This is a genomic window from Cyanobium sp. Cruz CV13-4-11, assembly GCF_024346055.1.
Taxonomy (GTDB): domain Bacteria; phylum Cyanobacteriota; class Cyanobacteriia; order PCC-6307; family Cyanobiaceae; genus Cyanobium.
The window spans coordinates 1-41,332 of the sequence record NZ_JAGQCH010000026.1 but is presented as its reverse complement, the minus strand read 5'-3'; the positions used below and the strand labels follow the sequence as shown (position 1 = coordinate 41,332).

38 protein-coding genes are annotated in these 41,332 nt (G+C 65.0%); 12 read left to right on the top strand and 26 right to left on the bottom strand.

The annotated features are described in order from the left end of the window. Nucleotides 1–316 precede the first annotated feature (316 nt). From KBZ12_RS15870 to KBZ12_RS15860, 3 genes are all read right to left on the bottom strand, one after another. Nucleotides 317–655, bottom strand: a complete 339-nt coding sequence (locus KBZ12_RS15870) for a nucleotidyltransferase domain-containing protein (RefSeq protein ID WP_254958971.1) — start codon at nt 653–655, stop codon at nt 317–319. After that, complete coding sequence (locus KBZ12_RS15865) at nt 648–998, bottom strand: nucleotidyltransferase substrate binding protein (protein ID WP_254958970.1); 351 nt, start codon at nt 996–998, stop codon at nt 648–650. The genes KBZ12_RS15870 and KBZ12_RS15865 overlap by 8 nt, the downstream gene beginning before the upstream one ends. A gap of 175 nt (nt 999–1,173) precedes the next feature. Next, nucleotides 1,174–2,196, bottom strand: a complete 1,023-nt coding sequence (locus tag KBZ12_RS15860) for a type I glyceraldehyde-3-phosphate dehydrogenase (RefSeq protein ID WP_254958969.1) — start codon at nt 2,194–2,196, stop codon at nt 1,174–1,176. Nucleotides 2,197–2,377: 181 nt separating this feature from the next. Between KBZ12_RS15860 and murC the strand changes: the two genes are divergently transcribed. From murC to KBZ12_RS15845, 3 genes are read left to right on the top strand one after another with little or no spacing between them, the layout of a single operon-like run. Next, a complete protein-coding gene (murC, locus tag KBZ12_RS15855) occupies nt 2,378–3,814 on the top strand; it encodes a UDP-N-acetylmuramate--L-alanine ligase (RefSeq protein WP_254958972.1) in 1,437 nt (478 codons plus the stop codon). A gap of 4 nt (nt 3,815–3,818) precedes the next feature. Then, entirely contained in the window at nt 3,819–4,712 is an 894-nt protein-coding gene (murB, locus tag KBZ12_RS15850) for a UDP-N-acetylmuramate dehydrogenase (protein ID WP_254958968.1), read from the top strand. A gap of 27 nt (nt 4,713–4,739) precedes the next feature. After that, nucleotides 4,740–5,081 carry a YbaB/EbfC family nucleoid-associated protein gene (locus KBZ12_RS15845; RefSeq protein WP_254958967.1) on the top strand — a complete coding sequence of 114 codons (342 nt, stop codon included), beginning with the start codon at nt 4,740–4,742 and terminating at the stop codon, nt 5,079–5,081. Here the strand turns inward: KBZ12_RS15845 and rsgA are convergent. The 4 genes from rsgA to grpE are packed head-to-tail and all read right to left on the bottom strand — an operon-like array spanning nt 5,056 to nt 8,204. Further along, nucleotides 5,056–6,129: a ribosome small subunit-dependent GTPase A gene (gene rsgA, locus KBZ12_RS15840; protein ID WP_254958966.1), complete on the bottom strand. Its 1,074-nt coding sequence runs from the start codon at nt 6,127–6,129 to the stop codon at nt 5,056–5,058. The genes KBZ12_RS15845 and rsgA overlap by 26 nt on opposite strands. Continuing rightward, complete coding sequence (locus KBZ12_RS15835) at nt 6,119–6,364, bottom strand: sulfurtransferase TusA family protein (RefSeq protein WP_254958965.1); 246 nt, start codon at nt 6,362–6,364, stop codon at nt 6,119–6,121. The genes rsgA and KBZ12_RS15835 overlap by 11 nt, the downstream gene beginning before the upstream one ends. After that, nucleotides 6,361–7,485: a molecular chaperone DnaJ gene (gene dnaJ / locus KBZ12_RS15830; RefSeq protein ID WP_254958964.1), complete on the bottom strand. Its 1,125-nt coding sequence runs from the start codon at nt 7,483–7,485 to the stop codon at nt 6,361–6,363. The genes KBZ12_RS15835 and dnaJ overlap by 4 nt, the downstream gene beginning before the upstream one ends. Next, entirely contained in the window at nt 7,485–8,204 is a 720-nt protein-coding gene (grpE, locus tag KBZ12_RS15825) for a nucleotide exchange factor GrpE (protein ID WP_254958963.1), read from the bottom strand. Before grpE ends, dnaJ begins: the two co-directional genes overlap by 1 nt. Before the next feature lie 111 nt (nt 8,205–8,315). Between grpE and KBZ12_RS15820 the strand changes: the two genes are divergently transcribed. The 3 genes from KBZ12_RS15820 to KBZ12_RS15810 are packed head-to-tail and all read left to right on the top strand — an operon-like array spanning nt 8,316 to nt 12,165. Continuing rightward, the gene (locus KBZ12_RS15820) at nt 8,316–9,773 is read left to right on the top strand and encodes a GspE/PulE family protein (RefSeq protein ID WP_254958962.1); all 1,458 of its coding nucleotides are present in this window, start codon (nt 8,316–8,318) and stop codon (nt 9,771–9,773) included. A 5-nt stretch (nt 9,774–9,778) separates the two neighbouring features. Beyond that, nucleotides 9,779–10,858 carry a type IV pilus twitching motility protein PilT gene (locus KBZ12_RS15815; RefSeq protein WP_254958961.1) on the top strand — a complete coding sequence of 360 codons (1,080 nt, stop codon included), beginning with the start codon at nt 9,779–9,781 and terminating at the stop codon, nt 10,856–10,858. Between the two features lie 56 nt (nt 10,859–10,914). Beyond that, on the top strand, nt 10,915–12,165 hold the full coding sequence (locus KBZ12_RS15810) for a type II secretion system F family protein (RefSeq protein WP_254958960.1): 1,251 nt from the start codon (nt 10,915–10,917) through the stop codon (nt 12,163–12,165). Here KBZ12_RS15810 and KBZ12_RS15805 read toward each other — a convergent pair. Next, a complete protein-coding gene (locus KBZ12_RS15805) occupies nt 12,147–13,436 on the bottom strand; it encodes an NAD(P)/FAD-dependent oxidoreductase (protein ID WP_254958959.1) in 1,290 nt (429 codons plus the stop codon). The genes KBZ12_RS15810 and KBZ12_RS15805 overlap by 19 nt on opposite strands. A 6-nt stretch (nt 13,437–13,442) precedes the next feature. Here KBZ12_RS15805 and dusA point away from each other — a divergent pair, with 6 nt between their 5' ends. Continuing rightward, complete coding sequence (gene dusA / locus KBZ12_RS15800) at nt 13,443–14,465, top strand: tRNA dihydrouridine(20/20a) synthase DusA (RefSeq protein ID WP_254958958.1); 1,023 nt, start codon at nt 13,443–13,445, stop codon at nt 14,463–14,465. 28 nt (nt 14,466–14,493) lie between these two features. Here the strand turns inward: dusA and KBZ12_RS15795 are convergent, their stop codons facing one another. The 7 genes from KBZ12_RS15795 to KBZ12_RS15765 form a co-directional block, all read right to left on the bottom strand. Next, on the bottom strand, nt 14,494–15,015 hold the full coding sequence (locus KBZ12_RS15795; protein WP_254958957.1) for an RNA-binding protein: 522 nt from the start codon (nt 15,013–15,015) through the stop codon (nt 14,494–14,496). A 130-nt stretch (nt 15,016–15,145) separates the two neighbouring features. Further along, nucleotides 15,146–16,546: an argininosuccinate lyase gene (gene argH / locus KBZ12_RS15790; protein WP_254958956.1), complete on the bottom strand. Its 1,401-nt coding sequence runs from the start codon at nt 16,544–16,546 to the stop codon at nt 15,146–15,148. Between the two features lie 38 nt (nt 16,547–16,584). Continuing rightward, a complete protein-coding gene (locus KBZ12_RS15785) occupies nt 16,585–17,955 on the bottom strand; it encodes a GAF domain-containing SpoIIE family protein phosphatase (RefSeq protein ID WP_254958955.1) in 1,371 nt (456 codons plus the stop codon). 86 nt (nt 17,956–18,041) lie between these two features. Further along, on the bottom strand, nt 18,042–19,505 hold the full coding sequence (gene ftsY, locus KBZ12_RS15780; RefSeq protein WP_254958954.1) for a signal recognition particle-docking protein FtsY: 1,464 nt from the start codon (nt 19,503–19,505) through the stop codon (nt 18,042–18,044). A gap of 11 nt (nt 19,506–19,516) precedes the next feature. Next, a complete protein-coding gene (gene nusB / locus KBZ12_RS15775) occupies nt 19,517–20,143 on the bottom strand; it encodes a transcription antitermination factor NusB (RefSeq protein ID WP_254958953.1) in 627 nt (208 codons plus the stop codon). Further along, on the bottom strand, nt 20,143–20,874 hold the full coding sequence (locus KBZ12_RS15770; protein WP_254958952.1) for a DUF502 domain-containing protein: 732 nt from the start codon (nt 20,872–20,874) through the stop codon (nt 20,143–20,145). Before KBZ12_RS15770 ends, nusB begins: the two co-directional genes overlap by 1 nt. Nucleotides 20,875–20,928: 54 nt before the next feature. Beyond that, the gene (locus KBZ12_RS15765) at nt 20,929–21,579 is read right to left on the bottom strand and encodes an HpsJ family protein (protein ID WP_254958951.1); all 651 of its coding nucleotides are present in this window, start codon (nt 21,577–21,579) and stop codon (nt 20,929–20,931) included. Nucleotides 21,580–21,618: 39 nt separating this feature from the next. On the opposite strand from KBZ12_RS15765, the gene queG reads away from it, so the two are divergent. The 3 genes from queG to KBZ12_RS15750 all read left to right on the top strand — a co-directional run bounded on the left by queG (nt 21,619) and on the right by KBZ12_RS15750 (nt 26,051). After that, nucleotides 21,619–22,590, top strand: a complete 972-nt coding sequence (queG, locus tag KBZ12_RS15760; protein WP_254958950.1) for a tRNA epoxyqueuosine(34) reductase QueG — start codon at nt 21,619–21,621, stop codon at nt 22,588–22,590. 24 nt (nt 22,591–22,614) lie between these two features. Then, nucleotides 22,615–23,520 carry a tetratricopeptide repeat protein gene (locus tag KBZ12_RS15755; protein ID WP_254958949.1) on the top strand — a complete coding sequence of 302 codons (906 nt, stop codon included), beginning with the start codon at nt 22,615–22,617 and terminating at the stop codon, nt 23,518–23,520. Between the two features lie 62 nt (nt 23,521–23,582). Next, the gene (locus tag KBZ12_RS15750) at nt 23,583–26,051 is read left to right on the top strand and encodes a DNA topoisomerase (ATP-hydrolyzing) subunit A (RefSeq protein ID WP_254958948.1); all 2,469 of its coding nucleotides are present in this window, start codon (nt 23,583–23,585) and stop codon (nt 26,049–26,051) included. A 108-nt stretch (nt 26,052–26,159) separates the two neighbouring features. On the opposite strand, the gene KBZ12_RS15745 is transcribed toward KBZ12_RS15750, so the two are convergent. The 4 genes from KBZ12_RS15745 to KBZ12_RS15730 form a co-directional block, all read right to left on the bottom strand. Continuing rightward, nucleotides 26,160–26,648 (bottom strand): GNAT family N-acetyltransferase, encoded by a 489-nt coding sequence (locus KBZ12_RS15745; RefSeq protein WP_254958947.1) that lies wholly within the window; start codon nt 26,646–26,648, stop codon nt 26,160–26,162. 50 nt (nt 26,649–26,698) lie between these two features. Further along, on the bottom strand, nt 26,699–27,031 hold the full coding sequence (locus KBZ12_RS15740) for a hypothetical protein (RefSeq protein ID WP_254958946.1): 333 nt from the start codon (nt 27,029–27,031) through the stop codon (nt 26,699–26,701). Between the two features lie 568 nt (nt 27,032–27,599). After that, complete coding sequence (locus KBZ12_RS15735; RefSeq protein WP_254958945.1) at nt 27,600–28,166, bottom strand: ester cyclase; 567 nt, start codon at nt 28,164–28,166, stop codon at nt 27,600–27,602. A gap of 99 nt (nt 28,167–28,265) precedes the next feature. Then, nucleotides 28,266–29,006 carry a GAP family protein gene (locus KBZ12_RS15730; RefSeq protein WP_254958944.1) on the bottom strand — a complete coding sequence of 247 codons (741 nt, stop codon included), beginning with the start codon at nt 29,004–29,006 and terminating at the stop codon, nt 28,266–28,268. 99 nt (nt 29,007–29,105) lie between these two features. On the opposite strand from KBZ12_RS15730, the gene KBZ12_RS15725 reads away from it, so the two are divergent. Then, nucleotides 29,106–30,512: a tetratricopeptide repeat protein gene (locus KBZ12_RS15725; RefSeq protein ID WP_254958943.1), complete on the top strand. Its 1,407-nt coding sequence runs from the start codon at nt 29,106–29,108 to the stop codon at nt 30,510–30,512. A 168-nt stretch (nt 30,513–30,680) separates the two neighbouring features. Here the strand turns inward: KBZ12_RS15725 and KBZ12_RS15720 are convergent. The 7 genes from KBZ12_RS15720 to KBZ12_RS15695 all read right to left on the bottom strand — a co-directional run bounded on the left by KBZ12_RS15720 (nt 30,681) and on the right by KBZ12_RS15695 (nt 40,683). Beyond that, a protein-coding gene (locus tag KBZ12_RS15720) for an IS5 family transposase (protein WP_396101393.1) occupies nt 30,681–31,687 on the bottom strand; the annotation gives its coding sequence in 2 pieces (ribosomal slippage) (nt 30,681–31,306 and nt 31,306–31,687; 1,008 coding nt in all). A 446-nt stretch (nt 31,688–32,133) separates the two neighbouring features. Next, a complete protein-coding gene (locus tag KBZ12_RS18735) occupies nt 32,134–32,412 on the bottom strand; it encodes a BrnA antitoxin family protein (protein ID WP_396101382.1) in 279 nt (92 codons plus the stop codon). Then, nucleotides 32,399–32,698, bottom strand: coding sequence for a BrnT family toxin (locus KBZ12_RS15715; RefSeq protein WP_254958942.1), 300 nt, complete (start codon nt 32,696–32,698; stop codon nt 32,399–32,401). The genes KBZ12_RS18735 and KBZ12_RS15715 overlap by 14 nt, the downstream gene beginning before the upstream one ends. A gap of 193 nt (nt 32,699–32,891) precedes the next feature. Further along, nucleotides 32,892–33,983 (bottom strand): serine protease, encoded by a 1,092-nt coding sequence (locus KBZ12_RS15710; protein WP_254958941.1) that lies wholly within the window; start codon nt 33,981–33,983, stop codon nt 32,892–32,894. 1,228 nt (nt 33,984–35,211) lie between these two features. Continuing rightward, nucleotides 35,212–36,156, bottom strand: a complete 945-nt coding sequence (locus tag KBZ12_RS15705; protein WP_254958940.1) for a hypothetical protein — start codon at nt 36,154–36,156, stop codon at nt 35,212–35,214. A gap of 500 nt (nt 36,157–36,656) precedes the next feature. Continuing rightward, the gene (locus KBZ12_RS15700) at nt 36,657–38,042 is read right to left on the bottom strand and encodes a pentapeptide repeat-containing protein (RefSeq protein ID WP_254958939.1); all 1,386 of its coding nucleotides are present in this window, start codon (nt 38,040–38,042) and stop codon (nt 36,657–36,659) included. 46 nt (nt 38,043–38,088) lie between these two features. Continuing rightward, nucleotides 38,089–40,683 (bottom strand): pentapeptide repeat-containing protein, encoded by a 2,595-nt coding sequence (locus KBZ12_RS15695; RefSeq protein ID WP_254958938.1) that lies wholly within the window; start codon nt 40,681–40,683, stop codon nt 38,089–38,091. Between the two features lie 381 nt (nt 40,684–41,064). Here KBZ12_RS15695 and KBZ12_RS15690 point away from each other — a divergent pair. Further along, the coding region (locus KBZ12_RS15690) for a transposase (protein WP_254958937.1) at nt 41,065–41,332 on the top strand (268 nt) is incomplete at its 3' end.

Genomic DNA, 41,332 nt, shown 5'->3' with positions numbered 1-41,332 from the left:
AAGACGTACATTTACAGCTCAGCGAATTCTTCTAGCCCACAAATGGCTGATTTGCGCGCATTCTAGCGTAAGACTCTGGCTGGAACCAGCTGCGCTGCAGTAGATCTGGGTTCCTCAGCAAGCCCTACGTAACAATCGCTGCGCGAACTGGAAGCGAAGCTGCCACAATCGAAGCACTAATGATGGCAGAATGGATAATAGATTTGTACAATTTCATGGCTTTGCTTATTTTAAAATCAATTTTATCGGGGGGGGGATTGTCAAGCATTCGCCCAATCGAATCGGCATCTGGCAACAAGCGTCATGCCGGCGGCGCTCAGCCAGGCACCAGCCGCCGCCCCACCCGGGCCACGTGCTGAGCCAGGGATTCGGGCAGCTCGTGCCGCAGGGAGAGGTCGATGCTCCAGGGCAGCAGCAGGTCATCAAGGGCTCCCATCAGGCGCAGGCGTCCCTGGTGGCTCAGGCCCGGCGCCACCAGGGTGAGGTCGATGTCGGAGCCGGCGTGATGGCGGCCCATGGCCCTGGAGCCGTAGAGCCAAACCTCCTCCACGGCGGGCTCGGCACTGAGCAGGGCCAGCAGGCGGGCTGAGGCCTCCGGCGGCAGACCCGGTATCGCGGCGGGGGTAGCGGCCGCAGCGCCTGGAATCTCAGCCATGCCCCTCGCCAGCGGCAGTGGCTTGAACGCGCTCGCTCAGCACCAGGCGCAGCTCCTGAAAACAGGGCAGATAGCGAGTGGCCACTTGCTCGCTCACCTGCTCAGCGGTGCTCCGGAAGGCCAGCCTCAGGGTGTCACGCGATCCAATCAGGCCGGCGTTGCCCTCCGCCAACAGCAGGTCCCGCAGGGTGTTCCAGCCCAGCTCGAAACAGTATTCAAAAGCCTTGATCAGGCCCTGGCGCTCACGCTCATTGAGCGCGGGAGGCTGAAAAAAGGTCTCCAGCAGATCCAGGGCCTGGCAGAAATTGGCGAAGCGCTGCTGCCAGCGGATATCGGGCGGCATGGCTCCGGGGCGATGGGGGCAGTCTGAACCGGATACGACCGCGCTGGTTCGGAAGGTCCGCCGCCTGGCCCCTTCGCCTCCGTGAGTGCCCTGCGCCGTGGGAAACCGGCCAGCCAGAACAAAAGGGGCCGCCCCACAGGACAGCTCAACAATCTGGGGGGACTGGGCCCGAACCTCACTTCCAGTTGCGGGCCACCACCTCGGCCAGGTCCACCACGCGCTGGCTGTAGCCCCACTCGTTGTCGTACCAGGCGATCACCTTGACCATGTTGTCGCCCATCACCAGGGTGAGGTCGGCATCCACGATCGTGGATTCATCGGTACCGGCGTGGTCGGTGGAGACCAGGGGGAGATCGCAGTACTTGATGATCCCCTTCATCCCGTTCATGGAGGATTCCTTGAGCACGGCATTGACCTCCTCTTTGGTGGTGCCGCGGCTGACTTCAAGGACGAGGTCGACAACCGAAACGTTGGGGGTGGGAACGCGCATGGCAATGCCGTTGAGCTTGCCCTTCATCGGCGGGTAAACAAGAGCCACGGCCGTGGCGGCACCGGTGGAGGTGGGCACGATGTTGACGGCGGCAGCACGGGCACGGCGCAGATCGCGATGGCTGGCATCGAGGATGCGCTGGTCACCGGTATAGCTGTGGGTGGTGGTCATCATGCCCTTGACGATCCCAAAGCTCTGATCGAGAACCTTGACGATCGGCGCCATGCAGTTGGTGGTGCAGCTGGCGTTGCTGATGATGTCGAAATCTTCGTGGCGGTACTGGTCGGCGTTCACACCAACCACGAAGGTGCCGACGCCTTCGCCCTTACCGGGAGCCGTGATCAGCACCTTGCTGGCACCAGCCTCGATGTGCTTACCGGCACCTTTCTGATCAATGAAGACGCCGGTGGCTTCGATCACCAGATCCACGCCCCACTCTTTCCAGGGAAGGTTGAGGGGATTGCGATCGGAGAAGCATTTGATCGGCTTGCCATTCACGATGATGGTGTCATCGGTGTAGCTCACTTCCGCGTTGCGGATGTGGCCGAGCATCGTGTCGTACTGAAGCAGGTGAGCGTTGGTCTTCGGATCGGACGTGTCGTTCAGACCGACCACTTCGATGCCGGTGTTCTCACCGCGGCTGAGCCAGCAGCGCATGAAGTTCCGACCGATTCGACCAAATCCATTGATCGCAACGCGCAAGGTCATGGCAGAAAGCGGTGGAACCCGCTAGCAAGGGGGGATTTTGGCAGCCGATCATACAGAAATGGGGTCCTGCTCTTTCCCGCAGCCAAAGGCCCCGGATCGGACGGTCGGCAAAGCGCAGTATCCCGCAAAGGGGGGTGGGCAGACCTGCCGTTATTTTCGGCAAGGCCAGGAGTCCCCCTTGATCCCAAAGCTTGATCGCCGTCAGCCGCTCCACTTCATCGGGGCCGGTGGGATCGGCATGTCCGCCCTGGCAGGGATCCTGGCGGAACGGGGCTTCCTGGTGAGCGGCTCCGATCCCCGTCCCAGCCCGGTGCTTGAGCAGCTGCGGACCGCCGGGGTGCGGGTGTTCCAGGAGCAGACCGCCGCCACCATCGCCGCGGTGATGGCGGCCGAAGGCGCCCCGATGGTGGTGATCAGCTCGGCGGTGCCCGCCGCCAACGAGGAGCTGGTGGAGGCGCGTCGGCGCGGCCTGTCGGTCGTGCACCGCTCCGACGTGCTGGCGGCGCTGATCAACGACCAGCCCTCGATCGCCGTGGCCGGCAGCCATGGCAAAACCACCACCAGCACCCTGATCGCCACCCTGCTGGAGGCCGTCGGCGAGGACCCCACCGCCGTGATCGGCGGCATCGTGCCCGCCTTCGGCAGCAATGGCCGCCATGGCCAGGGCCGGTTGCTGGTGGCCGAAGCCGATGAATCGGACGGCTCCCTGGTGAAGTTCAACCCCCGGCTCGGGCTGCTCACCAACGTCGAACTCGACCACACCGACCACTACCCGGACCTGGCCTCCCTGGTGGCCACCCTGCAGCGCTTTGCGAGCGGCTGCACGACCCTGCTTGCCAACCGGGACTGCCCAGTGCTGCGCGAGCACTTCCAGGCCACCAGCTGGTGGTCGACCCGCAGCAGCGAGGGGATCGACTTCGCTGCCATCCCCCTGGAGGAGCGGGGTGACGGCACCCTGGCCACCTGGTTTGAGCAGGGGGTGGCCCTGGGCACCCTGGAGGTGCCCCTGCCCGGTCGCCACAACCTGAGCAACACCGTGGCGGCGATGGCGGCCTGCCGCCTCGAGGGCGTGCCCTTCGCCGACCTGCGCCAGGCGGTGGCGGGCCTGCGACCACCCGGGCGCCGCTTCGACTGCCGCGGCCTGTGGCAGGACCGGGCGATCGTCGACGACTACGCCCACCACCCCAGTGAAGTGGCGGCCACCCTGGCCATGGCCCGACTGATGGTGGAGAGCGGCCGCAGCCCGCTGCCGCTGGTGCCCCGCCGGCTGGTGGCGGTGTTCCAGCCCCATCGCTACACCCGCACCGCCCAGTTCCTGGACGACTTTGCCGCCGCCCTGGCCCACGCCGATGCCGTGCTGCTGGCGCCGCTCTATGCCGCCGGCGAGGCCCCGATGGCGGGGATCTCCAGCCCGGCCCTGGCCGAAGCGGTGCGGGCCCTCGCCCCCGACCTGCCGGTGGCGGTGGCGGCCAGCATGGAGGCCCTGGCGGAGCTGGTGGCCAGCGGCACCGGCCCAGGAGACCTGGTGCTGGCCATGGGAGCCGGCGACGTCAACAGCCTCTGGGACCGCCTGGGGGCCCTCGACGAACACGAACGCCCTTCGGCACTGGTGGCCTGAGGGGATGGTCGCGGCCCCGTCCAGCCAACCCCGCCCGTCCGTCTGCCTGCGGGAGTTCACCACCTGGAAGGTGGGCGGGCCCGCCGCCTGGTTCGCCGAACCCGCCAACCAGGAGGCGCTGATCGCCCACGCCGCCTGGGCGGCGGCCGCGGGTCTGCCCTTCCGCTGCATCGGCGCCGGCTCCAACCTGCTGATCGCCGACGGCGGCCTCGACGGCCTCACCCTCTGCAACCGCCGCCTGCAGGGCAGCCGCCTGGACCTGGCCGAGGGCTGGGTGGAGGCGGAGGCGGGCGAACCGATCCCCACCCTGGCCCGCAAGGCCGCCAGGAGCGGCCTGCGGGGGCTGGAGTGGGCCGTGGGCATCCCCGGCACGGTGGGTGGGGCCGTGGTGATGAACGCCGGCGCCCAGGGGGGCTGCACGGCGGAGTGGCTGGACTCGGTGTGGGTGCTGGATCCCCGCCGGCCCGAGGCCCCCTTCCGCCTGGCGGCCGCCGATCTGGCCTTCGCCTACCGCCACAGCCGCCTGCAGGACGAACCGCTGCTGGTGCTTTCGGCGCGGTTCCGGTTGGAGCCCGGCCACGATCCGGCCATCCTCACGGCGCGCACCAGCGCCAACCTGCACAGCCGCACCAGCACCCAGCCCTACCAGCAACCCAGCTGCGGCAGCGTCTTTCGCAACCCCGAACCACTCAAGGCGGGGCAGCTGATCGAGTCCCTCGGCCTCAAGGGGCTGAGCATCGGCGATGCCCAGGTGTCGCCGATCCACGCCAACTTCATCGTCAACACCGGCTCCGCCACCGCCGCCGACATCGATGTCCTGATCAGGCTGGTGCAGCAACGGGTGCTGGAGGCACGCGGCGTGCGGCTGCACCCGGAGGTCAAACGCCTGGGGTTCTAGCCTGGTGGCCAACGATGACTCCCTGGTATGGCCGGCTTCGGACTTCCCAATTTCGGACAGCTGACCGAAGCTTTCCGCAAAGCCCAGCAGATTCAGCAAGACGCCCAGAAGCTCCAGGAGGAGCTCGATGCGATGGAGCTGCAGGGCAGCGATCCCGAGGGCCGCGCCAGCGTCTGGCTCACCGGCAACCAGCAGCCCCTGCGGGTCGAGCTGAGCCCCGAACTGCTCAGCGAACCGGCCGAAGCCGTCGAGGCGGCCGTGCTGGCGGCCCTCTGCAAGGCCTACGAGGTCTCCACCACCACCATGCGCGAGCGGATGGAAACCCTCACCGGCGGCCTGGATCTCAATCTTCCCGGTCTGGGGAACTGAGCTCCCCATCCAGCGCCTGACGGCGCGTACTGCGGGAGGAGCGGCGCAGCTGGGGATTGAGCAGGGGCTCGAGCCGGTCGCCCCGCTGGCGCATCCCCCCTTCCCCCTGGCGGCCCTGGCCCCCACGGGAGCGGACCACCGCCAGGGCCTCCACCTCCTCCAGGCAGCGCCCATAGAGGCCATGGCGGTCCCAGGTGCCGCCCATGGCGCAACCGGGATCCCCCTGGTGACGACAGTTGGCGAACCGGCAGGGGGAGGCCCTGAGCCGGGCCAGCAGCTCCGGGAAGGCGGCGGCGAGGGTCTGGGGATCGCTGGGCAGGGCGGGGGTGTTGAAGCCCGGTGAATCCGCCACCAGGACCCCCGGAGCCAGGGGGAACAGTTCGACATGGCGCGTGGTGTGGCGTCCCCGCCGCAGCCGCCCGGACACGGCGGCGACGCGGAGCTCCAGGTCGGGGGCCAGGGCATTGAGGAGGCTGCTCTTGCCCACGCCGGAGGGGCCGCAGAACACGGCGATGCCCGGCTGGCCCAGCTGGCGGCGCAGGGCCGCCAGGCCCGCCCCGGTGTGGGTCGAGACAGCCACGGTGGCGTAGCCCCAGCCCTCCAGCCGCCGGCACCACGCCTCCACCTCGGCCGCCGGCAGCAGGTCGGCCTTGCTCAGCACCACCTGCACCGGCTGGCCGGTGGCCTCGGCGGTGACCAGGAACCGCGTCAGCTGCAGGGGATCGAGGCCCGGCTCCGCCAGGGCCACCACCACCACCACCTGGCTGACGTTGGCGACCGCCGGCCGCTGCAGCAGGTTGTGGCGGGGTTCCAGGCCCACCACCGATCCCCGCCGTGCCCGCCAGTCAACAGACGCCACCGTCACCCGATCACCGACACACACCTGCAGGCCGCTCTTGTCGAGGCGGGTGCGCCGGGTGCAGAGCAGGCGGCCGCCTCTGCCCGGCTCGGAGCCATCGGTGCCGAGCTCGCAGGGCCCATCGAGATCCACCAGGCAATAGTTGGCCTGCAGGGCCACCACCCGCCCCGGCAGCGGCTCAGCCCCCATCCCGTCGCACCAGGAGCCGCACCCCGTCCCCTGGGGCGAAGGGCGAAGGGACGACCAGTTCCACGGCATGACCCTCGGAGCGCAGGCCCTCGGCCACCATCTGCTCCGGTTCGCCCCCGTCCAGGTCGATCTGGAGCCAGCCGCCCGTTGGCAGCCTTTCGAGCGCCAGCCGCGCCCGGATGAAGTTCACGGGGCAGGCGGTGCCCCGCAGATCGAGGGCCACCGGATCGTTCAACCGAACAGGCCGCCGAACAGGCCGCTCTTGTGGTGGTGGCGCTGGCCCTTGCTGGTGTGGTGTCCGGCCAGCTGCTCGAGCAGTTGCCGCTCCTCACCGTTGAGCTTGGTGGGCAACTGCACCTTGATGGTGAACTGGTGGTTGCCACGGGCCACCGGATTGCCCAGGCGGGGAATCCCCTTGCCCTGCAGGGTGATCACGGCCCCGGGCTGGGTGCCGGGGGGGATCTCCAGGGGCTCCTGGCCGTCGACGGTCTCCACCTCGATCGTGTCGCCCAGGATCGCCTGGAGGTAGTTGAGCGACACCTCGGAATGGATCGTGACCCCGTCCCGGCGCAGGTGCGGGTGGGCCTGGACCGCGAGGAACACATAGAGATCGCCCGCCGGCCCGCCCCGCTGGCCAGCGTTGCCCTCCTGGCCGACCCGCAGCCGGGTGCCCGAGTCGACACCGGCGGGAATGTTGATGCGCAGCTTCTTGCGCACCTGCTGCAGGCCCTGGCCGCCGCAGGCGGAGCAGGGATCGGCGATCACCTGGCCGGTGCCTTCACAGGTGGGGCAGGGCGCCACCTGGGTGAAGTTGCCAAAGGGGGTGCGGGTGGCCCGCCGCACCTGGCCGGCGCCGCCGCAGGTGCCGCAGGTGGTGGGGCCGCTGCCCGCCTTGGCCCCCGAGCCGCTGCAGGTGGTGCAGGTTTCGAGGTGGCGGATCTGCACATCCTTCTCGGTCCCGAACACCGCCTCGCTGAAACTGATCGTGAGGTCGAGGCGCAGATCGTCACCCTGGCGCGGTCCGCGGCGGCGTGCGGCTCCGGCGGCAGGGCCGCCGGCCCCACCGAAACCGCTGAAGAAGGTTTCGAACAGGTCGGCGAAGCCACCCATGTCGCCCATGTCGGGCATGCCTGCGCCACCGCCCAGACCGGCTTCGCCGAACTGGTCGTAGCGGGCCCGGGCCTGGGGATCGCTGAGCACCTCATAGGCCCGGCCGATCTCCTTGAAACGATCTTCCGCCGCCGGGTCCTTGTTGACATCCGGGTGGTACTGGCGAGCCAGGCGCCGGTAGGCCTTCTTGAGGCTGTCGGCATCCACGTCCCGGCTGACACCGAGCAGGTCGTAATAGTCGGCCATCAGTCGGATTGCCCCTCACTGGGGGGGGCCGGGGCCTCAGAGGGGCTGGCCCCACCGGCCGGACCGGGGCCCATGGACACCTTGACCAGGGCGTGCCTGAGCACGCGGCCATCGAGGTGGTAGCCCCGCTGCAGCTCCTCGATCACCACATCCTCCAGGTGGTCCTCACTGGGTTCGCGCAGCACCGCTTCGTGAAGGCTGGGGTCGAAGGGTTCGCCTTCCACCCGCATCGGTGAAACCCCCAGCTGCTTGAACACATCAACGAGCTGTTTATAAAGGTTCTGGTAGCTGCGATGCAGGGTCTGGGCCTCTTCGCCCTGGGGATTGAGCTGCTGGCGGGCCCGGTCGAAGTTGTCGACCACCGGCAGGATCTCGGTGAGGGTGGTGCAGGTGATGTGCAGGCGCTGGTCTTCCTTGTCGCGGCTCTGGCGTTTGCGGAAGTTGTCGAAGTCGGCGGCGATGCGCATGTACTGGCCCCGCAGCGACTCGTTCTCGCTGCGCAGGGCGGCCAGTTCGGCTTCGAGCTGGCCGCGGCGATCACCGGCCTCCCCCTCAGGGGATGGAGAGGGCTCGGAGGCCGCGTCAGCCGGCAGGGCGTCCGTATCTCCGTCAGCCTTCACCTGCAGGGTCTCGAGGAGCTCCTCCACCCGGGCCGCGTCGACCGCGCCCTCCCGGGGATCGATCGGTTCCTCATGGGGGGGGGTGATGTCGCCGGTCATGCGTTCTGGCAGGGATGTCAGATGCCGTTATGTTGAATCCCCGGGAGCCTCCTCCACAAGCGGTGGAAGCCCGCACCTCGGCCCCAGGCTTCGCTCCCGATCCTTCCCTCGATGCCAATAGAAGGTCTCACCCAGCGTCCCCAGGTCACCGGAGCGGAGCGCACGTCCCTGTTCAGCGACCTCGACCTGGCCCAGGCCGCCACGCCGCAGGGGCAGATCGCATCGGAAACCGAGGACCTCGAAGCCAGCAGCTCCGGCGAGGGGATCTCCCCGGTGATGAGCCTGGTGGACAGGATCCTGGTCGAGTCACTCATCACCGGCGCCAGCGACATCCACGTCGAACCCCAGGAAGACGGCCTGCTGATCCGGTTCCGCCAGGACGGTGTCCTGCGCAGTATCGACAAGCTGCCCCGCTCCCTGATCCCGGCGGTGACCTCCCGCTTCAAGATCATGGCCGACCTGGACATCGCCGAGCGGCGCATGCCCCAGGACGGCAGGATTCGCCGCAGCTTCCGTGAGCGCAGGATCGATTTCCGGGTCAGCACCCTTCCAGGCCGCTACGGCGAGAAGGTGGTGCTGCGGCTGCTCGACAGCGGCGCCACCCAGCTTGGTCTGGACAGCCTGATCACTGACGAAGCGGCCAGGGCCACCCTGCGGGACATCGGCTCCAAGCCCTTCGGGATGATCCTGGTGACCGGACCCACCGGTTCCGGCAAGTCCACCACCCTCTACGCCCTGCTCTCGGAACGCAACGAGCCCACGATCAACATCTCCACCGTCGAGGATCCGATCGAATACACCCTCGAGGGCATCACCCAGACCCAGGTGAACCGGGAGAAGGGCTACGACTTCAGCTCCGCCCTGCGCGCCTTCATGCGGCAGGACCCGGACGTGCTGCTGGTGGGGGAGACCCGCGACCTGGAAACCGCACGCACGGCCATCGAGGCGGCCCTTACGGGCCACTTGGTGCTCACCTCCCTGCACTGCAACGACGCCGCCAGCGCCTTCGCCCGGCTCGATGAGATGGGGATGGAGCCCTTCCTGGTGAGTGCTTCGCTGCTGGGGGTGGTGTCGCAGCGGCTGCTGCGTCGCCTGTGCAGCGAGTGCCGCATCTCTTATCACCCCCACCAAGGCGAACTGGCCCGGTTCGGCCTGGTGGCCTCCGATGAGAGCGATATCACCTTCTACCACGCCAACACGGTGTCGCCCGGCTCGGAGGGCTGCTGCAGCACCTGCCAGGGGCGGGGCTACAAGGGCCGGGTTGGGGTCTACGAGATCCTGAGGATGAACGAAACCCTCTCCGCCGCCGTGGCCAAGCGCTCGACCACCGAGGAGCTGCGCCGCCTGGCCCTGGAAAGCGGCATGAAAACACTGCTGGGCTATGGCCTCGACCTCGTGCGGCAGGGGATGACCACCCTCGAGGAGGTGGAGCGGATGCTGCTCACCGACACGGGCCTGGAATCGGAGCGACGGGCCCGGGCCCTGAGCACCCTCACCTGCCGCAGCTGCGGGGCAGGCCTTGAGGACGAATGGTTGGAATGTCCCTACTGTCTGAGCGTTCGGAGCTGAGCGGAATGGACCTTCTGATCGAGGACCTGATGCAGGAGCTGGTCAAGGCCGGAGGCAGCGACCTGCACCTGTCGGCAGGGAATCCGCCCTACGGCCGCTTCAGTGGCCAGCTGCGGCCGATCGTCCAGGACACGAATCTCAGCGAGGAGGGCTGCAACCGTCTGATCTTCTCCCTGCTCAATAACGCCCAGCGCAAGAATCTCGAGCAGAACTGGGAGTTGGACTGCTCCTACGGACTCAAGGGCGTCGCCCGTTTCCGCATCAACGTCTACCGCCAGAGGGGCACCTACGCGGCCTGCCTGCGGGCCCTCGGCAACTCGATCCCCAGCCTGGAGGAGCTCGGCCTGCCGCCGATCGTCGAGGAAATCAGCAACAAGCCCAAGGGGCTCGTCCTGGTCACCGGGCCCACCGGTTCCGGCAAGACCACCACCCTGGCCTCCCTGATCCAGCACATCAACGCCACCCGTTCGGAGCACATCCTCACCATCGAGGATCCGATCGAATTCACCTACAGAAACAACAAGTCGATCATTCACCAGCGGGAGCTCAACGAGGACACCCGCAGCTTCTCCAATGCCCTGCGAGCGGCCCTGCGGGAAGATCCCGATGTGATCCTGGTGGGGGAACTGCGCGACCTGGAGACGATCCAGCTGGCGATCACCGCCGCCGAAACCGGCCACCTCGTCTTCGGCACCCTGCACACCAGTTCCGCCGCCCAGACCGTCGACCGGATGGTGGACGTGTTCCCTGCCGGCCAGCAGACCCAGATCCGGGTGCAGCTCAGCGGCAGCCTGCTGGCGGTCTTCTCCCAGACCCTCTGCAGGAGCGCCGAGCCCACCGGCAAGGGGGCCTTCGGGCGGGTGATGGCCCAGGAGATCATGATCAACAACCCCGCCATCGCCAACCTGATCCGGGAGGGCAAAACCTCCCAGCTGTATTCCCAGATCCAGACCGGCGCCAGCCAGGGCATGCAGACCCTCGAGCGCGCCCTCGCCAATCTGGTGGAGGACGGCAAGGTCAACCGCGAGGAGGCCCTGCTGAAAACCACCAAACCCGAGGAGCTCGTCAGGCTTCTCGAGCGATGATCCTCCTCTGATCCCCTTCCCCCGGACGCCGACCCCCGTTTCCCCCGAGCGCCGCCATGACCGCCTTCGTCGTCACCTACACCACCAAGTCCGGCCAGCGCCGGGAGATGACGCTGACGGCGGACAACCCTTCCGTCGCCCGGCGGGAACTGCGCCGCCGCGGCATCCTGCCCAACACCCTGGTGCGCAAGGAGGCGCCGAAGGTGCCCCAGGGGAGCGTCAAGAAGGCAAACTCCTCCTTTAGCGGCCTGGCCGACCTGCTCGAGGGCCCGGTCACGATCCGGGACAAGGCCCTGTTCGCCAACAAACTCTCCGCCCTGGTGGACGCCGGCGTGCCCATCCTGCGCAGCCTCGACCTGATGCGGATGCAGCAGCGCTCCACCAAGATGCGCCAGGCTCTGGCGGCCATGACCCAGGACGTGAACCAGGGCGACAGCCTGGGCAACTCCATGCGCCGCTGGCCAAAGGTGTTCGACAACCTCAGCATCGCCCTGGTGGAAGCGGGCGAAGCCGGCGGCGTCCTCGACGACACCCTCAAGCGTCTGGCCAAGCTGCTGGAGGACAACGCCAAGCTCCAGAACCAGATCAAGGGGGCCATGAGCTACCCGGTCACCGTGCTGGTGATCGCGATTGCGGTGTTCCTGGGCATGACCATCTTCCTGATCCCCACCTTTTCGAGCGTTTTCGATCAGCTGGGGGCGGAACTGCCCCTGTTCACCCAGATGATGCTCAATCTGAGTAATTTCCTGCGCTCCTGGAAGGCCCTGATCCTGCTTGGTGGTCTGGTGGGTTTTGCCTTCTGGGTGGTCTCCACCTACAACACCCCGATCGGCCGCCGGCAGATCGATGGCCTGCTGCTCAAGCTGCCCCTGTTCGGAGAACTGCTCGAGAAAACGGCCAGCGCCCAGTTCTGCCGCACCCTGAGCTCCCTTTCCAAGGCGGGTGTGCCGATCCTTCTTTCCCTGGAGATCGTGAGGGAAACGGCAACCAATTCCGTGATTTCCGATGCCATCATCTCCTGCAAGAATGAAGTGAGTGAAGGCATGCCGCTCAGCGCCGCCCTGCGAATGAAGAATGTGTTCCCCGAGATGTGCGTGAACATGCTCGCCATCGGCGAGGAAACCGGCGAGATGGACGCCATGCTCTCCAAGGTGGCCGACTTCTACGAAGACGAGGTCAGCACGATGGTGAAGGCCATGACCTCCATGCTCGAGCCGGCCATGATCGTGCTGGTGGGCATCATCGTGGGATCGGTGCTGCTGGCCATGTACCTGCCGATGTTCTCGATCTACGAGCACGTGCGCTGAGCCGCCAGAGCCTGGCCCGCCAGCCAGCCCGAACTCCAGCAGTGCTGGAAGTTGAAGCCACCCGTGACGCCATCCACATCCAGCAGTTCCCCCACCAGGAACAGCCCCGGCTGAAGCCGGCTCTCCATCGTGGCCAGGTTGACTTCCGCCAGGGGGATGCCTCCGGCGGTCACGAACTCCTCGCCGAAGGGGCCACGGCCTGAGATGGCATAGCGGCTGTCCCGCAGGGCGCTAACCAGGGCCTGTTCACTGCGGCGGGGCAGGTCGGCCCAGCGCAGGCTGGCGTCGATGCCGCCCTGGGCCAGCAGGTGCAGCCAGAGGCGGCGGCTGAGGTCGGGCCAGGGGCGCCAGTTGGCCAGCTGACGGCGGGCCTGGTTGCGGCGGGCGTCGGCGAACCACCCCTCCAGGTCCGCCGGTTTACGGCCACCGGTCCAGTCGACCCGGAGCTCTGCCCGGTAGCGACGCTCCCGCAGGACGCGGGCGGCGAAGGCCGTGAGCCGCAGGGTGGCCGGACCGCTGAGGCCCCAGTGGGTGATCAGCACCGGCCCCCGTTGCCGTTGGGGCTTGGTGGCGGTGCTGGCGGCGATTCCCGGCAGGGGCGTGAGCAGGAGCTCCAGCTGCACCGGATCCATGGCCACCCCGGCCAGGTCCACCAGGGGGTGATCGGCCAGGGTGAGGGTGAACAGGGAGGGCACCGGCGCCACCAGGCCATGGCCCAGGGAGGCGGCGATGCGGTGGCCACTGGGGTGGCTGCCTGTGGCCAGCACCAGGTGCTCGGCCTCCAGCTCGGCCCCTGAGCGCAATCGCAGCCGGAAACCTCCCCCGTGGAGGGCCAGGGCCGCCTGGCCCGCCTGGGCCGTGTGCAGCTCCACCCCGGCGGCGATCGCCGCCCGGCGCAGGGTGTCGACCACCGAGCTGGAGCGGTTGGAGCGGGGAAACAGGCGGCCGTCAGGCTCCTGCACCAGCTGCAGGCCATGGGCCTGGAACCAGGCCACCGTGTCGCCGGTGGCGAAGCGCGAGAAGGGCCCCCGCAGGGCCTTGCCGCCACGGGGGTAGTGATCCACCAGCGCCCGCGGGTCCCAGCAGGCGTGGGTGACGTTGCAGCGACCACCGCCGCTGATCAGCACCTTGTGCAGCGGTTCGGGGGTGGACTCCAGCAGCAGCACGCCCCCGGGGAAGCGGCCACCGGCCGCTTCGGCCGCCGCAATGGCGGCCATGAAGCCCGCAGGACCACCTCCCACCACCACCACGGAGGCACGGCTGGGCAGCATGGGGCGATGGAGCACAACTACCGCTTCAGTGTGGCGCCCATGCTGGACTGCACCGATCGGCACTTCCGGGTGCTGATGCGGCAGGTCAGCCGGCACTGCCTGCTCTACTCCGAGATGGTGGTGGCCCGGGCGCTGCACCACATCGCCCTGGAGGGCTCCGCCTCCCGGATGGGGGAGCGGCAGCAGCGGCTGGAGAGGCTGCTGGGGTTCGATCCAATCGAGCACCCGCTGGTGCTGCAGCTGGGGGGCGACGACCCGGAGCTGCTGGCGGAGGCCGCCCGGATGGGGGCCGACTGGGGCTACGACGAGATCAACCTGAACTTGGGATGCCCCAGCGAAAAGGTGCAGCAGGGCCGCTTCGGGGCCTGCCTGATGGCGGAGCCGGAGCGGGTGGCCCGCTGCGTGGCGGCGATGGCGGCGGCCACGCCCCTGCCAGTGACGGTGAAACACCGCATCGGCATCGACGAGCGGGATTCCTACGCCGAACTGCTGGCCTTCGTCGACACCCTGGCCGCCGCCGGCGCCGCCCGCTTCGCCGTCCATGCCCGCAAGGCGTGGCTGAACGGCCTCGATCCCAAGCAGAACCGCACCGTGCCGCCCCTGCGCTGGGATCTGGTGCACCGGCTCAAACGGGAGCGGCCGGCGCTGAGGATCGAACTGAACGGCGGCCTCGAGGAGCTTGCACCCTGCCGGGAGCAGCTGGCCTGGGTGGACGGGGTGATGGTGGGCAGGGCGGCCTACGCCCACCCCCTGCGCTGGGCGGGGGTGGACGGGCAGATTTTCGGGGATGGGGGCGCGGTCGAGGCCCGGGCCTCGACGGTGCTCCGGGGGGTACTGCCCCACGCTGAGCGCTGGTGCGCCTCGGGCGGACGCCTGTGGCCGATCGCCCGGCACCTGGTGCAGGTGGTGGAAGGGGTCAGCGGGGCGCGCGGCTGGCGCGGCTGGCTGACCCGGGAGGCCGGCCAGGCCGGCGCCGGCCCGGAGGTGCTGGAGGCCGCCGCCAGGCAGCTGGAGGAACGGGGCCTGTGACGCGGATCAGCCCGGTGTCCCGGCCGCTTCAGACTTCGGCGCCGCCGTAATCGCCGCCACCGCCGTACTCACCGCCGCCGGTGCGGCGCCGGCGGGAGCGGCCCGCTTCGAAGGCATCGGGGGCGGCACCGCCACCGCCCGCGGCACCACCGCCACCGCCGTAGCTGCGGTCTTCCCAGCCCTTGGCACCGGAGCCCCGATCGCCACCGCCGCCATAACCTCCACCGCCGCCGTAACCGCCGCCACCACCACCGCCGTAGCCGCCGCCACCCCGGCGCGGGGCTCCACCGCCACCACCGCCGCCGCCACTGCGGGGTTCGGCCTTGTTGATGCGCAGGGGACGGCCCATCAGCTCGGCGCCCTGGAGGGCATCAATCGCCCGGGTCTCGGTGTCGGCGTCGGCCATCTCGACGAAGGCGAAGCCCCGCTTGCGGCCGGTGTCACGCTCCAGTGGCAGAGAGCAATTGACCACGTCTCCGAAGGGAGCGAACAACTCAGCCACGTCCTCCTGCTCAGCGCGGAAGGGAAGATTGCCGACGAAAATACTCACTGACCGATGAGGGGGAACCGATGGCGCGCGCAAGCGCCTGAGACCCGCCAAGGTTAGACGGAGACGCGCGATTCCCACGACTGACCGCCCCAGCCAGCGCCGGGGGGCCAGGGGTGGATGGCGACGCGCCTCAGGGGGTCTGGTCGAGGCGCTCACGCGCCAGCCGCAGTTGCTCGGCCACCCGCTCGAATCCGGTGCCGCCCTCACTACGCCGGGCCGCCACCACCTGCCGCGGCGCGATCACGGCATGGATGTCCGCCTCGAAGGAGGGATGCAGCTCCTGCCAGCGCTCCAGGGGCAGGTCAGCCAGCAGCCGCTGCTCCACCAGGCAGGCCTTCACCAGCCCACCGACGAGCTGGTAGGCCTCCCGAAAGGGCACGCCCCGGGCCACCAGATAGTCGGCCACATCGGTGGCGTTGGAATAATCGGTGGCCACGGCAGCCTCCAGCCGGGCGGGGCGGAACGCGAGCCCTTCCTCGAACAGCACGGCCATCGCTTCAAGACAATCGAGGCAAGTGCGCACCCCATCGAACAGGGCTTCCTTGTCCTCCTGGAAGTCCTTGTTGTAGGCGAGGGGCAGACCCTTGATCATCGTCAGCAGCCCCATCAGATGGCCGAAAACCCGGCCGCTCTTGCCGCGCACCAGTTCGGGTACATCAGGATTCTTTTTCTGGGGCATCAGGCTGCTGCCGGTGGCGCAGCGGTCGGTGAGCCCCACGAAACCGAACTCCTCACTGGCCCAGAGGATCACCTCCTCCGCCAGGCGGCTGAGGTGGGCCATCACCAACGACAGCGCCGCCATCGTCTCGACAGCGAAGTCGCGATCGCTCACCGCATCGAGACTGTTGGCGTAGATGGCCTCGAAGCCCAGTTCGGCGGCGGTCTGGCGGCGGTCGATCGGCACCGGCGTCCCCGCCAGGGCCGCCGCCCCGAGGGGGCAGATGTTGACGCGGCGGCGCACGTCGGCCAGGCGCTGGCGGTCGCGTTCGGCCATCTCCACGTAGGCGAGCAGGTGGTGGGCCAGGCAGACCGGCTGGGCCCGCTGCAGATGGGTGTAGCCGGGAATCAGCGTGTCGGGGTGGGCTTCAGCCTGGGCCAGCAGGGCCCGCTCGAAGCGCACCAGGGCGGCATCGATGTGGTCGATGCGGCGCCGCAACCACAGGCGCAGGTCGGTGCCCACCTGGTCGTTGCGGCTGCGGCCGGTGTGCAGCTTCTTGCCGAGGGAGCCGAGGCGTTCGATCAGCCGCCGCTCCACGGCGAAATGCACGTCCTCCGCCTCGAGGCCCGGCGTGAAGCGGCCGGCGGCCGCCTCGGAGCGGATGGCCTCGAGCCCCTCGATCAGCCGCTCGGCTTCCTCCGGGGTGATCACACCGCAGCGGCCCAGCATGCGGGCGTGGGCGATCGAGCCGTCGAGATCCTCCTGGAGCAGGGCGATGTCGAAACCGATCGAGGCGTTGAACCGCTCGATCGCCGGATGCAGACCCTGCTCGAAGCGATCGCTCCAGGTGTTGGGGGAGGGGTCAGCGGCCATCACGGGGTTCCGGGCAGCCCTTCAGCTTGCCATCCGTCTCAGGTCGGGGGCAGGGAGGGCAGGACCACCCCGTCGCGCACCTTCAGCACCACCATCGAGGCATCGTCCTCGAGGCGGCGGTCGCTGCCGACGAACCGGTCGAGGCGATCGAACAACCGATCCAGGATCGTCTGGGCCTCATGGGCCACCCGGCAGGCGCCCTGGAAGGCCTTCACCAGCCGCTCCTCATCGAAGCGCTCGCCGCTGAAGCCGCTGGCTTCGGTGACGCCATCGGTGTAGTAAAGGATCACATCGCCCGGCTCCAGCTGCAGCTCGCCGCAGCCGTACTCCGCCTCGCTCTGCAGGCCGATCAGCAGGCCGGGGGTGTCGAGCCGCTCCACCCGGCCCGACTGGCGGCGCCACAGCAGGGGCGGGTTGTGGGCGGCGTTGGCGTAACGCAGCAGGCGGGTACGGGGGTCGTAGTCGGAATAGAAGAGGGTGACGAAGCGGTGCGAGTGGGCCAGGTCCTCCTGGGCCAGCTGGTTGAGGTCGTGGAGGATGCGATCCGGGGGCAGGCCGCTGAGCACCTCGGCCCGCAGCATGCCCCGCAGCAGGGTCATCAGCAGGCCGGCCGGCACCCCCTTCCCCATCACATCCCCCATCACCAGCGCCCAGGGGGCCTGCTCGCGCCGGTGACCGGTGAGCTGGGGCTGGGTGGGGATGAAGTCGTAGTAGTCGCCGCCCACCTGGAAGGCCGGACGGCAGAGGGCCGCCAGCTCGACGCCGTCGATCACAGGGCAGTGGTCAGGCAGAAGCTGGGACTGGACCTCGGCGCCGATGCTGAGCTGGCGGTCGAGCCGTTCATGGCGGCGCCGGTCCTGCTGCAGCACCTCGTTCTCCAGGGCCACGCCGGTGAGGTCGGCCACCAGCTGGAGGTGGCGGCGGCGCACGTCGCTCCAGCTGAAGCCGCGCCGGCCACTGAAGACGTAGAGGCGGCCCCGCTGGCGGCTGCGGGCCACCACGGAAGTGGCGAACACCTGCTGGGCGCCGAGCAGCCGCTGGACCAGGGGGTCGAGCAGCACCGCGACGGCCTCATCACCCTCCTGGTTCTGGAGCTGGCCATCGGGCAGGGCCGCCAGCTGGCGCAGCACCTCGGCGCTGCGCTCACCGGCGGTGGCCTGGAGCTGCTCGCGCCAGAGCCGCCCATCAGCATGGAACACCACCAGCAGGCTGCCTTCGGCCTCCACCAGCCGCGCAGCCACCAGGGGCACCAACTCGAGGAAGCGCTTGAGGTTGGTGTAGCTGCGCAGGGCGAACGACAACGACGCCAGCAGCTCCTGGTTGCGGCGCTGCTCCCGGCCGAGGCTGTCGAGCAGCTGGCGCAGCGAAGCCGTGACCGACGACGACCCTCGATCAGGTGACGGGGACACCGTCGGGGTGGAGAGGGGCTGCGGAAGCGGCAGGCTGCTCACCGAGCGGCCGCAAAGGACACGCAAGGTAGCAGCGGGGACGGGACTCAGGAGGCCAGCAGCGCCTCGACGAACTCGAAGCTGTTGAAGGGCCGCAGGTCGCGGATGCCCTCACCGGCTCCGATGAAGCGGATCGGCAGCCCCGCCTCGGAGGCCACCGCCAGGGCGACGCCGCCGCGGGCGCTGCCATCGAGCTTGGTGAGCACCACCCCGGTGAGGCCGGCGGCACTGGCGAAGGCCATGGCCTGGCGCAGGCCGTTCTGGCCCTGGCTGGCATCGAGCACCAACAGCGACTCCACCACCGCCTCCGGCGCCAGCTTGGTGATGGTGCGCCGCACCTTGCCCAATTCCTCCATCAGGTTGTGCTTGGTCTGCAGCCGGCCGGCCGTGTCCACCAGCACCAGCTCGGTGCCCTTGGAGCGGGCTGCGCCGATGGCGTCGTAGACGACGGCCGCCGGATCGGCGTTGGCGCTGGGGTTGGCCACCACCGCCACACCGCTGCGCTCACCCCAGACGCTCACCTGCTGCACCGCCGCGGCCCGGAAGGTGTCGGCGGCGGCGATCAGGCAACTGTAGCCGCTGCGCACCGCCAGGTTGGCCAGCTTGCCGAGGGTGGTGGTCTTGCCGACCCCGTTCACCCCGACCAGCAGCCAGACGTTGAGCCGCTCGCGCTGGGGGGCCAGCACGGCGGTGTCACCGGCGCGGATGGGGGCATCCAGCAGGCCACGCAGCTGCTCCTTGAGGAAGCGCAGGCCTTCGGCAGGATCCACCACCTCCTCGTTGAGGCGGCGGCGCAGGGCTTCGAGCACCTGGTCGGTGGCCTTGACGCCCACATCGGCGCGCAACAGGGTGGATTCAAGATCGTCGAGCACCGCCGGGGTGAGGGGATCGTCGCCGAGGTTCTCCAGCAGCTGGGTGACGAAGCCCTTGCGGGTCTTCTCCAGGCCGCGGCGCAGCCGGCCCAGCCAGTCGATCTCCTCGAGGGAGACGTCCTCGGCGCGCCGCCCCTGGGCCGCCAGCACCTCGGCCGACCAGGTGAACGTGGCATCGAAGGCCCCGAGGCTGGGGTCGGCGGCATCGGCCTCTGCGGCGGCCGGAGGCACGGCCGGGGCTGGCTCGGCGGGGGCGGTGATCTCCTGGAGGCGCTGCTGGCGCTGGGCGGCGGCCTGCTCCAGCAGGGACAGGCCCGGGCTCACGGGAGGAGCGGCAGGGGGCTCGGGCTCGGGTGCTGCCGGTGCGGCTTCAGGGGTGACGGGCGGGCGGGCCGCCTCCTGCTGCTGGGCCTTGAGCCGGGCGTAGGCCTGACGCGCCCAGGCCAGGGCGTCCTCATCGACACCGGCGCCGGCGGGAGCGGCTGGGGCCGGCGTGGGTTCCGCCACCGGCTCCGCAGGCTGCAGCGACTCCTCTGCCGCAGGGGCCGCTTCGGGCTCCGGCTCGGCCTCGGGAGCGGGCAGCGGTTCGGGCGTCGGGTCGGGCTGGGCCACGGCCCGTTTGAACCAATCGAAGACCATCGCGTTCCTGCCTACACCCGGGCGGCGGTGAAGCGCCGCAGCACGCCGTTGATCATGCGTCGCCCCTGGTCGTCGCTGTAGCGGTTGGCCAATTCCACCGCCTCGTTGCAGGCCACGGCGGCGGGGGTGGCGAAGTCCTCGATGTCGACCACCGCCAGCCGCAGGATGTCGCGGTCGACCCGGGGCAGGCGGGTGAGCCGCCAGCCCTCCATCACCGCGTCGATGCGGCGGTCGAGGCCCTCACGGTCGCGCAGCACCGCCTTGCTGCGGGCGATGGCGTCGAGCCGGACGGCGTCCTGATCGGCCAGGAGCAGCAGGCGGGGCAACTCCAGGCTGGCCGAGAGGCGATTGAGGGCCTGCTCGGCGTTGGTGAGGCCGTCCTGCAGGTGTCGCCGCACCGTGGGCAGCTGCTTTTCGCCCTGGTCCTGCAGCTCGCTGTCGAGCAGCCGCTGCTGGGCCTGCTGCAGATCCTCGGCGGAGCGGTCGAGGGCCTCGCGCACGTGCTGGCTGAGGGTGGTGACAGCCTGCTGCAGCAGCTGATCGAAGGAGCCGGTGGGGGCTTCGGCCCCGCTGCCGCGATCACTCACCTGACCCAGCATCAGCAGGGCCAGTTCACGGGCAAGGGTGCGACTCTGCATCAGGGGGTTTGGGGGGCGCGCAGCTGGGCCAGGAGGTTGGCGAAGCTGCGGTTGGAGTTGGGTTCCCGCTCGTCGGGGCTGACGATGCCGGCGGAGATGATCGTGCGGAAGGCATCCTCCACGCTCAGCTCCAGATCTTTCACCAGGCGCTCGGGCACGACCGCGTACCAACCGGTGGTGGGGTTGGGGGCGGTGGGAATGAAGACACTGAGCATCTTCTCGCCGAAATCGGACTGGATGGCGGTGCCGATCACTCCGGTGACGAAGCCCACGGCGTAGAGCCCTTCGCGGGGATACTCCACCAGCACCACCCGCCGGAAGCGGCTGGAGTTGCCCTGCAGGAAGGTTTCCAGCAGCTGCTTGAGGGTCTTGTAGACGGAGCCCGCCAGGGGGATGCGCAGCAGGGTCCCCTCACCGAACTCCAGCAACCAGCGGCCGACAATGTTGCGGGCCATCAGGCCGATCAGCAGGATTCCCAGCAGGGGCACCAGCAGCCCCACCCCCAGGTTGATCAGGTCCTGGAGGAGGGGGTTGAGGGTGTTGAACGGGTTGAACTGCTTGGGAATCGAGGTGAGGAACGCCAGCACGAAGCGGCTCACCGTGGTGGCCAGCCAGATCGTGGTGGCCAACGGAATGACCACCAGCAGGCCGGCGATCAGATCGTTCTTGAGATCCTGCTGCAGCCGGTTGCCCAGGGGCTGGTCGGAACTGGAACTACTGGATGGGACCAATGGAAGAAGGGGTCCGTAGGGGCGAAACCCTAACGGTAACGATCCACGGGGGTCTTACAGGACACTGCCGAGGCAAAGGATGGTGAAGGCAATGATCAGCACCACCGCGCCAAGCGACCCGCCATAGCGGCGCTGGCTGAGGGTGACTTTCCCGGTCTGCTCGGTCTGCTTGAACTGGGTTTCGAGCTGGTCGAGCTGGCGATCGATGAAGGCCCGGGCCGACTGGGTCTTCTGGGCATCGGTGGCGCCGGGGGGCACCTGGCCGGTGGCTTCAGCCTGCTTGATGAGCTGCTGCAGCAGGGCGGGATCCTTGCTCTGCTGGCGGGCCATCTCCAGCTGGCCGCGCTTGGCGGCGATCTGCTGGTCGTTCTGCTGCTGCATCTGCTGGTCACCGCCGAAGGTGATCGGCAGCGAGGCGGTCAGCAGGACGGCCAGCAGACCACTGATGATGCAGACCGTCCAGAGGACGGGCGTGCGCCCCTCCGACTGGTCTTCCAGGCGGGAGGAGAGGTACATGAGCAGCAGACCGATCAGACCCATGGGGGCCTGGCTGATCAGTCGCTCCACCACCAGCTGGCGAAATGCCTCCTCTTCCCAGTCCCAGAGACTGAGGACGGCGACCAGCTGCAGAACGAGCAACACCACCAGGGTGAGGCCCATCCAGCGCAACAGCGGGCTGAAACGGGAGGAGGAAACGGCAGCCACTCACGGAGGGTCGGACTCTTGGGACTCTACCGGCAGCCCTTGAACGCTCCCGACTCCCCTGGCGCCCTGGCGGCGGGCCTGCGGGCCAGGGCCGAGGCCCTGGGCTTCGCACCGGTGGGCCTGGCGGCGGTGCCGGGGGGGGCCCGGCTGCCGCTGCGCACCGCCGCCCTGGAGCGCTGGCTGGCGGCGGGCCACCAGGCGGGGATGGGCTGGATGAACGACCCGCGCCGCCAGCGGATCGAGGCGCTGCTGCCGGGAGTGCGCAGCGTGCTGGCCGTGGGCTGGAACTACCACGTGGCCCAGGAGCAGGCCCCAGGAAGCCTGCGGGTGGCCCGCTACGGCTGGGGGCGCGACTACCACCGGGTGATCGATGGGCGCCTGCGGCAGCTGGGGCGCTGGCTGGAGGAGGCCGCACCGGGCGCCCGCTGGCGGGCCTGCGTCGACAGTGCGCCCCTGCTCGACAAGGCCTGGGCGGAGGAGGCGGGCCTGGGCTGGATCGGCAAGAACGGCAACCTGATCGATCGCCGCCGGGGCTCCTGGATGCTGCTGGGCCACCTGCTCATCAGCCTCGACCTGCCACCCGACCGCCCGGCCGAACCCCTGTGCGGCGCCTGCACCGCCTGCATGGACGCCTGCCCCACCGGCGCCATCGACGAGCCCTTCGTGGTGGATGCCCGCCGCTGCCTGGCGTATCACACGATTGAGAACCGCGCCGAAACGCTGCCGGCGCCGATCGCCGGACGGCTGGAGGGCTGGGTGGCCGGCTGCGACATCTGCCAGGAGGTCTGCCCCTGGAACCACCAGGCCCTGCCGATCGCCGCTGACGCGGACGTGCAGCCGCGCCCGTGGCTACTGGATCTGCGCGGTGAGGAGGCCCTGGGCTGGAGCGACGCCGACTGGGACGAACGGCTGCGGGCCTCGGCCCTGCGGCGGATCCGGCCGGCGATGTGGCGGCGCAACATCATGGCGGCGCTGGCGGGCGCTGGGGGACAAAGGGGGACGGCTCCCTAGGCTGGCGCGATTCGTGGTGATTGCGTGGGCAGGCGGTTCTGGCGACTGTTTTCCTCCCTCTGCCTGGCCTTGCCGCTGACGGTGCTCCCCACGCCGGCCAAGGCGCTGGTTCCGTTCGTGTACCTGCCCCAGGAAAAGGAACTGGAGGGGGCGGGGCTGGGCATCGCCCAGGCGGCGGCACGGCTGCTGCGCCTCGGTCAGGCGGAGGATGCCGCCCGGCTGGCGGAGCTGACCGTGCGGCTGCTGCCGGACGATCCCCGCGGCTGGGTGCTGCTGGCGGAGGCGGAACTGCGCAGCAACCAGATGGACAAGGCGGTGGTGGCCCTGGCCAGGGCCAAGCAGCTGGACCCCAACAACGCCGGTATCTGGTTCGCCGAAGGCTCCCTGGCCCTGCGCAACGGCAAGCCCCAGGACGCCATCAGCCTGCTGCGCAAAGGGATTGAGCTGGATGGCAAGAACGCCGGTGCCTATTTCGATCTGGGCAATGCCCAGATCCTTCTGGGCAACACCGACGCGGCCCTGGGCTCGTTCGAGAAGGCCGCGGGGCTGCGCAAGGACTTCTGGGAAGCGATCAACAACCAGGGCCTGGTGCTGTTCGAGAGAGGCCGCACCGCCGACGCCATCGGCCGTTGGCAGCGGGTGCTGAAGATCAAGCCGGACATCGCCGAAACCTCCCTGGCCCTGGCGGCGGCCCTGTTCGAACGCGGACCGGCGGAGCGAGCCCAGGCCCTGAAGCTGGCTGAAAGTGCCCTGGCGGAGGAGCCCAACTACGTGATGGTCAGCTTCCAGAAGGAACAGCTGTGGGGGCCGCGGCTGCGGGCGGTGACCGCCCAGCTGCTGGCCCTGCCGGAACTGAAGGCCGCGGTGGAGCGGGCCCAGGCCAATGCCACCGCCGGTGACGGCAACGGTGGCAGCAGCGACGACTCCTGAGCTGGTCGCCACGGGCACCATCTGTAGGCTGAGCGCCCTGAGCCGCAGACCCCCAGGACCGGATGCCGGACGAGCGCGTCCAACCGATCGCCCTGCATCAGGAGATGCAGCGCTCCTACCTCGAGTACGCGATGAGCGTGATCGTGGGACGGGCCCTGCCGGACGTGCGCGACGGGCTCAAACCGGTGCAGCGCCGCATCCTGTTCGCAATGCACGAGCTGGGGCTGACCCCGGACCGGCCGTACCGCAAGTGCGCCCGGGTGGTGGGCGACGTGCTGGGCAAGTACCACCCCCACGGTGACCAGGCCGTTTACGACGCCCTGGTGCGGCTGGTGCAGACCTTCGCCAGCCGCCACCCGCTGCTGGATGGCCACGGCAACTTCGGCTCGGTGGACGACGATCCGCCGGCCGCGATGCGGTATACGGAAACCCGGCTGGCGCCGATCGCCCATGAGGCGATGCTCGAGGAGATCGGCAGCGATACGGTCGACTTCGCCCCCAACTTCGATGGCTCCCAGCAGGAGCCGACGGTGCTGCCGGCCCAGCTGCCCTTCCTGCTGCTGAACGGCTGCACCGGCATCGCCGTGGGCATGGCCACCAGCATCCCCCCCCACAACCTGGGCGAGGTGGTGGATGCGCTGATCGCCCTGATCCGCAAGCCCGACCTGGCCGAGGAGAAGCTGCTGGCGATGGTGCCGGGCCCGGATTTCCCCACCGGCGGCGAGGTTCTGCTGGGCAGCGGCGTGCGCGACACCTACGCCACGGGGCGGGGCAGCATCCCGATGCGGGGTGTTGCCCACATCGAAGAGGTGCAACCGGGCAAGGGGCGCCACCGCCGCGGTGCTGTGGTGGTAACGGAGCTGCCGTACCAGTTGAGCAAGGCGGGCTGGATCGAGAAGCTGGCCGAGCAGGTCAACGACGGCAAGATCGGCGGCATCGCCGACATCCGCGACGAGAGCGACCGCGAGGGGATGCGGGTGGTGATCGAGCTGCGGCGCGATGCCGAACCCCAGAAGGTGCTGGAGGAACTGCAACGCCGCACGGCCCTGCAGAGCAATTTCGGCGCCATCCTGCTGACGCTGGTGAACGGCCAGCCCCAGCAGCTGAACCTGCGCCAGCTGCTGCTGCGGTTCCTGGAGTACCGGGAGCTGACGATCCTGCGGCGCACCAACCACGCGCTGAAGCGCTGCGAAGACCGCCTCGAAGTGGTGCAGGGGCTGATCAAGGCCCTCGACGACCTGAAGCGGGTGATCGAAATGATCAGCGAGGCACGGGATGCCGCCACGGCGCGGGCCAGCCTGCAGGTGCACCTGGATCTGAGCGAGCGGCAGGCCGATGCGGTGCTAGCCATGCCGCTGCGGCGGCTCACGGGCCTGGAGCAGGAGGGGCTGCGCAAGGAAGCGGCGGAGCTGGAGGAGGAACGCACCCGACTGCGGCACCTGCGCGACGACCGCGACACCCTGCTCGACACGATGGTGAACGAGCTCAAGGGGCTCAGGAAGCGCTATGCCACACCACGCCGCACCCGCCTGGTGGAGGGCGGCGACGCCCTGGTGGCCCAGCGGGCGGCGGCGGTGCGGCCCAACACCGAACTGCAGCGGCAGCAGGCCTTCGAGGCCCTGGCCGGCGATGGCCGGCTGCTGATCCAGACCGACGGCGCCGTGCGGATCGTGACGCCGCAGGTGCTGGGGCGGCTGCACCTCGATGACGCCGCTGAACTGGGCGAGCAGCCGCCGCCGGCGCGGCTGATCCTGCCGGTGGCCGAGCAGCCGGCCCTGCTGGCCTTCAGCGCCAGCGGCAAAGTGGCCCTGCTGCGCTGGGAATTCGCCGGCCAGCACCCCGGCAAGCTGGAACGCTTCCTGCCCGACAGCCTGCAAGGGGAGACGGTGGTGCAGGTGCTGCCGTTGCCGCAGCCGCCGTCGGGAAGCATCGGGCTGCTGAGCACCGATGGGCGCTTCAAGCGGCTGCCGATCGAGGATTTCCTGGAGCTGTCGGGCCGACCCGCCACCGTGCTGAAGCTCAAGGAGGGGGTGGCGCTGCAGCGGGTGGTGCCCTGCCAGGAGGGGGAGGATCTGGTGGTGGCCACCAGCACGGGCCGGGTGCTGCGGCTGGCGATCAACGACACCAACCTGCCGGTGCTGGGCCGCACCGCCCAGGGGCCGATGCTGCTGCGGCTGCTGCCGGGCGAACGGGTGGTGGGGGCGGCGCGGGCTGCCGCCGGCGGCGATGTGCTGCTGGCCAGCCGCCGCGGCCAGGTGAAGCGGCTGCAGCTCGAAAGCCTGCGGCCCTGCCAGCGGGGCGCCATGGGCCAGATCGGCCTGCGCTTCCTGGAGCGCGACGACGGCCTGGTGGATCTGCAGGCGGGCGACGCCGGCGTGATCGGCGTGACGCTGGAGGGACCCGAGGGCCGCAACCTGCGGCTGAGCGCCGACCAGCTACCGCCGGAGGACTGCGGCGGATCTGGGCTGGCGCTGACCCTGAAGGCGGGTGATGCGGTGCGGGAACTGGTGCCGCTGCTCGGGGGGCCCTAGGCCGGTCAGCGGACGATCAGCACGGGCTCGTTGGACCTGGCGGCGGGGGGTCTCCCAGAAGGCCATCGCTTCGCCAGCCGAGCGACCTGTTCGGCCGGCACTCCTGTGTCACGCCCCCAGTTCGATCCGCATCTCGACCATGGTCGGGCGCAGTCCGGCGCGCTCGAACAGTTGCCGGGCGGCGGCATTCCGCGTCGACGCACTGAGCATCAGGCTGCTGGAGCCCAGGGCAAGGGCCGCCTCCTTGGCCGCCTCGAGCAGCCGGCGGCCGATCCCGCCGCTCCTGGCCTCGGGATCCACGTAGATGTCGTGAAGCCAGGCTCCAGCACGGCGTATCTCCACCAGGCTCATCGGCTCCATCCGCACGAACGCATAGCCCACGGGGTGGGGGCCGGCCTCGGCGATCAGCAGCACGACCTCCGGCCGCTGGAGCTCCGCTTGAAAAAACTCCGCATAGGCGCGCTCGCCACCCGGCGGCACGGCGAAGCGTTCCCCGTCAAAGCCGACATGCAGCTGGCCGAGGGCGAAGCCGAAGCGGGCCAGCACCGTGAGGTCGGCGTCTGTCGCTCGGCGCACCGTCAGGGGCGATTCATTCACGCAACCTCGCCACAACGGATGGTGAGCCAGTAGAGCGACGACCCTATCCCTCAGAGGCCGCGGCAATCGACGCGCAGGTAGCGCAGGGCGATGCGGGCCTCATTGCGCAGGCGCGTCGCCTCCGGAAAGCGGATCAGCAGGTCGGTGAAGCGCGGATCGGCCCCCAGCGCCCAGAGGGTCCGGGCCGAGAGGGCGTAGCCCAGGCAGCGGTCGCGCCCGGCCCGATGGGCGGCCAGCACCAGCCCATCGCCCCGCACCAGGGCCTCCTGACAGGTGGCCGCCGTTGGGCTGGTGCTGAACGCCCTGCTGGCCAGGGCAAACGACCCTGGTCTGGCAGCTCTGCTCCACGTCTTCTGCGGCGGGCAGGAATCCAGGGCACTCACACCCCGATCCAGCCAGCCGCTCCCGGCCCCAGCGATCCAGATACCCCTGGGCGACGAAGAGGGAGCGAAGACCGGCAGCGGCGGATGCCTTGGCCATCCCCCGTTGCTGGTGGGCCGCACAGCGTTCCTCCATCTGTTGCTGGGCCGCCGTCATCGACCGACCTTGCACATTCGCTGCCATGGCCAGTGCCATCAGCTGCTCCGGGCTGAGTTCGAAGAAGGACCATCCATAGCGTTGCCGGGCCAACCGATCCAGGGCCTCCTGGACGGGGGCGGCATTGGCGGTGACGATCTGCGAAACCCGCTGGCAGTTGGCCTCTTCCTCCGCCTCGCTGAGCGCGGCACGGCCCTGTCTGGCCTGGCTGAGGGCAGGGCTTGAAGACCCAAGAACCGCGAAGCAGCCGGCGACCAGGAGAAGAACCACCCACCCTGGTGGCTGCCGACGCTGGTTGTTCATCACACGGGGCTGGATGGAAACCACTGAGGACCAGTGCATGGACCCTTCACCTGAACACGATTCGCTACGGCCTTCATCATCGGGTGAGAGACCAACTGCAGGTCACGGCTATCAGCCCTCCTGGAAGAACGGATCCGGCAGCGCCGGATTTCTCAACTTGGCGGCGGCACCGGCACCAACGACAGGAAGACCCTTCGGGTCGAGCAAACCCAACTGCACCAGAACACTCGCCTGGTCCCAGAGGATGTGTTCATAGGCGACCTTGTCGTCTTCGAATCCAACGATCACGACAAACACGGCTTCAACTCTGCGGCCGGTCGGTTCAACTCCGGGCAGGATATGGTCCATCTTGATGGTATGCGTGAATGAGATGATCAGTTCATCCACGAGCCGTTGCTCGCCATAGGTTCGCGAAACCGTTTCAAAAACGACATCGGGCGGAAAGAACTGACCAATCAGCCGCTTGGCATAGAACCTGCGAACACCTTGCGGACCCTGCCCGCCCACCATGGTGGGAACATTCACGAGATGGGGGTTGGGCGACAATGTCGCCAGCGTCGCGTCGAGGTCGCCTGCCAGTTCAGCCTGGAGATGCGCGTTGAAGATCGCATCGAGTTTCTCGTGACCAGCCTGTTTGCTCATCGTGTTTGCTGCCTCGAGCATAAGTGCGTCAACCATTTGCTCGCAGCTGCCGCAGCCACGGACAGCCTCACTGTACCGGTCGTTCGAGGCCGATCACCGCTGAAATGCGTTGTCGGGCCAGCGACGCCATCACCATCACCACCGAACAAGCCTGTTCAAGCTGTCGCCTGCCAGATACAGGCCAACCAGAAACACCACCCAGGACATCGCCCCGTTCGTATGACGGGACAAAAGCGACTCCAGTTTCTTCAAGAGAGGAGCAACATCATCATGCAGGAAAAGCCGCGCCACCAGCAGCAGTAACGCTGGTGTGATCATCACCAGGCAATAACCGAAAAGCACCACACTGCGCCCCAGCAGTGACAACTCCGAGGCAGTTAAAAGGCCGATCGCAGCCAGGTACGGGATCATGGAAGCGGCCTCGATGACGGCCGCCGTCAACGCAAAGACGATGACCGCTCCGACGGGGGCTGACGGATCGGTCGCATACCTCCGCATCCGCACGAAGAGACTCGGCCCGGTGCGGGCCTGCTTTGCCGCCCGGCGAGCGGCGCGACGCTCCTTGCCTGGTTTCGTCCAGGGCTCCATGCGTGCACCGAGCGCCATCAGTCCGCTACCGGCGCCCAGCTGGGCGATCCTCAGCGGTGTTGAGTCTCCCGCCTCCTGCAACGCATCGAACAACATCGAAGCTCCAAGCAGCCATGCCATCCCCAACAGCAGATAGAAGGCGGCAACGGTGCCCAGGAACAACACAATCCTCCCCGGGCGCAGGCGACCGGGGACCAACATCAGCCACAGGGGAATCAGCAACGTGCCGAAGCTCGTGCTGTCGATCAATGCCAGTGCAACAAGCGGAGCAAGCCGTTCGATCGTCATCGATGGCAGGCGCGGCTTGCATCAGAATCCTTCCAGTCCAGTGTCCTTTCCCATTCCGGTTGAGCCATGCGTTTGGCGACACACCACACGGCCTGGCCCATGCTGTTGACGGCCGCCTTCGCCGTGGAGGCCGTCCAGGCGCGGCCAACAAGCACCCTCGGCACGGGAGTCCTGCGCCAGGCACCCGGTCTGGAAGCGGTCGCCGCCGTGCCCGATCTCCCGGCCAGCGATCTTGAGGCTCGCGCCGCACTGGCGGCCAACCTGGTCAACCTGGGCAACCAGCTCAGTGATCAGGGCCGCCACGGGGAGGCCCTGGCAGCCACCGAGGAGGGGGTGGCCATGTTTCGGGCGCTGGCCGACAAGGGGCCTGCCTTCCGCGCCCAACTGGCCTGGTCGTTGCACAGCCTGGCCCGCCGCCACCTGGCCCTGGACCGTCCCGGGGACGCCCTCGCCCCAGCCCAGGAGGCGGTGGCGAGCCTCCGGGAGGAAGCCCAGACCAACCCGCTGCACCAGAGGGAATGGGCCTCGGCCATCCACACCCTCAGCCGGGTGCGCTCCGGCCTGAACCAGACCCGGGAGGCCCTGGCCCTCTCCCGCGAGGCCGTGGCGATCTGGCGCCCGCTGGTGAAGACGCAGCCCCTCCACCGCGCTGGCCTGGCTGATGCCCTGAGCAACAACTCTGTTCTCTTGCTTGCGGATGGGCAACGGCAGGAGGCCCTGGATCCCGCCCTGGAAGCGGAGCAGATCCTTCGCGACCTGGCGAGAGGCAAGACGGAACTGCGGGGAGAACACGCCAACGCCCTGCTCCAGGTGGGGACGGTGCGCAGAGAACTGGGTCAGGGGCCCCAGTCCCTGGCCCCGAACCAGGAGGCTGTGGCCCTGCTGCGGGAGCTGGCGGCCTCCGACACAAGCCAACGCCGCCATCTCGGCCGCGCCCTGATCGGCCTGGGGTTGAGCTACGGGGCCATGGGACGCCTGGAGGAGTCGCTCGCCATCTCCCAGGAAGCGGCGGCGATGGCGCGGGAGGTGGCCCAGACGAATCCCCAGTACCGACTGGATCTGGCCATTGCGCTCAACAACCTCGGCCTGGCCTACGGCGATGCGGGCCGCCGTCAGGAGGCCTTGGCCCCCACGCAAGAAGCGGTCAGCCTCTATCGCGTGCTGGTCAAGACGCAGACGGCGGATCGCGCCGACCTGTCCAGCAGCCTCAGCAACCTGGGCAAGGCCCATGGCGAACTGGGCCAGCTGCGTGAGGCCCTGCCACCCCTGGTGGAAACCGTGGGACTCCTGCGGGCGCTGGTGAAGGACAGCCCGGCCCATCGTGGTGATCTGGCCCGGGCGTTGAGCAATCTGGGGTATCTGCGGTTGTTGATGGGGCAAAAAGATCAGGCACGAGCCCTGTTGGAGGAATCCCTGGAGTTGGTGCGCCCCCTGGCGGCCAGCAACCCTTACTACCAAGGGGATCTGCGGCGCACCATCGCCAACCTCGAACAACTAAAGCGCTAGGGAAGCTCTGGGCAACAGGGGTTTTGGCGCTCGTTGAGACCGGCAACGCTGCTTTTAGACCTGATCTGCCACTCAGAGCATGTTTGGCGGCTCTATGGACTCATTCTCAGCCTTGTTGAGATGATTGTTGTGGCTGAATTAGGGCGTTTTAACACACCATTGCCATGCTCAGGCTGTCGCGAGAAGCTGCCGCCGTGCCAGGAACAGATTGGTCAAGGCTGCAAGCAGATTGATCTTGCAACGGTTCTTGGCCAAGCCACGCAGCCGTGATTTCTGAAGGCCTAACTGCTGCTTGATCACTCGGAACGGGTGCTCGACCTTGGCGCGGACATGTGCCTTGGCTGCTTCGATCAGATCCTGCCGCCTGCCATCGGGGGTATCAGGGAGGGCTCGGCGTTTGCCCGGTCGCATCGCCACCCGAAACTCCGCTGCCGTGCCTGCCATCTGGGGTCTCTTGGCAATGCCTTGGTAGCCGGCATCGCCGTAAACAACCTCCTCATCGCCATGCAGCAGCTCAGCAGCGGGGGGGAGGTCGTGCTTGTTGGCAGCTGTAGTGACCGCTGAATGGATCAGGCGTGAGTCCTTATCGACACCGATATGGACCTTCATCCCGTAAGCGAAGCCTTCCGCGCTGCGGTGATACCACTGGTTGCCCTTCTTGGTCTGGTGCATCTCCGGATCCCGCTTCCCCTCTTTGTTCTTGGTGGAACTGGGCGGCGCGATCAAGGTGGCATCAACAATGGTGCCCTGCCGCATCATCATGCCCCGAGCGTTGAGGTGAGTCTTGACGGTCTCAAAGAACTACCCCCCAGCTTGTGCTTCTCCAGCAGGTGGCGGAAGGTCAGGATCGTCGTCTCATCAGGGATCCGGTCACTGATCAGCTCGATGCCGGCAAAGCGACGCATCGTGGGCACCTCGATCAGGGCCTCTTCCATGGCCGGGTCGCTGAGCGAATACCACTGCTGCAGGAGATGAACCCGCAGCATGGTGGCCAGCGGATAAGGAGGACGGCCGCCTTTCTTGCTCGCTTTGGGATAGTGAGGCTCGATCAAGTTAATCAGCGCCTGCCAGGGCACCACCTCACCATCACCCTCTGAGCACCCTGAGGTGGGTTGGCGCTGAAATGGATTGCGCGTGCAGTACGTGCTCGTGCCCAGGCGGCCGCTGCGGGAGATGCGCTGGCAGCAGGCCCTGAGCCTTGCGCGCCGGCTCAGCAGCGCGCCGGCCGCAGGATGCCCTTGGAAGCTCAACAGATCCAAGCACCCGGCACCCCTGGCAATGAACGCCTTAACGAGTTGGCGGAGGAGCTACTGCGCACCCGGAGCACCCGCCTGTGGGATTGAAGGAGGGGACGGTAGCAGGGGAGAGACCCTAGACCTCAATGTGCTGGAGGGGCTGCTCCCCACCGATCTGACGAGCCGCGCTGAGTTGAACAAATGGGAGCAGCAGAACATCGAGACAGCGCTGATTTGGTTGCGGGACCAGAGGCGGCCAAGACCGTTGGACGAGGTCTGGCTAAAGGAACTTAACAGGCAGAGGTCCGCCCAACGCTCAAGATCAGCGGCGGGCCAAAAGTTTGGAATTGGCGGTTACCTCAGCTTCCGTCTTCTGAATCTTGATGTTAGGCCCCCTTCGCATCACCTGTGGAGTGAGCTACGACATAGTCCTTCAACACAGCATCCATGCGAGCTTGCCAGCCAGCTCCAGAAGCCCTGAAATAGTCAATAACTTCAGGACTATATCGGATTGAAACCAGCTGCTTTTTATTTGCCAACTTTGGACGTCCGCGAAGCACGCGAATGGGGACCATCGCGCTGATCTGCTCCTCTGTAAGCGGAAGGGCATCAGGATCTGATTCCGCCGCCGCTGTAATCAACTGATCTTCCTCAAATGTCGGCATCCTCAAGCTGATCTTCTTTAGTGGCTTTGACATAGTGATTGACCTCACGGCGATTGGCTCTGCGTAGGCTAATAATTCTCCTTTTCGTCTCGCGATCGACAAAGGCTACAAAATAGAGTATGTCTCCAATTGGAGCCAAGGCAACCACCCTTACTTCACCATAGTCAGCCCGATCATCAATCCAGACGAGTGCTGCTTCCCAACTGAGCTCAGCTGCAGCCGCCAAGGAGAGGCCGTGCTTGCCCAGATTGGTCGCGTCCTTGCCAGGGTCGAAAACGAACTGCACACGTTACCGTAGCTACGGAAACACCGTCCGTCAACTTCGTCTCAACAAGCAGGCTTCAGGTGGGCCTAACGTAAAAGCTCAACGGCGAGCGGTAGCGAGTCCGCTGGAGCGTTTAGTTAGGCTTGGGTAAGTAACGTACGGCGCGATACGGCTACCGCCTATTGCGCCGTACTAATTACACTTTACCGCGTTGTCAGGCAAACTCGGTTCGGGCGCGGGCCACCAAGTCACGCATGTCCATGCTTCCGCTTGCACCATTGTTTGCGTTGGTCTGCCACGACTGCACTGCGATGGCGCGCGGCCCCACGTCTCCGACCCAGAAGCCGAACACAGGCCCGCCCGATTGCCCCGGGAACACGTCGGCCTGGTGCAGGATGGACTGCGCTGCGGCATCTGTCCCGTCGACACGGAAGCCGCCCTGCCAGGTCGGTCGCTGGCCGCTGTTGAGGTCTGCGGGATAGCCCATGTGCGACCAGGCGGCCAGATTGTCCCAGTCGTCGTCGTACCCCCGTGCGCCCATCCAGCCGGTCGTCTCACCCAAGCGCCGGTCGAGCACCACCACGGCATAGTCGAAGTTGCCTTCGTTGCCCGAGATAAAGCCATCGCCGTCTTCCTGGACATACCAGTAGATGTGCGAGCCATAGACCTCGCCGAAGGGTGCATTGCCGTCGAAGAACGAAGGAGTGAATCGCACCCAGTCGGCCGCGAATCCAGGCGGCGCGGTCCAGTCGATGACATGGCTTACGGTCAGCAGATGCCGCGGGCCGATCATCACGCCAGAACCAGATCCGCGGTTAGTCTGCACCAACCCGACGGTCGACCACGGGTAGGTCGTGTCCTGGAAGGCGCGGCGGTTGTCGGCACCGAAGACCGTGGTGGCGACGCGCCGTTTCGACTCAGCTGGGCGGATGCGTTTCACGCTCTTCAGAATGTCCTGCGGGGTGGCGTTGAAGCCAAGGTGTTCCGGCACGAAGCCGGTCAGATGCTTCGCGAGTTCTTCCTCGCTGATTCGGCGTTTGCCGATCTTGGTGGCCTCGCCATTGAGCGCGGGCGGCAGGGCGCGACCGCCTGCGCGGACACCGTCGATCTCGACGATCACCTCCCACTGGGGTCTGCCGTCACCGAGGTCTAAGCGCTCCAGCCGAGTTTTGATCTGCGGCTCGCGGTCAGCAGCAATATGGAAGCGACGCTCGATGGCGATGGGCGTTTCCTTGAGCGCGCCTCGTGGCTCAAAATGCTGGTCTAGTTCCTTTACCGGAACTGGCCGTTGGATGTTATCTGGCATGATCAATCTCCTATGTGGTTGTTAAGTAGAAGTTTGACTGGCGATTTCTACTTCCGGGAAGGTCATCCACCAGCACAAAATAAATCTTTTCTTCTTTTAAAATTGCAAGTTATCTCATAGACACACCTCCTTTTGCCGCAAAGCCAAAAGTCGCCAAACTAGTCATTGGGCGGTTCCGAGAACCACACCGCAGTGGCCTGACTCATCCGCGAACCACAGTGACCGCTGCTGATGAGCAGCATCAAAACTAAGATGCACTAAGATGCTGCATAGGTTTTGGCTAGGTGCGTACTTTTTTCTAGCCGTGGTTCACGGGTCAGACAACCACCTGTACACAAAGATACACAATCCGGTAGAAGTTTCTGCCGGTCAGCAGATTCTAGCCACCCTTGGCTATCACCCATCGCTCTTCAAACGTCCGCCTAACGCCAAGATCAGAAGCGGGCAGGGGCCTCGATGATAGTGACCACCCCCTGCTCCCGTCTTCTGTATCTTGATGTTAGGCTCCACAGCTATCATTGTTTTAGCAAGAGCACCGGAAGTAATCATTGTCCGCGCTGCTGCAAAGCGGCCTTGCTGAGATCAGCTCAAATCATCTCCTGCTGGAGGCCCCGCTCTCGTAAGATGCTGAGCCACATCCAACATCCTTGGAACGACGATAAAGTGGTACTCGACGATAGGATCCATCCGCTCCAAACTTTCCCGGCTTGCCGCTACCGAATAGATTGCCGTCTCGGGTCGCATCCTTAAGCTCTGTACAGCCCTACTCAGGACGACGGTGATATGGTGACTTTCGATCTTGGGAAGACCCTTCGCTTCAAGGGCTCTATGCAGTTGGCACTTGCCTCCAGCTTTACCGCCGGTCTGGCGTTCCCCAATACGTTGAACAGCACCGCGGCATACTCCCTGAGCGCTTGCACCCAGTACATGTGGTTCTTTGCATGGTGATAAAAGCTAGATCGGCTGTCTACGTAGTTTTCGCTGGGCTCAATTACCCTTGCTGATAATTAAAAATGCACGCAAACTCAGCAGAGCAGAGACAGGCAAGGAAATATATTCTCCATTTCAGGCAAAGACTTTTCGGAAATAGTGCGCATTTCAGATATGGATTGCGCGTCGTCGGCACCGCAACCGATCGACTTGCAATCAATATGCCCCGCCTATGATTTCGATCACGAGGCAATTATCTCTTGAGAAGGCTGGTTCTTTCCCCGTGCCTTCCAAGTGGTTACTTAGAACAGAGGAATGCTATATCCTCTATATTGCCGATCTCAATAAAGTGGAATGGTTTTAATTCGGCCGTAGCCGAAGGCAACCATATCAACCGTAACTCCCGTTGATATGCAAAGCGAAAGTCTTTAGACATCGCTGGGTCAATGGGATGATTCGAGCTATGATTGTAAGGATCGTAATAATGAACCGGTACAAAAAAGCATTCCCAGCCTGGAAGCTGAATCTGGGTCGATAGTTTCACTCGTTCAATAAAGCTATTGGCATCTCTGACGACCAGGCATGTGTCAGCCTGAAAGTCATCGAAGAGATCTCTATCCCAGTCTCCCGAAAGACTGAGGAGATAGTAGTTCGGCAAGGACACAGTCTTTCTAAGAACACCAATTACTGGGACCTCCTCCCCCGATTCTGTGGTTATTCGTACAGATGAGCTTCCGTGCAGTGTATCTTTGCTGGTTTCGACGTCTTGGCGAGCTTCATCATTTTCTATGAATTCATAAGACGAGGCTTGCCCCAAGCGAAGCTGACCATCTCTTAATACCTGATTGAGATATTTCAATTTGTGATAGCGAAACAATACGTCGCCCGAATTGAAATGCTTTGGCCGCAATGGAGCATCATGGTATGTTTTATTGAAATGGATGTTCCAAGGAGGTTCGCAAGGTAACATCTCTGATCTGATCTCAAATTCCAACCGTGTCTGATGCTCCTTTTTAAACCAATACCAAGAACTGTCAATCCAAGTTATTGGCTTCGCTGCCCCTTCATCTGATACTAGTGACAGGATGTTCCGCAAAATACTGTTGTACCGGTTTTTAAGCTCATCAACTGGAGTATCGCGTAAGTATCGGCCTGCATGATAGTTCAGCTCCCAGAATATGGGATTGTATTCAGAAACGGTATTCCATTTTAAGGAATCGGGAGGCGTCCCGTCTGGAGTCACACTAGGAAGCTGTAGTCTGCGTAAATTCATAATTGAGGCCCAATTCCCTTTTGGCTTTGGCTTGGTTTACTCTTTCGAAGTTAGAATAGGCTTTGGGGGGCATAAACGCTTGTGCTCACAGGCTGGTAAAGAAACTCGTGAGGCCAAAATATTAGCCGGATCAGGTTTGATTGCCCGGCAATCGTAAACGTAGTGGGAGGATAGAGGGGCTCGATGCAAACGGTAGCTAGAAGTGGGGGGTGCGTGGCCTAACGCTCAACATCAGAAGCGAGCATTGTATCGGGCACGGAAAGTAGCGTACGCACCTGTCGTTTGCATGTTGCTGTTAGGCGCACCGAGACTTGAGTGTTGGGCATGGGGGGTCTTATTCCGACCAAGACCCATGCTGTCAGCATTTCCAGGGGGCTCAGGAAAGGTTTTTGGCGGCACTGCTGGGCATGTAAGCAACTGAAGGCAGAGCCAGATGGGATGCTCTACAGGAGGTTCTGAAACTTGAGGCCTCACTTCACCGTTTTTCTCGGTGACAGCACGTGAGACTGTTGAAGCGGTTCAGGCTCTTTAGCTTCTTTAGAATCGACAGGACAATTTAATTGTTCGCGATCGGCGGTCGGCCAACCTGTCGGTGACAGCCAGTAGCTGGCGATTTCTATCCACTTGTCCTCGATCCTTGCAGGGAGATCCTTATTGGGAGTGCAGAGGAACTTATCTTTGTCGGATGGCTTTAGATTAGTTACAAGCGTGCTCCAGAGAAAGTTGAGGCGCAGGGCCCGGGTACCGTTACGTTTGTCCTGCTTCACCAACAGACAAGGCCAATACGTAATCGGTTTAGCTGGAGACTCAGAAAATGCTTGGCTGCGTGGCGCCTCGCATTGGACCTCGTTGAACCTGGAATAGTCAAGATCGACCTTGTCAGGGTTGATGTTCACGAACAGCCCCATCAGTTTAGTGCGTTCGAATTGACTGAACCTGAACGGGCCTTTGAGCAGAGCTACCCGGTCTAGACGAGCCTCCTCGAATCTGATGCCATTGAAAGTCACAAATTGATCATTCACTTTCCCCATCTTGTTATCCGGCTGATTCTTGGACGGTTCGCCAGAATTGGTGAGCCAGGGAAGCCAACGCTGGAGTTGAAGCAACGTTGGAAACGCAAGGGAAACAGGGGTTGCAGACGCCGGCCTATGAATCAAAGCCACGCAGGTGAACATCGCATTCTTGAAGCTGGCTCCGCTCATGTCGCCGACCAAAACCAGAAGTTGACTACAATAATGCTTGTCGTCACTCAGAAAACGACGACCCTTATCACCACGGATCTGGGCGTCAGAGAAGTCGGCCCCGACGAAGCGTCCCTCCAGGCAAGTGATCTTCTTCGGCCAGCCGAAGGGTGATTTCGCGTAATTGACTTCGTCCCGATCTATCTTGCTGCAATGAGGCCTCCTAGTTGAGATGTGATCCTTGCAGTCACTGTAGTCGAACTTGGCATGCATCAGCTTGGCGCCACCAAAATTGACATTGGTGAGATCAGAACAGCTGAAATCAGCACTGACTAGTCGTGCACCTGAAAAGTTAACATTCTCAATGCTCATGTCACCAAGATCGGAAGAGGACAGATTAAGGCCCGAGAGGTTCATGTTCTCCAGGGTCAGATAGCCCTTAAGAGATTTCATCAGATCTTTAAGTGGATCAGAGCCTTCGGACTTCTCTTCATGGCTGATACCTCTCAGGGCCTCTGAATTGCTGGCCAGGATCCAATGGAGAACACTGGTGTCCTGCTGACGGAAGGCCGGCCAGGCACCGATGCCGTTGATGCATCCGAGGATTACGAGGACCCCCACCCCCAGAGGCAGCGATAAGCGCCCCAGCACCGAATCAACACTGGAGGCTGGCACGCGCGGGGGGGGGGGACGAGATCGGTATCAGGATCGGGATCGATAGTCATGGATTCGACTGACGATCCTCACTGGCGAACAAAAGTTCTGGGCTGTAGGGAACCAGCCAGATGAGCACACGGCTGGGGCGGAGGGGAAACGGAGCCAGCAGCAACGGCAGCAGCAGCTTCTGCGCGAGCCGCGATGGGGGACTCTGGTTGCTGGATGGGCTGAGGTCCATGTTGCGGCCGCTCAGCAGAAGCAAGTCATCGGCATAGTCGCCCAGTTCGATGGGCAAAACATACTGTGAACCCCGGAACGTAAGACGCTCCACAGAGCTGCCCTTAAACACCATTCGGGGGATGCTGGCGCCGGTGAAGTCGACATTGTTGAGCACACAGTCCTCGAAGCGAGCTCCATCAAGTTTTGCCCCTATAAAGTCAACATTATTAAGTTGTACGTACTTGAAGACGGCACCACTTAGATCGGCATTGGCGAAATCGATATTATTCAAGCGGAAGTTCTTGATGGTCGTACCCTTGAAATTACCGTTGGCCCAGTTTCGATTGCGGATCAGATCGCTGCGACGCTTGTACCCGGAGTAAGAACGATTGCTGCATTTGGCACCAGCCTGGGCAATTCGGGCGGAATCTGGTGAAAAGCCTTCGGTTCCCGTCGAGCCTTCGGGGTCATTATTGCGTGGTTCGAGGGGACACCAGAGGAGTGGTGGTTGTTTTACAAATGGTTCTGGTTTTTGCCTTGTCAATTGCCAAGAAAGACTGCCAGGGAGATTGCTATCGCCGTCGCGAGTTGAATAGAATGAAATAGCCCCGTTAAAGGTGGCACCGTTCAACTTCGCGTCACTTAGCTGGGCGTTGGCTAGATTAGAGAAATCTAGCCGTGCGCCTTTCAGATCTGCTCCGCTAAGATTGGCATCTTTCAGATGAGCAAAGCGGAGGTCGGCTCCGCTAAGCTCTGCGTTCCTCAGATCAGCACCTTCAAGGTTGATGAATGGGAGCTTGACTTTTCTGAGGAAGGCCTTTTCTAAGCGAGCTTCAGAAAAATCTATTCCTTTGGGAACGAGCCTCGCCAGATCGCATTTCGGGTTGGCTCGTAAGTAACCGATCAACCTGTTGTCAAGCTCGTACTGGCTAAGCGTTTCAAGAGTTCTGGGCGACTTGTTTTGCTTTGTTAACTCAGAGATTATCTCAGAAAGAGCGTCTTGGCAGGTTGGTTTAGACCCATTTACTACGGATTCATTCTGAATCAAGAAGCGAGAATCGTAGAGGTATCTTAAAACCCTGGCGCGCCGCATGCCATCTGAATTGCCTTCAGGATACTTAAGTTGGCGCGTCAGATCCCGGGTGAGGGAAGCTACCTGGCCACGGCGGTCAAGATCAAGCCAACCGCGATCACTTCGATCCTTGCTCACCAGGGTCTGTAGGTTCTGCTGGAAACGGCTGATCTGATCATCGGCGCCGTCGCCATAACTCTGCTGCCGCTGCTGTTGGAGCTTCACCTGTTGATCCTGTCGTCTCTGCTGCTCGATACGAAGGGCCTGAGACTCCACTATTCTGCTATAGGTCTGCGTGGCAATGAGGCTAACCGCACTGAGGAGAGTTGTCACCTGGATAGCCAGGCCAGGGATCCGGACCTGCTCGTTGACAAACTCGCGAAAACGTTGTATCCGGCCTCCTAGGAGGGAAAGAGAACGACCTATGTTTCCATTTTCGTTTCCTTTTGCCAGGTTGACGAGTAGGACGCAAAGACCCACGATCAGCGTTAAAATGACGAAGATGAAAGCGAACTTAGTCAGCAGATCAATAATGCTTTGCACAAAACTATTGACAACTCCAACACTCACCTCAAGTGTCATGTAGAAGAAGTTTCGACTGAAGAGCTCAGAGGTGATCAGTTCGTACAGGCCAAAGAGGAAAAGGATCAAAAGAGCCACCACAAACACAACTCGACCGAACTGTCGTACACGAATAAACATCTTATCCAGCTGCGGGAAAGGGTCCAAAACTTGGATGTGCTGGATTCTCAGGTAGGTCATAGCCAGATCCATCCTGGCCATGAAAAAAAGCCCGGCTCCAAGCAGCCCGAGCAGGAGAATGAATATTCCAAGGGCAACCTTTTCAATGCCCCCGCTGGGCTTTAGAAGAAGATCCCGGAAGCTGATCTGGAGGATTCTCAGAACCAGGCTGATCAGGTAGAGGAGCAAGCCCGGTACCGCCAGCAGGGTCAGAAGACTGAGTGTAGCGAGACTGACAGTGCGAAAACTCTCACGGAACCCCCGCAACACGGAAGCGAACAGCGTCCGGCCCGACCCCGAGGCCTTCAGGGACTCGATCCCCCCGAACAGGAGGAATACGGCCACCAGGGGGAGAAGGGTGCTCAGGGAGGTCAGAATGCTGAGAAGCAGGCTGAAGAGGACACCGGTCCAGAGTTCCAGGGTCAGACGACGATTCCAGGGCACCTTCGCGAAGTTGCCCAGCTGTCGACCCAGCCGATACCCCCCCTCACACCAGCCGCACCAAAACAGCACCAGCAGACCGAGGACCAGGAACTCGTATGTCACGCGGGCAACCTGCACGCTCAAGGCGCCCGAGTCTGCGATCATCAGATTGGCGATCAGCAAGGGGCCGAGAGCGCCGCCCATAAGCACGATCCCTTCCAGGCAGAGCAGCCGCCAGGAACCTGGGCGGCGACCTGTCCAAAGGGTCAGAGCCTGTGAGATTCCGGTCAAGGAAGACATCATGTGATTCCACTTCCACTGTTGCTCCGGATCTCTGGCTTTGTCATGGCACCCTCAGGCGCAGACGACTCTAGCGAACCCTTCTTTTTCTGATAGCGGACTGCACCTCCTTTGGTCAGGTCTGTTCATATTTCTTCACCTCCATTTCGGCTGACTCGCCCACTGCCTGCCACGGGAGGGAGGGAGCTCCATTGACGCCACAGGGCCCATGAGAGACGGAATCCATAAGAGTTCGCTGAAAAACCCGGCCACCTCTGCGAGAATGGATCAACTGCCCATTCGTTGATGCGAGGCCAACAGGAGCGCAGTGGCTCCTTGTTCTCCTACGTCTCGATTGAGGATCGGATCCCGAGCAGCCATCCGCTCAGGCGGATTCGCAAGCTGGCGGATCAGGCGCTTGATCGGCTCAATCCAACCTTCTGCAGTCTGTATGCCTTGGAAGGAAGACCATCGGTTCCGCCGGAGCAACTGCTGCTGGCCTCGCTGCTGCAGGCGTTTTACGGGATCCGATCCGAGAGGCTGCTGCTGGAGCAGCTCCACTACAACCTGCTGT

Coding starts and splice junctions, on each gene's coding strand:
- KBZ12_RS15870 (WP_254958971.1), bottom strand. CDS start 655: ATGGCTGAGATTCCAGGCGCTGCGGCCGCTACCCCCGCCGCGATACCG.
- KBZ12_RS15865 (WP_254958970.1), bottom strand. CDS start 998: ATGCCGCCCGATATCCGCTGGCAGCAGCGCTTCGCCAATTTCTGCCAG.
- KBZ12_RS15860 (WP_254958969.1), bottom strand. CDS start 2,196: ATGACCTTGCGCGTTGCGATCAATGGATTTGGTCGAATCGGTCGGAAC.
- murB (WP_254958968.1), top strand. CDS start 3,819: ATGGTCGCGGCCCCGTCCAGCCAACCCCGCCCGTCCGTCTGCCTGCGG.
- KBZ12_RS15845 (WP_254958967.1), top strand. CDS start 4,740: ATGGCCGGCTTCGGACTTCCCAATTTCGGACAGCTGACCGAAGCTTTC.
- rsgA (WP_254958966.1), bottom strand. CDS start 6,129: ATGGGGGCTGAGCCGCTGCCGGGGCGGGTGGTGGCCCTGCAGGCCAAC.
- dnaJ (WP_254958964.1), bottom strand. CDS start 7,485: ATGGCCGACTATTACGACCTGCTCGGTGTCAGCCGGGACGTGGATGCC.
- grpE (WP_254958963.1), bottom strand. CDS start 8,204: ATGACCGGCGACATCACCCCCCCCCATGAGGAACCGATCGATCCCCGG.
- KBZ12_RS15820 (WP_254958962.1), top strand. CDS start 8,316: ATGCCAATAGAAGGTCTCACCCAGCGTCCCCAGGTCACCGGAGCGGAG.
- KBZ12_RS15815 (WP_254958961.1), top strand. CDS start 9,779: ATGGACCTTCTGATCGAGGACCTGATGCAGGAGCTGGTCAAGGCCGGA.
- KBZ12_RS15810 (WP_254958960.1), top strand. CDS start 10,915: ATGACCGCCTTCGTCGTCACCTACACCACCAAGTCCGGCCAGCGCCGG.
- KBZ12_RS15805 (WP_254958959.1), bottom strand. CDS start 13,436: ATGCTGCCCAGCCGTGCCTCCGTGGTGGTGGTGGGAGGTGGTCCTGCG.
- dusA (WP_254958958.1), top strand. CDS start 13,443: ATGGAGCACAACTACCGCTTCAGTGTGGCGCCCATGCTGGACTGCACC.
- argH (WP_254958956.1), bottom strand. CDS start 16,546: ATGGCCGCTGACCCCTCCCCCAACACCTGGAGCGATCGCTTCGAGCAG.
- ftsY (WP_254958954.1), bottom strand. CDS start 19,505: ATGGTCTTCGATTGGTTCAAACGGGCCGTGGCCCAGCCCGACCCGACG.
- nusB (WP_254958953.1), bottom strand. CDS start 20,143: ATGCAGAGTCGCACCCTTGCCCGTGAACTGGCCCTGCTGATGCTGGGT.
- KBZ12_RS15750 (WP_254958948.1), top strand. CDS start 23,583: ATGCCGGACGAGCGCGTCCAACCGATCGCCCTGCATCAGGAGATGCAG.
- KBZ12_RS15735 (WP_254958945.1), bottom strand. CDS start 28,166: ATGGTTGACGCACTTATGCTCGAGGCAGCAAACACGATGAGCAAACAG.
- KBZ12_RS15730 (WP_254958944.1), bottom strand. CDS start 29,006: ATGACGATCGAACGGCTTGCTCCGCTTGTTGCACTGGCATTGATCGAC.
- KBZ12_RS15725 (WP_254958943.1), top strand. CDS start 29,106: ATGCTGTTGACGGCCGCCTTCGCCGTGGAGGCCGTCCAGGCGCGGCCA.
- KBZ12_RS18735 (WP_396101382.1), bottom strand. CDS start 32,412: ATGCCGACATTTGAGGAAGATCAGTTGATTACAGCGGCGGCGGAATCA.
- KBZ12_RS15710 (WP_254958941.1), bottom strand. CDS start 33,983: ATGCCAGATAACATCCAACGGCCAGTTCCGGTAAAGGAACTAGACCAG.
- KBZ12_RS15695 (WP_254958938.1), bottom strand. CDS start 40,683: ATGGGCGGCGCTCTCGGCCCCTTGCTGATCGCCAATCTGATGATCGCA.